Below are 40,375 nucleotides of genomic sequence, written 5' to 3'. Positions count from 1 at the left end.
CGGAGGTCCCGTCGCCGGTCAGGTCGCTTGCGGCATCGCTGGTGGTCACACCGAGGATGCGTCCGTTGAGGGCCGAGGTGCTTGTAAGACCGTTGAATGTCAGGGAGTTCCCGGTGCTGAAATTCAGAACGAGGTTGCCATTCTGGATCACGGCATTCGACATCAGCGCATTGAAGCTGCCTGACCACAGAGTCGCGTCGATATCGACCAGATCACCGGAGAAGTCTGTGATTACGTCAACGCCGCCGGTATAGGCGAAGGTGTCAACATTTGCGCCGCCGGTCAGCGTGTCATTACCGGCCCCGCCGGACAGGTAGTTCTGGGCTGCATTGCCAATGATGGTGTCGTTCCCGGACCCGGCGATGTAGTTTTCGATGACCGTGCCGCTTGCCACGACGACATTCCCGGTCAGCCCGAAGACATTCCAGATTCCAAGGCTGTTCAGGTCAACAAGCTGGTTCGAGGTGTCGTTGCTCAGATTGACCGTGTCGATGCCGCTGTGATCGTAGAGCGTGAAGGCAATGGGGCCATTGTCATAGCGATTGTTCGTGTCTTGCCCCGCGGTCACGATATCGAAGATGTCGCCCAGATAGCCGCCTATGGTTTGCCCCACGCCATATGTCGTATCGCCTGCAGTGGGTGAAGAGGCATCCGGTGCTCCGTAGAGGTTCTGAATTGCGACGATATCTGCCGCCATCGCAGTCACCTGAAGGGCATAGCTTGCATCGACATCCGTGTTGTCGGTCTGCGAGAAATAGGACATGACCGACAACTGATAGCTGTCATTGCTGAAAGCTGCGTCGACGGGATAGCTGGCTGAGCCGTTATAGGGCCCTTGGTGGCCGAGTCCGAGCGCATGTCCAAGCTCGTGAATATAGGTGGAAAAGCTGTAGTCGTCATAGCCGGCACCATAGGTGTCGAGCCACGTGCTGGAGATGTTGACGGTGGCGGAGGTCGTGTAGGGCCCGAGAGAGGAATAGGAGGCAAAGGCGCCGCTCTGCGTGTCGGTGAAGGTGATCTGTTCACCGCTTGTAACCTCACGGAATGTGATGTCCGCCACGGCGGTCCACGCTTCCATGGCGGCGCGGGCCAGGAATTGGCCCCGGTCGTCCAATGCGGTGATGTTGACTGTGATTTCGTTGCTGCTGGACGTGTCGAAGACATGGCGTGTTCCACCGACCGAGCTCCAGTACCCGTCAGTCAGGAATGCGGCCAGTTCATCAAGGCTGCCTTCGGTGATGCTGTTGGAATAGGGCTCGACGGTGATCTGATAAGTGCCGGTGGTGCTGTCGTCCCAGGCACGCGCACTGAGATAGTAGGTCCCGTCGCTTGTCGGGGTGAAAACGAGGCGGGAATCGCGGTTTGCCCCGCCATCGTCGTTCTCTGCGATCTGTGATCCGCTTCCCGAATAGACACGCAGATAGGAGTCGGACAATGTGCCTGTGCCCGCCCCGTCCGCCAGAATCCGGATCTCGTATGATGTGCCCGCCGACAGGCTTATGGCGACCCAATCGGCATCCCCAAGGGAATCGATGTTGCCGGAGAAGCTGTCACCGACAGACATGACATTTGTCGTCGCAACGGAGGCCGGTGCCGACGGGACTTCCGGCACTTCTGCCATCTCGTTGGTCAGGGCCGTGTAGACGCAGTCAGGATCATACGGGCGGACAGCAACGCAGATTGTGCACATTTGGGTTCACTCGATTGGGTAGATCATGGCTTTCGCAGTCAGGTTGACGCCTAAATATGGCAACCATTGGACGCGTTTTAGACCCTTTTTCTGCTGTTCCTGCAAAACCTGATGAATTCTCTGGCCGGGTCGGTTCCCCGGGCTTGCCGAGGTCGGGAAACCGCCAAAGCTGCGCCCTGTGTCGACATGGGCAGGCGGAAAAGGCTGGTGCGATCGGGATGCATGGAAAAACCGCCATCACTGCGCCGCCGGGACCGTCTAGTCCGCAACCCGCTTGACGAATTGAGACTTCAGCCCGATCTGGCCCACGCCGGGAATCTTGCAATCGATGTCGTGATCGCCGGGCACCAGCCGGATGTTGCGCACCTTTGTGCCGACCTTGACCACTGTGGACGTGCCCTTGAGCTTGAGGTCCTTGATGACGGTCACGGTGTCTCCATCCGCCAGCGGGTTGCCGACGCTGTCGCGGATCACGTCCTCCGCCGCCGCACCCGGAGCCCATTCATGGCCGCATTCCGGGCAGTTGAGCAACGCATCCACCTGGTAGGTATAGGCAGAGGAACAGGCGGGGCACGGGGGCAGATTGTCGGTCATGGCCTGCCTATAGCCGTGGCGGTTTGGGCTGACGAGGGGTGTTGTGGTCGCGGCAGATGCTTTGCGTCACACCGCCACCCCAACAGACCCGCCTTGCCGGGCGATCAGGACGAAACGGGCAGATCACCAGATAGACGCAGCGCGAATTCGTTTTCGAACAGAGATAGTTGCTTAGTACAAATATTTTGTTTGCCACAAATGGACTCAGATTCTACCGTTGCCCTACGTCCCGACACCCTCGGGCGTGTTGGGTGTGCATTTGGAGAAGTGATAGATGAAGACAAGCTTCACCCGTATTGTCCCAGCCTTGGCACTGACGTCAGTTCTTGGGTTGGTCGCGTGCAATGAAGATTCCTCTCTTTTAGAAGAGGCGATAGTCCACCGCGATGCTGCCTGCGCTTGCACAACCACCGAATGCGCTGATCCCCATGCCCGGTGGTTTATCGACATGCAAGCTCAGCACATGGATCGACTACTGGCGCTATCGAGCGACGATGCAGTCCGCTATAGAAACGCCCGCATCGCGACCGAGACCTGCTGGCTGGATATCAGTGGCATCCTGGAACAGAACTGACCGACGCAGGCCCCAATTGCCCGCTTACAACCCCTCCGGCTGGCCAACCACCACCACATGCAGCCCCTCCGGGTCCATCAGGCGGGCGGCGGTGCGGGAAATATCCTCCAGCGTCACGGCCATGACCTGATCGTTCCGGGTGTTGATGTAATCAATGGGCATTTCGTCGATCTGCATGCCCGACAGGATGCCCGCAATCGTTGCATTGCCGGTGAATCGCAGGGGGTAGGCACCGGTCAGATAGGTTTGTGCGGCCTCCAGTTCCTCTGCCGTGACACCATTCTCGGCGACATCGGCCCATTGATCATGCAGCACGTCGATTGCTTCGGCCACCAGATCGTTGGAGGAGGAGAACTGACCCAGCATCATCGGGCCGTGATCGAAGAGCACGAGGAAGGTCGAAATGCCATAGGTCAGGCCGCGTTCCACCCGCACCTCCTGCATCAGGCGGGACCGGAAATTGCCGCCACCAAGGATCTGGTTCAGCACATAGGCGGCGAAGAAATCCGGGTCGTGGCGTTCGATCCCGGCATGGCCGAAAAAGGCCGTGGATTGCGGCGTGGGGTAGTCGATGACGGTGATGCCGCCGGTCAGGTTGTAGGGCGCATCACCGGGCATCTCGGCCCCGGTTTCGGGCAGGTCGCCAAGCAGACGGTCCAGCATCAGGCCCAGTTCTTCGGGCGTGATGTCGCCCGACACGCCGATATGCACCCGGTCGCGGGCCAGCGCGCCCTGGTGGGCGGCAATCAGATCGTCACGGGTCAGCGCCTGAACGCTTTCGGTCGTTCCCTCCTGCCCCGAGCCATAGGGATGATCCCCGAACGTCTGGGCGTAGAGCTCTGAGGACGCGAGGTCCGACGGGTCGTTCTGATTGCTGTCGATGATCGACAGAACCTGTGTGCGGACACGGTCGATGGCGGATTGTTCGAAACTGGGGTCCACCAGCGCCGCGCGCAGCAGGTCAACGGCCTCGTCCCGGTTCTGGGTCAGCATCCGAGCGGTGATGTTGATCGAATCCCGGTAGGAATCGAAACCAAAATAGGCCGCCAGCGCCTCGGACCGGGCCGCGAACTCGGCATTGTCCATATCGGCGGCACCTTCCTCTAGCAGACCAGTCATCAGATAGGTCGCGCCACGCGCGCCGGGCGCGTCAAGCGAGGTGCCGCCCTCGAACAGGATGTCGATTGCCACAAAGGGGATGGAATGATCCTCGACCAGCCAGGCCGTCAGGCCGCCGGGTGACGTGACTTCCTGAATATCGACCTGCGCGCGGGCGGGCAGGGTGGCGGCAAGCGTGAGGGCGACGAAGGCAAGAATGCGGAACATGGGCTGTCTCCTCACAGGCCGGGGGCGGTCAGATAACCGGTGACCGAAGTGGTTTCCGTGAAGATCATCCGGGCGGCCTCCATCACCTCTTCGGGCGTGATCGAGGCGATGACATCGGGCCAGTCCTGAATGTCCTGAACTGTCAGGCCGGAGGTCAGGCCGACACCGTACATGCGGGCCAGATCCCCCACATCGTCCTGCGCATAGATCATCTCGGCTTCCCACTGGAACTGGATGCGCGCGAACTGTTCGGGGTCGATGCCGTCTTCAAGGAACTGGGCGATGACACGATCCAGATCGGCCTCGGCCTCTTCCAGCGAAACGCCCGGCACCGGCACGTTGAAGATGGAGAAGGCGGTGTCATCCAGATTGGTGCCGGAATAGCTGGCAGAGGCATAGAGCGACCGGGCCTCCTCCACTTGCAGCACGCGGGGCAGCACGGCAGTGGCACCGGACCCTGCCAGCACGTTGGACAAGAGCGTCAGGGCGGCAGCGGTGCGCTGATCGCCGGGGTCGCGTTCGGGCGCGATATAGCTGCGGACCACGTAGGGATCGGACACGCGCGGGTCTTCGTAGTAGATACGGCGGTCTGCGATCTGAGGCGGGTCATGGGGGCGCTGGCGCGGCTCGATGCCGGAGGGTTCCAGCGGGCCATAATGCTCTTCGGCCAGTTCGCGGACCTCCTCGGGCGTCACGTCGCCCGCGACGATCAGGATCGCGTTATCGGGGGAATAGTAGTCGTGATAGAAGGAAAACACATCCTCGCGGTCCAATGCCTCGATCTCGTGCCGCCAACCGCCGATAGGGATGCGATAGGGATGTGCGAGATAAAGCGAGGCGCGAAGCTGTTCGTTGAAGAGTGCCCCGGCGCTGGAATCGGTCCGCTGTGCGCGTTCTTCCAGAATGACGCTGCGCTCGGTGGCGATATCGTCATCTGTCAGCAGCAGGTTGCGCATCCGGTCGGCTTCCATCTGCATCATCAGGCCGAGCCGGTCCGAGGCGACACGCTGATAGTAGCCGGTATAATCCCAGCTGGTGAAGGCATTGTCGGACCCGCCATTGGCCTCGACCGTGTCGGAAAACTCGCCGCTTTCCAGCGTTTCGGTGGCCTTGAACATCAGGTGTTCGAGGAAATGCGCGATGCCGGAGCGGCCGGGCGGCTCATCCGCTGCGCCGACGCGATACCACAGCATGTGAACCACAACCGGGGCGCGGTGGTCTTCGATGACGACGGCGTGCAGCCCGTTGTCGAGGGTGAATTCCGTCACCTCGTTGGCCACGGCCCCTGTTGGGATCAGCGGCAGAAGGGCCAGGCAGGCGGCCATCGCGTGTCTCAGCATTCAGGAACCTCTCGAGTCAAACCGTGTCCTGTCAACAGATACGGGGTTTGACGTCGGCATCAAGCGCGCTGACGCGGATGTGAGCGGATCGAGCCGTTTTGAACGGCTTTTGGCGAACACGGCTGAAGCGGAAAACAGGGTGCAAGGGCTGAGACCCCGGCAGTTGCCGGAGTCCCCTTGGTTCAGGCCACCTTGCGAATGGCGAGACTTTCAGCAATCCGCCCCNGGCTGAGACCCCGGCAGTTGCCGGAGTCCCCTTGGTTCAGGCCACCTTGCGAATGGCGAGACTTTCAGCAATCCGCCCCGGCACCTGCCGCGCGGACATCGCACGGGGGTAGGGAAGTTCTTCCATTTCCGGCACATCACCATAGAGCGCTTCGAACTCGGCGAAGTTGTCGAACACCCGGCGGCTCACGTTGTCGATGAAGGTCTCGGCAGGGGCGCCGTTTGCGAGGATGATCTCATGTTCCTCGGTCTCGATATGGTAGACGGTATAGGTCTGTCCCATCTCGGAGAGCGGCACACGGGTGATCGTGGTGTCGTTCACAAGCGCCCCCGCATGGCAGATGACACCATCCACCAGCATCCCGTGATCGGCGGTCACTGTCAGGTCCGTATGGGGCAGGCCGTTGCCAAGCGCGTCTGCGCTGATCCGCACCGGCATCAGACGCTCGGCGGGACCGAAGGCGGTAGAAACGGTTTGGCGTCCGATCCATTTGACCGGGACGATGCAGCCTTCTGCGGTCAGCACCGGGTCTCCGATCGTAAGGCGCTCGACTTCGATTTCCCCTTGCGGTGTCATGATCCGGGTCCCGCCGAGAAAGCAGTAGATATACGAGCCGGTATTGGTCGTGTTCACGGTTCCGCCCTGCGGCAGCGACGGGTTGTTCGAGAGGATCCATGTGCCGCCGCCGCTGAGGAACTGGATGATCGGATCGTCGCCATCCGTCAGCGCTATGACCTGCGCCTGATAGGTTCCGCTACTATCGATATAGTAGACCAGGTCTCCCAGTGCGGTCGTTCCGTCGACCGCACCGTCCCGGCCATCACTGAGCGTATAGGGGCCGGACGACCCCGGGGACGAAGCATCGTACCGGGTGCCGACATTCATGACCCCGCCCGCCGTGCCGCCTGTTACCTGGTAGACATAGGTTAAAAGCTCTGAGTTCGGCATGTTACCCCCGCCTTGCCTGCCATGGACCCGCACGTAGGTTTTCAGGAAAGATTTTCAAGCTCAATACCTTAGCGGATCCGAGCACGGAGCTGTAACCATACAGACACAGATTTTCGGGCACCATCTGCGCTTTATTCGCGGTGTCCACGTTTCCGATGTGGCACACGCGAATCCGGTGGCCGTGAAGGAGTATCAATCTTCGATATTGCCGATTTCTTGCGGCGGCGCAGCGGGCGTGCGGATGCCAGCGGCGCGCATGCGCTCGAGTTCTGCATAGCGGTCGAGCGACATGGAGCGATAGGCGCGGTGATAGACGTTCACGGCGGCGATGCGTTCCAGAATCCGTCCGTCGTTGCGGCGGCGGAATTCCAGGTCTTCTGCGGCCAGCGTATCGCGGATATCGCGGCCGACGCCGAAGCGGGTCACATAGCTGACCATGCCCTGGCTGCCAGCCCCGGCGCGGTCGATATTGCCGCCAAGCGCGGCGGCCACGTCGGCCTCGGGGTCGGGATCGGCGCGGTTGATGCCACCGGGGGACGGGGCAGGCAGGCTTTGCAGATCGTCCGGCACTTGCAGAGGCCGCGTGGGAAGAATGCCGAATTCATCGGGGCCTTCGCCGTCGGCGCGCAGGTTCAACAGGCGTGGGTCGTCCCGACCGCATGCCGCGAGTGCCAAAAGCACCAGTCCCAAGCCGATTGCCGTGCGAAGCCTGCTCATTCAGTCTCTCCTCTCGGACGGTTTAGCGCATGTTTTCGCCGCCGTCACGGGGTCATATTCTTCGTATCTGCAAAGATCAGCAAGCCAAAGGCACCGACAAAGACACCGATATCGGCAATGTTGAACGCATACGGGTTCTGAAAGCCACAGCAGGAGGTGTTCAGGAAGTCCGCAACCGCGCCATAGATGACCCTGTCGAAGGCATTTGCGATGGCCCCGCCGATGATGGCGCCCGCCGACAACATCGAGATGCGTTTGTGCATTCGGCGCGACCACCACAGGATCCAGGCCGAGATGACGAAGGCCAGCGCGACAAGCAGCCAGCGGGTGGCGTCGGCGTCATTGGCCAGAAGGCCGAAATTGACGCCGGTGTTCCAGCCCATGTGAAAGTTCAGATAGGGCGGCAGGATTTCCATATGGCCGATGGTCAGCAGATCCATCTGGTAGAGCACGAACCATTTGCTGATCTGGTCGAGCGCAAACCAGAAAAGCGCGGAGAGGAGGGTGAGGCGCATCTGCCAACGTCCTTGCTATCTTGTGGGCCCGGGTTTCGTCGCGCATCGCGCGCCGACCCGCCGGGGGGCGCTGCCCCCCGGACCCCCCGAGGTATTTTTGCCAAGATGAAAGGGGGACTGGCGGGTTGCAACCCCTGTCAGTGGCGGAAATGACGCATGCCGGTGAAGACCATGGCAAGGCCGGCCTCGTTTGCCGCCGCAATCACATCGTCATCGCGCATGGAGCCGCCGGGCTGGATAACGCAGTTGGCCCCTGCCTGAGCCGCTTCCATGAGCCCATCAGGGAAGGGGAAGAAGGCGTCGGAGGCCACGGCGGAGCCGATCGTCAGCGGTTGCGGCAGGCCAAGCGCCTCGGCCATGCGTTCGGCTTTTTTCGCAGCGATGAGGGCCGAGTCGACACGGCTCATCTGGCCTGCGCCGACGCCCACTGTGGCACCGTCCTTCACGTAGACGATGGCGTTGGATTTGACGTGCTTGGCCACTTTCCAGGCGAAGAGTAGGTCGCGCATCTGGTCGTCTGTCGGGGCCTTCTTCGTCACGACCTTGAGATCGTCGAGACCCACGAAGCCGCTATCCTTGTCCTGCACCAGAAGGCCGCCCGCGACCTGACGGAAGGAGAGCCCGCCTGCTCGGGTATCGGGCAGGCCGCCGGTTGTCAGAAGGCGCAGGTTCTTCTTGGCGGCGAAGATTTCCTTCGCCTCGTCCGATGCGCCGGGGGCGATCACCACCTCGGTGAAGATGCCGGTGATTTTCTCGGCGGTGGCCGCGTCGAGCGGCCGGTTCAGGGCGACGATACCGCCGAAGGCCGAGGTGCGGTCGCAGTCGAAGGCCGATTTATAGGCGTCAAGCAGCGTCGCGCCCACGGCCACGCCGCAGGGGTTGGCGTGCTTGATGATGGCGCAGGCAGGCGTGTCGGTGCCGAACTCCGCCACAAGCTCGAACGCCGCGTCGGTATCGTTGATGTTGTTGTAGCTCAGCTCCTTGCCCTGGTGCTGTTGGGCGGTCGCCACGCCCTCGCGGCCCGAACCATCCACGTAGAAGGCGGCGCGCTGGTGGCTGTTCTCGCCATAGCGCAGGGTCTGTTTCAGCGTGCCAGCGAAGGCGCGGCGGCGCGGGGTGTCTTGCCCAAGCGCGCCCGCCATCCAGCCGGACACGGCGGCGTCATAGGCGGCGGTGCGGGCATAGGCGGTGAGGGCCAGTTGCTGGCGGAAGGCGTAGGATGTCGCGCCTTCGTTTTCTTCGAGCTGCGTCAGAAGGGCGGCGTAATCCTCGGGGTCGGTCACCACGTTCACGAAGGCATGGTTTTTCGCCGCGGCGCGGATCATCGCGGGGCCGCCGATGTCGATGTTTTCGATGCAGGTGTCATAGTCGGCACCTTTGGCGACGGTTTCCTCGAACGGGTAGAGGTTTACCACCAGCAGGTCGATGCCTTCGATGCCGTGCTCATTCATGGCCGCCACATGGGCGTCATTGTCGCGCAGGGCCAGAAGCCCGCCATGCACCTTGGGGTGCAGGGTTTTGACGCGGCCATCCATCATCTCGGGGAAACCGGTGACCTCGGCTACATCCTTCACCGCCAATCCAGCATCGCGCATGGCCTTGGCGCTGCCGCCGGTCGAGAGCAGGACCACCCCACGGGCGGCAAGGGCCTGGGCAAGCTCGATCAGCCCTGTCTTGTCGGATACGGAAAGCAGGGCGCGGCGCAGCGGCACGAGATCGGTCATGGTGTCTCCTGTGTCTTTTTACAGCCGGAGCACATCGGACGCAGGGGCGCGTGGGGTGCGCGGGGCGTCGGTGGGTTTGGCGAGGCTCCAGCTTACGGCGCTGCCATAATCGGTTACGCGGGAAGATAGAACGATCTGTTTTGTCGCGCGTGGCTTTAACCGGCCTGATTCGAGATAAACGCTCTTCTCCAGTGTCAGGTTGGCCTCTCGCCCGTGGCGGAAGACCCAAACCTCGCCGCCGCGAAGGGTCAGGGACACGGCCGCGCCGCCAAGATCGAGCTCGGCCTCCACATCCGGGTGCAGGTGAAAGCGCAGGGTGAAGGGAATGCCGTCGATGGGCAGATGGGCCATGACCCGGTCCAGCGTGTCGCGGTCCTTGTCGGTCAGCGCGGCAAGCCCATCTTCGCCGCGGAGCAGCCGCCCGTCATTTTCCAGGCTGAGGCTGCGCAGGTGGATCAGCCCATGGGTGCGGCGGTAGCCGTCATGGGAAAAGGCAATGGCGCGAGCGGCACCGCTGTCGCTTTCCTGAACCTCGACCTTCTCTGGCCCCTCTAGTAGCGCCTGCTTGACCACCCCGTGATAAGCGGACCGGGGGCCGAGCCGGGCCGAGGAATAGCCTTCGATCGACAGGGTGGAATGCGAGGGCGTGGCCCGGCCTGCACGCCGCCAGTCGGCCCCGAACCCCGCGCCAGAGCCGCAATTGACGATCACCGGGCGGCGGCCGGAGGTCAGCTCAAACGCCAGCGTCGAGGCATGGGAATTATAGGCCTCTGGCCCCATCATCGGCGGGGCGGCGTCGATCACGACAGAGCTGCGCCCGCCCGACAGACGTGCATAGCCCATGGCAAGGCCGGAAACGGTGGCAGGCCGCACGCCGGATTGCGACAGAGCATGGTCCAGCCGCCCCACCTGCCCGCGTCCGCCGCCATGGAACCGCGCCAAGCCGCCATCGGCGTGCCGCAAGCTGCGCAGGGTGGGGGCCATCCGCATGATCGCGGTGTTGACGGCGGGGTCGGGGCTTTTGCCGGATTCGGCCAGAACGGCGGCGGTCCATGTCAGCAGGGTGAAGACCTGCAACAGCTCCTCGGGGTTGCGGGTGACAATGCCGCCGGAGGAATCGATTTCTCGCGCGCATTCCTGTGCCAGAGCCTTCAGGGCCGGTTTCAGATGGTGAGCCACACCGATGAGCGAGCAGGCGGAATAGATCAGGCCCGTGAGCGCCTCGAATCGCGGCAGCCCGTGCGAGGTGCTGCGCCAGCGCCGCGCAAGGAAATCGGCCTGCCGCCCGAGCACGGCATAAAAGGCGCGGGTCTCGGCGGCCTCCTGCCCGTTCATCAGGAACAGGGCATGGCTGATCCAGCGGATCTGGCGACGGCCAACAAGGTCGGGCACCCAGCCCGGGCCCTTGCCGCTACCATATCGGGCCAGCCAGCCGGCCAGCCAGTCCTGCGCCATGGGTCGGGCGGATCCATCGGGTATGGCGGCCAGATGGTCCAGCCATTCGAAGCCGTGCAGTTCATCTTCGAACGCGTCAGAGGGCGGTGTCAGCGCCCATGGCACATCCTTGGGCATCTGCACCAGCACACCCGCGAACAGCAGGTTTCCAGCCATCAACTGCCGTCCGCGCGCGTCCGATCCAATGAGGCGAGGCTCCGGCTGCGAGGTAAAACCCTTCGGCTTGGGCGCAAAGCCCGCCCGCCACGCCGCCCACCGGTTGGCGAACCGGTTGAGCCGTCCGGGGCGCTCGCGCAGCGCGACCGGGGCGGGGGAGAGGGCTTCTGACATCTGCTTGCGGACTGCTCTTGTTTTTCTGGCCGCAAGGATAGCAGGGATCAGCCCCGTTTCAAAAGGGCCATGTAGAAGCCGTCCATCCCGCCGCTGTCGGCCCAGAAATCCGGGCGCAGACGCAGACCGCCTTCAGCGCTGGCCCAGTGGGCGTCACCGCCAAGCGAGACCGGGTCAATAGGCAGAATCGTCAGGTCTGCATGACGTTTCAGCGCCGCCTTGACCTGATTCTCCCCCTCATTGGGGAGCAGCGAACAGGTGCAATAGACCATGAGGCCGCCGGGTTTCAGCAGGGTTACGGCGTGGTCGATCATCTGCATCTGCAACCGGGTCAGCGATTCGACCTCCTTGGAGGTTTTCACGAAGGGGAGGTCGGGATGACGACGGATGGTGCCGGTGGCCGAACAGGGCGCATCGAGCAGGATCGCGTCGAAGGGGTCGGCCTCGTATGTCAGCGCGTCGGCGGTGACGAGGGTGGCATTGAGCCCGGTGCGGGCAAGATTTTCCTCGACCCGTTTCAGGCGCGGGCCGGAAAGGTCCAGCGCCGTTACATCGGCCCCGGCGGCGGCGAGCTGCATCGTTTTCCCACCGGGCGCGGCGCAGAGGTCGAGCACCCGTTGGCCAGTCACATCGCCAAGCAGTTTCGCAGGTAGCGCGGCGGCGGCGTCCTGCACCCACCAGTCGCCCGTGTCGTAACCGGGCAAAGCGGTCACCTGCGCCTGCGCCAGTCGGAGCGACCCGGTCGGCAGCAGTTCCGCGCCGTCGATTGTGACACCGGGCTTGGGCGTGATGTCCAAGGGCGCGGGGCGTTCATGGGCCGCCTCGATGGCCGCGACGGCATCCACCCCATAGGCCTTGTGCATGGGTTTGCGCAGCCAGATCGGCAGCGCCTGAGGGGGCGTGTTCGCCCACGCGTCGCGCCCTTCAGCATCCAGCTTGCGCAGAACGGCATTCACCATGCCCGAGGCGCGGGACCAGCGCGGGTGGCGCTTGGCGATTTCAACGAGCGAGGCCACGACGCCATGAGGCTCGGACCCGTCCACCAGCAATTCCGCCGCGCCGAGACGCAGCAGGTTCTGCACCGCGAGCGTCGGGCGGCGGGTCAGGTAGGGGCGCAGCACCGCGTCGATGCGGCCCATATGGCGCATGACCGTCAGGGCAAGGCGCTGGGCGCGGGCGGCATCCTGGGGAGACAGACCCTGCGGCGCGGGCTGATGGGACATCATCCGGTGGTCCATCATCACGCCGCGCAGATGATCCAGCGCCGCGCGGCGGGCGGCGAGGCCGGTATCGGGGCCGGTGTCTTGCATGGGGCGTCCTCTTGTCACTCAACCCGCGCGGGGTATATCAAAGCCCCAGACCGCACAAGGATTGCGACCCATGTCCGACGACGCCTCCAAACCCCGCACCGATCTGCCCCCCGCCGCTCAGCGCGCGCTCGCAGAGGCGGAGGAGCGGCGCAAGGCGGCGAAGGCGCTGGAGTTACCGACCGAACTGGGGGGGCGTGACGGCCCGGAACCGGTGCGCTTCGGCGACTGGGAAAAAAAGGGCATCGCGGTCGATTTCTGAGAGTTTCGCCGCCTGACGGCGTCGACCGGGGAACGCCCCGTCTCAGACCCCTTTGGGGCCCTCGGCGGGGCGTGTTGCCACGGGATAGCCACGACGGTGCCGCGCCCTGGCGATGATCGTTAGGGCCGACAGGTTCGGGGCGCGCAGGCGGAGGTGGTTTTACCCGGCTCCAACCTATCCTGACGGTTTCATTCAGCCTGTCAAAGTCGTGAAGCCCGCCAGGTCACGGACACATCCGCTTGATCTGTTGCAGAACATCCGGGTTTCCTTCCACCGCCGCTGCGGCCAGATCCCGCGCCGCGCCAAGCAGTGCATCCGGTGCAACGATCCGATCCAGCAGGCCCCATTGCAGTGCTTCGTCCGCCCCGATCTTCTGGCTGGCCAACAGGATCATCCTGGCGCGCGCGGGCCCGACCAGAGCCGCCAGCCGCCCCGGGTCGGATGGCTGCGGCAGGTAGCCGAGCTTTGCAACGGGGTAGAAGAACTTCGCCCCCGGCACCGCGATACGGATATCGCAGGCCAGCGCCATGCCGAATGCCCCACCCGCCAGCGTTCCGTTCAGGGCAGCGATGGTCAGGCAAGGCAAGGCTGCAATCGCACCGGACATCCGTTCCCATAGCGGCGACACCGCAAGCCCCGCCTTTGCCGCCTCCAGATCCGCCCCGGCGGAAAACACGCGGTCCCCGGCCCCGGTCAGAACGAATGCACGCAGGCTGTCATCCGCGGCCCCGGTCTCTGCGATCTCGGCCAGGTCCTCCAGCATCCCGGCGGTCAGCGAATTGGCCTTGTCGGGGCGGTTCAGCGTGACGGTCCAAAGCCCGCCCTCCTTCGTCAGTTCAATCACGCGATCACCCCGATCCGGCGGCGAATACTCTCGTCGCGCAGGGAAATCTCTTCGCCAAGGAACTCATCCGCTTCCGCGCCGCACATCCACAGCAGACATTGTGCGGGCCAGTCTGCTGGGATGTGATCCTCCCATGCCAACTGGCTGACCGGGTTCACGCCGCTGGCCTTGATCTCGCGTTGCATCTGCGTGGCGACGGTGCCGGGCGACAGGCCGATGGCCCGGATGCCCTGCGCTGCGCCTTCCTTGTGGGCGCATTTGGTCAGCATCGCGACGCCCGCTTTCGACGTGCAATAATGGCTCCAGCCTTCCAGCGCATTATGCGCTGCGCCGGAACTGATCGTCAGTATCGACCCGCCACCGCGCTCCACCATCACCGGCATGGCCGCGCGCATGCCGTAATAGACGCCTTTCAGGTTGATATCTATGACATGGCCCCAAGCATCGGGGTCCGAGCCCATCAGCGAGGCAACAGGCTCGATCACGCCTGCGTTGTTGATCAGGACATCGAGCCCGCCAAAGGCTTCGACACAGGCATTCACCGCGGCCTCGACCTCCCAGTAGCGGCTGACATCACAGGGAATGGCCAGCGCCGAATCGCCGATCTCGCCCGCGATCTGGGCGATCTCGTCGCGGGATCGGGCCAGCAGGCAGACCTTGGCACCTTCCGAGGCAAATAGCCGTGCCGCTGCCTCGCCAATGCCGCGGCTTGCGCCCGTTATCATTGCCACCTTACCGTCCAAGCTGCCCATATGCGCTGTCTCCCGCCGAAAATCTGTTGCAATCCAAGGTCATTTTATCCAGACCTTGACGCCCGCCCCTGTGAGGCGGACATTCTTATCAGCAGTTCACATTTGGAAGGTCGTTATGTCAAAGATGAAATCCCTTTCACTCAGCCTGTCTACCGCCGCATTGGTGGCCGCAAGCCCTGCCATGGCCGAGATCAATGCCGATCAGCTTTGGGCGATATGGCAGCAGCAGGCCAGCGAGTTCGGGTACAACCTGACCGCGCAGGCCACCCCCAATGACAGTGGGCTCACACTCTCGAACGTGACCAACACCATGATGATCGAAGAGGTGTCGATCGCGGGCACCATCCCGCAGATCACCTTGACCAATCAGGCCGATGGCTCGGTCATGATCGCTGCATCCGACTCGATGATCTACTCGATCACCGGGTTTGACGATTCAGATGCCCCAGATGCGATCAACATCCATATCAGTCTGCAAGGGTTCGGCGGCTTCGCCACGGGCAGCCCCGAGCTTCTGACCCTCAATAGCGGGTTCGAGCGTGCATCCGTGGTCGATGTGGAGTTCGTTGGCGGCGATCCTTCGGAAATCCCCGAAATGATCTATGACATCTCGCTAGACGGCTATGGCGGCAGCGTGACCTATGATTTCTCCAACCCCGCGATGCTTGGCTTCACGTCCAGCGGCACGCTGGCGGGAATGACCTTCGATGTCGAGGCGTTCGAGCCTGGAAGCGGCGCAGAACCTGCTCCGACGCCGATGCCTCAGCCGACCCAGCCAGCCCCCGGCAAGGTCGTGACCCCGGCCGCACCGCAACCCACCCCGATGCCGGCCCCGACGGGCGGCCGGGGGGACGGCCATTTCGATCTGTCGATCATGCTGACCGGCATGGAAAGCACCGCCACCGGCACCATGCCGCGCGGCATCGACTGGATGACTGTCGAAAGCTTCCCCGAAGGGTTATCGATCAGCGGCGATGCCAGCTACACATCGGCCTCGGCCAGCTTCATGTTCGTTGACACCTACGAGAATGTCGATTTCTCGGCCTCGAATACCGGCGGGTCGATCGGCTTTGGCCTGTCTGAGGAAAGCATCCGCTACGCGCTGGCCGCAACGGGCGTGAACATCAACCTCGCAACGAACGAGATGCCGTTCCCGGTAGCCGCATCGGCTGATTCAACCGCGCTGTCCATCGACATGCCACTGGCGCAATCGGCGACGCCATCGCCCTTCTCGGCCTCGCTCGCCTATCAGGGCGTTACGGTCGACGAATCCCTGTGGGCCATGGTCGATCCGGGCCAGGCGGTTCCGCGCACGCCCGCAACGGTCATTCTGGACCTGTCGGGCACCGTGCAGCTGTTTGTCGATCTGATGTCGATTGATCCCGATAGCCTCTCGGCGCCTCCGGGCGAGCTGCGTGACCTGACACTGAACAACCTTCAAGTGTCCTTCGGCGGGGCCGAGTTGACCGGTTCGGGCGATGTGGACTTCGCCCCCGGCCAGATGGTTCCGATGCCGGTTGGTGCCGTGGACCTGAGCCTGACCGGCGCGAACAGCCTGATCCAGTCGCTGTCCGACGGTGGTCTGCTGCCGCCGCAACAGGCGGGCATGGCGCGCGGGATGCTGGGCATGTTCGCCATTCCGGGCGCGGGTCCCGACAGCTACACCTCGACCATCGAGTTCCTGCCGGGCGGTGCCATTACCGCCAATGGTGTGCCGCTGCAGTAAGTCAGCCATAAGAAATCGTCCAACCCCGGGCTGCCTTCCGCGGCCCGGGGTTTTTCTTTGCAACCTTGCGCGCCAGACTGCAGGGCACTAGGTCTCAAAGTCAGTTCTTGAACAGGATGGCCGCCCGATGACCCAATCGCCCGAAACCCTCGCTCACGCCCTTCTTGACGCTGCCCGCAAGGCCGGGGCCGACGCGGCAGATGCGATTGCGGTGCAGGGCACCTCGCTGTCCATCGACGTGTTGAACGGCACGCTGGAACATGCCGAACGGTCAGACGGGGTCGAGATTGGCCTGCGCGTCCTGATGGGGCAACGGCAGGCCTGTGTATCCGCCTCCGATATCCGCCCTGAAACCATGCGGGACATGGCCGAACGCGCCGTTGCCATGGCGCGCCTTGCGCCCGAGGATCCGAGCATCGGCCTTGCCGACCCGTCACAGCTGGCCCGCGATTGGGATATCGCTGCGCTCGACATGATCGACCCGGCACCCGAACCCGACCCTGCCGATCTGGAGGCGCGGGCGCTGGAAGCCGAAGCCGCCGCGCTGGCCGTCGATGGCGTCAGCCAGGTTCAGTCCACCAGTGCGGGTTACGGACGTCGCACCCGCCATATCGCCGCGACCAACGGCTTCTCCGGTGGCTACACCCGAACCGATCACGGGCTGTCTTGCGTTGCCATCACCGGCGAGGGGTTGGGGATGGAACGCGATTATTATGGCGACATGCGGATGCATCGCGCTGACATGATCGCCCCGGCAGAGATCGGTCGGATAGCAGCCGAACGCACCGTCGCTCGCAAAGGCGCGCGGAAGCCCGCGACCGGAGCCTTTCCTGTGCTGTTCGATGAACGGGTGTCGTCCTCGCTGATCGGTCACCTGCTGCAAGCCGCCAATGGTTCTACCATTGCGCGCGGTGCGTCCTGGCTGCGAGAGGCTCTTGGCGAGAAGGTGTTGCCGGAGGGGCTGTCGCTGATCGAACAACCGCTGCGCCCGCGCGCCAGCGGATCGCGCCCGTTCGATGCCGAAGGCCTGCCTACGGCAGAGCGTGCCATCATCGACAAGGGCACCCTGACCGGCTGGACGCTGGACCTTGCCACCGCCCGCAAACTGGGCCTGCAATCAACAGCGAATGCTGCGCGCGGCACCTCCTCTCCGCCCTCGCCTTCGGTGTCCAACGTGGCGCTGACGCAGGGCAGCGCCAGTCGCGAGGATCTGTTGCGCGACATGGGCACCGGGCTGCTGATCACCTCGATGATCGGCAGTTCCATCAACCCCAATACTGGCGACTATTCTCGTGGGGCGTCCGGCTTCTGGGTGGAAAACGGTGAACTGGCCTACCCGGTCAACGAATGCACCGTCGCGGGCAACCTGCGAGACATGCTGCGCACGATCGTGCCCGCCAATGATGCCCGCACCCATCTGAGCCATGTTGTGCCGTCGCTGCTGGTCGAGGGGCTGACGCTTGCCGGGGCCTGATCTGACGCTTCTCATCGACGCGGCATTGGACGCGGGCCGGATTGCCAAACGCCACTGGACCCGCGATCCGCAGATCTGGGACAAGCCCGGCGGCCACGGCCCGGTGACCGAAGCCGATTTGGAAATCGACGCGATGTTGCGCGAAAGCCTGACCGCCGCGCGCCCCGGCTATGGCTGGCTGTCCGAGGAGACTGAGGACGGGTCCGAGCGGCTGTCACGCGATCACGTCTTTATCGTCGACCCCATCGACGGCACGCGGTCGTTTATCGACGGGCAAAAGAACTTCGCTCATTCGCTGGCGGTCACCCGGCAGGGACAGGTGACGGCGGCGGTGGTTTATCTGCCGATGCTGGACAGGATGTTCACGGCCGAGCTTGGGAAGGGCGCGGCGCTGAACGGCGCACCCCTCGCCGCCTCCGGCACCTGTGATGAACCAAGCGCCACGGTTCTGGCCTCTCGTCCGAATTTCCAGCCGGATCACTGGCCGGGGGGCGTGCCCACGGTCCACCGCAGCTTCCGCCCGTCGCTGGCCTATCGGCTGGCGCTTGTCGGGCAGGGCCGGTTTGACGGCATGATCACGTTTCGCGACAGCTGGGAATGGGACATCGCCGCCGGTGCCCTGATCGTGTCTGAGGCCGGAGGCCGGATTTCCGACCGCGACAACCGCGCGCTGGTGTTCAACAACCCGCGTCCCCTGCTGCCCGGTGTTATCGCCGCCAACCGCCCGATCCACGCCGCCCTGATGGCGCGACGCACACCCGCCTGAGGCCCGCAATGCAAAACGCCCGCCCGGTTTGGTCCGGACGGGCGTTCGTATTCGATATCGGCTGCGTTCAGCGGCGGATGCCGAGACGCTGGATAAGGCTCTGGTAACGAGCTTCGTCCTTCGACTTGGTGTAGTCCAGCAGCTTACGACGCTGAGCAACCATCATCAGAAGACCACGACGGGAGTGGTTGTCCTTCTTGTGGCTCTTGAAGTGCTCGGTCAGCGTGGAGATTCGGCTGGTGAGAATCGCGACCTGCACCTCGGGCGAACCGGTGTCGCCTTCTTTGGTTGCGAATTCCTTGATCAGGCGGGCTTTTTCTTCTGCAGTGATCGACATCGGGGTCTCCTTTTCAGGTTCAAAGTGGATGGCGCAGGCCGGGATGTCGTCCAGCAAGGCCCATGGAGAAGTGTCACCCCAAGCGGGGCGATTGCGGGCGTATAGGGGATTATCCGGGCAAAGGAAAGCCCCATTTCTCTTGTCGAATAAGGCAATTCTGCCGGGATTGGGGCGGTCGGTCATTAACCATATGGATAGGATTTTATTGAGCTTTTCATCAAAGACTCGGAACATTTACGCCTCGACTGGTGATTCATTCACCCTTCGGAAACAGCGCCACATTTATTCCACAGGAAAACCTTGTGGTGGTCGGTAAATGACCCAATGGCCGGCGCAAGATCATCGTCAAGCATATGAAAAGGCTCAACCCCCGGGGCCATTCGTTGAGGCAAAGGAACGAAAATGATTGCAGCGGGTGGAGTAATGTTGCTGATGCTTCTCGGGTTCGCGCTCGAGGGGCTGTTTTCTGGCAGCGATGAACAAGATGGCGCGAGCGATGGCTCGGACTCGGCTGCCGATGGCCGCGCCGATGGCGGCTATGACGCCTCCGTCTATACCTCCGATCTGCATGACCTGCTGTTCGGTACCGATGGCATGGGCAATCCCGGCTCCGCCTCCGAAGAGGACAGCGGCGAAAGCGACGAGTCCGGTGGCGATCTGCTGGATGGCCTGTTCGCCGACCCAGAGGATGACCCGCAGGACCCACAGGTCATCTTCGGCACAGCTGCCAGCGAGGCGATGTCCGGCGATGTCGGCGACGATGCAATCTTCGGCGAAGATGGCGACGATTCCCTCTATGGTGATGATGGCGAAGACACGCTTGATGGTGGTGACGGGGCCGACACGCTGGACGGCGGTGATGGGGCCGACACGCTGATCCTGGGCGATGGCGACCTTGCCACTGGCGGCGAGGGTGACGATACGTTCCTGACCGATGACGACATTCCCGATGACGTGCCGATCCTGACCGATTTCCTGACCGGTGTGGATACGATCCTTGTGCGCTACGATGGCGACACGCCGCCGGAAATCACGTTGGAAGCGGATGAAGAGGCCGGCAATACGGCCGTCTTCTCGGATGGCGTGCAGATCCTGCAACTGGATGGCACCACCGATGTCAGCCTTGACGATGTGGTTCTGGAGCAGGAGATGACGGAACCGTCAGACGGCGATGACTCGCTGACCGGCGGTGACGGCAATGACACGATTGATGGCGGTGAAGGCGATGACACGATCACCGGCCTCGATGGGGACGACCTGCTGAATGGCGGCACCGGCGACGATATTCTGCGCGGGCGCACCGGCATGGATGAACTGTTCGGCCAGCAGGGCGCAGATGCCCTGACCGGTGGCGATGGCGATGATCTGATTTCGGGCGGGGCCGAGAATGATCTCGCCTTCGGCAATGAAGGTGATGACACCGTGCAGGGCGATGACGGCAACGATGAGCTTTACGGTGATCAGGGCGCGGATGTTTTGCAGGGTGGCAGTGGCCATGACCTGCTGCATGGCGGGGAAGACGACGACAGCCTCTACGGCGATGATGGCGATGACCTGCTGTTCGGTGCCGAGGGTGACGACGATATGCAGGGTGGCGCCGGCGATGACTACCTGCTTGGCGGGTTCGGATCTGACGACATGTCCGGCGGTGACGGCAATGATACGCTCGATGGCACCTTCACCAGCGGTGACAGCAGCTTTGGCCCGTATGATGAGGACAGCCCCGACACGCTGGCCGGGGGCGACGGCGACGATCACCTTTTCCTTGGTGAAAGCGATATCGGCATCGGTGGTAGCGGTGCGGATCTGTTTGAATCAGGCAGCTACATCGAATCCGAGGCCGCAGTGGTGACGGATTTCAACCCGGACGAAGACCAGATTCAGGTCAGCGTGGACCTGGAGGCTTCGCCTGATCCGGCTGTGTCCGTCATTGATTTCGACGATGGCACAGGCGCCAGCATCATGGTGGATGGCACCGTCGTTCTGCAAGTGACCGGCGCGCAGGGGCTTGATCCCTCGGCCATTCTGATCCGCGATATCCGCCTCGACGATATGGCGGAATCTGCCTGATCGGGGGGTTACCCAGCGAGGAAATAAGGTCGGACCGCCGTCAGGATGGCCTCGGGCACTTCTTCCATCGCGAAATGGCCGGTTCCATGGATTTCTTCCCCGGTCACGGGCTGCTCACACCAAGCCTGCCACAAGGCCTGCGGATCGCCCGTCTTTGCCGGAAAGCCCGCGCTGGCCCACAGGAAAAGCAACGGCGCGGCGATCTTGTGCCCGGCCAAACGGTCGGCTTCATCCAGAGCACGGTCTATGGTTGCCCCCGCCCGGTAATCCGCGCACATCGCATGCACACGCGCCGGGTCCGATGCCTGCTGCCGGTAACTGTCAAGGGCGGCGCCTTCAAAGGGTGCGAGGCTTCGGCAATGGGTCCAGCTTGACAGGGTCCAGTCGAAATAGGCCACCGGATCGGCCCCGATCATTCGTTCCGGAATAGGGGCGGGTTGGGCCAGAAAGGTCCAATGGTAGGCCTTGAGCGCCAGCTCCGCGTCCCAAGCCGCCCAGAAATCCACCGTTGGCACCACCTCGATGATCCCCAGCCGGTCCACCCGGTCGGGATGGTCCAGCGCCAGCCGGTAGGCCACCCGTGCGCCCCGGTCATGGCCCAGGATATGGGCCTTGGACAGACCGATGAAGTCCATGATCCCCACGATATCCTTGGCCATCTCACGCTTGGAATAGGTGTGGTGATCCGCATCGTCGGCAGGCGCGTCGCTGTCGCCATACCCGCGCAGGTCAGGGATGATCACGTGAAAATCCCGCGCCAGATCGGGCGCGATCCCGGCCCAACACATGTGGTTCTGCGGAAAGCCGTGAAGGCAGATCAGCGGCGGCCCTTCGCTCCCCTGATGCACGGACAGGCGGATGCCGTTCGTCTCGATGAAGCTCTGTGTGAAGCCCGGAATTTCCGACATGGCGCGGCCCTCCTTACGTTCAGACTGCGCCTGGGAACGGACAAGGTCAACGGGCGGGCCAGACCTGCGGCTCTGTGGCATAGGCGATATAGAGCGGATGGCGCGGATGCCCAGCCTTGGACAGGCCCAGACAATGCAGATCGACACCCGCCCCGCGCAGCAGTGCCTCGACCTCCGGTCCCCGGTTCATATGCTCGCCATGCACGCCCCAACCGGCGATGACGGTATCGGCCCACCCCAATCCATCGAGCAGGAGCGCGTCGTTGTCAGCCCCCACGGGATCAGTCGCAGTGCGCAACAGGCGCGGGTCGGTTTCCCGCCAGGCGAAGATATTCATCACCCGGAAGCCGCCGAATCCCAACACCCGCGCCCGCCGTTCGCACCGTTCCACGGTCGGATCGTTCTGAACTTCGGTCGCTTTCGACGGGTTCAGCATGATGAACAGAACGCGCGGCCCGGCCTCGTCCCAGACCCGTGTCAGCGCGTAGCGATATCGTTCGCAATCGGAGTAGACCGCAACGCTGGCCGCATCGCCCTTTTGATGCGTCCGGGTGATCACAGGTTGAACACGCGGGAGGGATGAACCTCGCCCCCGCGATAGATGCCAACGGCGACCGGCGTGCCCTTGTAGGACACCCAGACCTCTTCGCCATACTCGGCGGTGCCCAGAACCTGCCCCGGATTGCCGTTCTTCAGCCGGGCAAAGCCCAGATCGTTGGCACGCAGTTCCGGCAGATCATCGAGCCCCACCTGCAAGGGCAGCAGATGCGCGTCCAGCGCCGGGTCCTTGGCCATTTCCTCGATCACCGAGAAGGCCACCGCGTCCTCTACATCGAAAGGGCCGGACCAGACGCGGCGCAGTTGTTGCACATGGCCAAGGCAGCCAAGCGCTTCGCCAAGATCGCGTGCGATTGAGCGGACATAGCCGCCCTTTCCGCAGACCATCTCCAGCTCCACGTGATCGGCATCGGGGCGCGACAGCATCGTCAGGCTTTCCACATACAAAGGCCGCGCGGCAATCTCGAACTCCTCGTCCTCGCGCGCCAGCTTGTAGGCGCGTTCCCCGTCGATCTTCACGGCGGAAAACTTGGGCGGCACCTGCATGATATCGCCCTCGAAGCCTTTCAGGGCCTCGGTGATCTGCGTATCCGTCGGCCGCAGGTCACTTTCCCCGACCACCTCGCCCTCGGCGTCATCCGTATTGGTCGCGGCCCCGAAAGTGACCGTAAACACGTAAGCCTTCATCGCGTCGGTGATAAACGGCACGGTCTTGGTCGCCTCTCCCAAGGCCACCGCCAGCACGCCCGTGGCATCCGGGTCCAGCGTGCCCGCATGGCCAGCCTTCTTGGCATCGAACGCCCACCGGACCTTGTTGACCACAGCGGTTGAGGTCAGCCCCGCGGGCTTGTCCACCACCAGCCAGCCGTGAATGTCGCGTCCCTTGCGCTTGCGCCCCATGCCTTGGGCCTCCGTTCAAACCGTCCCAGAAAGGCGATGCTGCTAGCGGGACTTGCCCGCCTCGTCAACAACCGTCCCCAGAATGGGGCCCAGTTGAAAGCCGAAATCGTCGCGACCCAGGTCCGGCGCATAAAGCCGCGAGACGCGCCCATCCAGGTAAAGCGCATTGGGCGTGCCAAGGTGGTCGCGGAACAGCCGCCCGAAATGGTCGAAATTCACCGCCCGGTCGGAAATCGCGAAAATCGCGCGGGTGCCGGTCGCGTCGACCCCCACCCCGTTGCGAATGTTGAGAGATGTGCTGTCGGGCAGAAAGCGCGGATGCAGCGCGCCGTCGATCACCAGCATCGGCCCCGATTGCGTGGCATAGCGGCAGTCCGGCGGGTTCGCGGCATAGGCGCGGCTTTCGATCACCTGCGCGCGCCCGGACTGGATGCAGAACACCCCATTGGGCAGCAGCCCGAAATTTCCCGGCCCGTCAGAGGTGACGACCCGCATCTCCTGCTGGCCATCCTCGATATAGAGCCCAACGGGCCTGCGGTCGTCATGGAACATGCCCGCATTCACGGCAAAGCCAAGCCGCTGACCGGGCCTCAGGTTGCGTTCGACACGAGAGAAATTGCCAAGGATATTGCCTGCCTCATCGCGCAGGAACAGGCGCAGATCCTCGCGGGTCAGATCCACCTCGCAGATGGTGAAATCGGCACCGTCGAACCGGTCCTGCCGGCATTCGGTTGCCTGCGCCGCCGAAGCGGCCAGCATCATCAGCGAAACGGCCAGCCAGCGCATTCTAGTCCTCGTCGCTGTCCTCGGGGCGGTCCAGATCCTGCCGCACCTTCTCTTGCTGGAACAGCGCACGCGCCTCGTCCATCTTGTCGAAGGTCTCATCAATAAGGAACCGGAAGTCGGGCGCGTATTTGAGGTTCATCTTCTTGGTGATCATCCGGCGCAATTCGCCCTTGTTGCGCTTCAGCGCCTGAATGGCTTCCTGCCGATGACCGCCACCAAGCGGCAGCACATAGACGGTCGCGATCTTCAGATCGGCCGAGGTGCGCACCTCGCTGACCGTGATCGACATCGCGTTCAATTCGGGGTCGTGGATATCCCCCTGCATCAGCACATCCGACAGGGTGCGCCGGATCAGTTCGCCCACCCGCAACTGCCGCTGCGAGGGCCCCGGTCCGTCATGAAACTTGTTCTTTGCCATGGCCATCATCCTTTGCCCCCCACTTATGGGATCACCCCGCCCCCCGCAAGCAACGGCTTTCACCCGCGCCCGGGGTGCGCTAGAGCAAGGGCAGGATTTTGCCAAAGGATCGGGATCATGCAGGGCAGCACCGCAATCGCAGTCATGGGGGCATCGGGCCGGATGGGGCAGATGCTGATCAAGCTGGTGAACGAAAGCGACGCCGCGCATCTGGTCGCCGTGACGGAACGCGAGGGCCACGATTGGGCAGGCCGCGACCTGGGCGAATGCATGGGCGGGACGGCGACCGGCGTGATGGTCCATGCCGATCCGATTGACGCCATCGTGAACGCGCAGGCGGTGATCGACTTCACCTCGCCCGAGGCCACCGTGGCGCATGCCCAACTGACCGCGCAGGCCCGCTGTGTGCATGTGATCGGCACCACCGGCATGGATGACACCCACGATCAGGCGCTCACCCATGCCAGCCGTCATGCGACGATCATTCAGGCGGGCAATATGAGCCTTGGCGTGAACCTGCTGGTACAGATCACCAAGCAGGTGGCGGCCGCGCTGGATGAGGATTTCGATATCGAGGTGATCGAGGCCCATCACCACCACAAGGTCGACGCCCCCTCCGGCACCGCGCTGATGCTGGGTCAGGCGGCGGCGGACGGGCGGGGCATTGACCTGAACGTCGCGAAAGAGTCCGGCCGCGACGGCATCACCGGTGCCCGTCAGCGGGGCCATATCGGCTTCTCCGCCATTCGCGGCGGCGATATCGTCGGCGAACATGACGTGCTCTTTGCCGGACAAGGTGAACGCATCGTCTTGCGCCACGTCGCCACTGACCGCGCCATCTTCGCGCGTGGGGCGCTCAAGGCCGCGCTTTGGGGTCAGGGCAAGGGCCCTGGGCGCTTCGATATGCTCGATGTTCTGGGAATGCGCTGAACCAACGCTGTTACTGCGGGCAGAACCGGCGGATCAGCGTGATTGCCAGCCCCGTCGCGCGCCGGGGGTCTTCGAGTGGAAATCGGCAGGGCGCTTTCGCACCCAGGCGATGAATTTGCTCAGCCTCGGTTGCGCCTGAAGCGCTTCGATCGTGTTGAAATCGCGTGCGAGGTCTGTTTCCGACAGGGTCGCGTGAATCTCGTTGTGACAGATCTGGTGCAGCAAAACCGTCGGTCCGCCCTTGCCGCCACGCAGGCGTGGGATTAGGTGATGAAGGCTTTGCTTCGCATGGGGCGGGATCGGTCGTCCGCAGAGAGGGCAGATCGGCGTTTCATCCATTTCGCGTGTGGTCCTGCGCTGTCCTGAGCCATAGGATGGCGCAAACCCGGGACGAGGCAAGGGCGGATGCAGACCGAAAAACTGGACGCGGTTGTGATTGGGGCGGGACCAGCCGGTCTGATGGCCGCCGAGGCCATGACGCATGCCGGGCGCTCCGTGGTGATTGTCGAGGCAAAGCCCTCGGCCGGGCGCAAGTTTCTGATGGCAGGCAAATCGGGGTTGAACCTGACAAAGGACGAGCCGTTTGAGCGGTTCCTTGCAGCCTATGGCGAGGCTGAAGACTGGCTGAAGCCGATGTTGCATGCGTTCCAGCCCGACGATGTAAAGACCTGGGCCGAGGGGCTGGGGCAACCGGTGTTCACGGGATCTTCGGGAAGGGTATTTCCAAAGGTGATGAAGGCGTCGCCCTTGCTGCGGGCCTGGCTTGGGCGGATCGGGGCAGAGATGCGGTTGCGCTGGCGCTGGACCGGGTTCGAGGAGTCTGCGCTGCGCTTCCAAACGCCGCAAGGGCAGCGGCTGGTGCAGGCAGAGGTGACCGTTCTGGCACTTGGCGGCGGATCCTGGGCGCGGCTCGGGTCGGATGCGGCCTGGCTGCCGTGGCTGGAGGATATCGGCGTTGAGGTTGCACCGATCGTCCCGGCGAATATGGGATTTCGGGTCACCTGGTCACCGCATATGGCGCGCTGGTTCGGGGCCCCGGTGAAGGGCTGTTTGCTGAGCGCCGGGAACCGGGAAGCGCGGGCGGAATTCGTGGTGTCCGAACATGGGGTCGAGGGCGGCGGTATCTACGCGCTCTATCGCGAGTTGCGCGAAGGGGCAGGGCTGGTGCTGGACCTGTTCCCCGATCTGACGGTCGAGGATCTGGCCGCGCGCCTCGCTCGCCCGCGCGGGAAGGCGAGCCTGTCCAACCATCTGCGGAAGCTGTTGGGATTGGAGGGCGTGCGCATGGCCCTGGTGAACGAAGTCGCGAGACCGGTGCCGGAGGGTGCGGCGCTTGCGGCAAAGCTGAAAGCGCTGGATCTGCCGCTGGCCGGACCGAGGCCGTTGGATGAGGCGATTTCCACGGGTGGCGGCGTGATGCGGGCGGCGGTCTCCGACGGGCTGATGCTGCGGGCGCGGCCCGGGACATTCGTGGCCGGTGAGATGCTGGACTGGGAGGCGCCGACCGGGGGGTATTTGCTGACGGGCTGCCTTGCCACCGGGCTATGGGCCGGGAAGCATGCGGGGGCGTGGCGCGGCTGATTGCGCCCCGGACAGGGCCGGGTCGCGACGGGGGCGATTCTCGTCAAGCCCCTCCGGGGCCCTCCTCGAACCGCGTTGCCACGGAAGGCCGCGCGGACTGTTCCAGACATTCCACGATCCACTGGGCGCGCTGTAGGAACGCCTCCGGCGGGAGTATTTCGACCAAGAAGAAGGGGTTGGCGCGCGTCAGGCGGCAGCGGCTTTCTTGTAGGCGGGGCGGTCGAACATCATGGCCCCAAAGGCGTGGATGCGGTCGTCGATGATGGGGAACTTCGCCCCCACGGCCCATCTGAGGCAATGGGCCAGCAGGATATCGGCGATGGTCATGGTTTCGCCCATCAGGAAGGGGCCGGTTTCGGACATGCGCGGCAGCAGTCGGTGCTGGCTTTGCTCGAATTCCCATTTCAGGCTGTCCTTGATCGCAGGCAGGCGGTGTTCTTCGGGCAGGACGAAACTGTGACGGGCGGCCATCCAGAGGATCTGGTCGAACTCTTCGTTGATGAAATGGGTCAGCGCGTCCTGATGGGCGCGGTCAATGGTGCCGGGTGCAAAGGTCAGGGCCGCGTGGCGATCTGCCAGATAGGTCATGATCGCGAGCGAATCGGTGATCGGGACGCCATCGGCGATGAGGACCGGCACCTTGCCCGCCGGGTTCACGGCAACGACGGAGGGATCGCGGGGCGGGGCCTGCACATGGTCATAGTCGAGCCCCAGTTCCTCCAGCACCCAAAGAACGCGCAAGGTGCGGGTCTGGGTCTTGCCGATCACTTTGTACATGCTGTGCCTCCTGTTGCATCGGCGCAGTCTGGCGCGTGAGGGCGGGGCCGTCCAGAGGCCGTGCGCCTGTTCATCTGTTTGTGCTAGTCTGATGTCGAGGCCGATCAAACAGGAGACGTCCGATGCACCGCCGGTCAAGGCACTTATTGCTCGCAGTCTGGGTTGCTTTTGCCGCGATGAACCCGTTGCAGGCGCAAACGACGGATATCCCACCCTGGTTGCAGCAGCATGTGGGTCGGGGGGAAGGGCAGATCGCCCTGGTGGTGCTGCAAAGGGCGCGTGATCTGTACCAGGACCAGGTGAGCGAGGCGGGAATAACCAACCCCTGTTACCTCGCGATGGATGCGACACGCCCCAGCACATCGTCCAGCGGCGCGCCCGGGGAAAGGTTCTATATCATCTGTGAGGCAGAAGAGTCGTTCCGCGCGGTGTCGTCGGGCTATGGAAGCGGCCGGGATCTGCCGCAGGCCAACTTCCGGAACGGACGGGAATGCGCGCGGCATTTCAGCAATGCGGAAGGGTCCAACCTGACCATGGGCGGGGCCTATGTGACGGCGGAGACCCGGACCTCGTTCAAGGGCTATTTCAGCGAGGCGGAGGACAGGGTGCCGTTTGAGCGGACCTTTCTCCTGTTCGATGGCATGGGGGAGACCGACAACGCGCGCGAGCGCGAAATCGGCGGCCATGTCGCGATGTTCCTGCGCTGGCAGTGCCGCTATAGCGACCCGGAAAGCCTTTTTGCAGACGACGAAGGCTTTGTCCCTTTCGGTCGGCTGATCAACTATGATGGCGGGCGCAGCAACGGCTGCACGACATGGTCGGAAGAGGTGGCGGAGGATATCATCGCGCTGGTCGAAGGGGATCCGACGACGCTGTACATATATCCCGAGTCTGGTGACATCACGGCGGTTGCAGAAGCCGTGACCGACCGCAGAAACCTTTCTGAAGAAGGGCTTTACTGGAACGCCACCTGCCTGGAACAGATCGAAACGCCAAGGTTCTGGTCGCGGGAAACCCTTCGCCCGATCATCGACGAATGGCGGGAGTCCCTGCCGGACCAACCGCCCCTTGAATTGCCGATCTGCCGGTGACCGGTTGTCCGTTGGTGCGATCCTAGCGCATCCGTGACGCAACCGTCGCAAGCCGGATCAGCACCCGTTCCAACAGCGCATCCTGTGGGGCGTGCTGGCTGGATCGCAGGGTGAGGTCCAGCTCGATCAGAGCCTGAAGGGCCTGTTCCAGCCGGTCCGATCCCCACATGCCGGCCTGCCGGATCATCTTGTCGCGGCGCGGGCCGAAGACGGGCGGGCGCATGGACCCGACCCCGGCAGAGGCGCCGCCGGGGTGGATCGCGGCGGCATGAAGGGTGCGGAAATGGCGCAGCGCCATGATGGTCAGCGTCACCGGGGCGACGCCCTGACCGGTCAGTTTCTGCATCAGTGCGCCGATCTGGGTGACCTGACCTTCAGCGGCGGCATTGATGATATCGTCCATCCCAGCCTCGATGGTGGCGGGGGCGCAGGCAGATACATCAGCCACGCTGACCGGGGTGGGATCGCCAATCTTGTAGAGCGCCAGCTTTTCCACCGTCTGGCGGAAATCGCCGGGGTCCAGTTGAGTGGCCAGTGCGGTCAGCTGAGCGGAGGCATCGCGGTCAAGCTGGGTCACGCCGGATTTCGCCAGCGTCTCCTCGATCTCGGCGCGGCTTGGCGGGTCGTCATAGATGCCGACGCAATAGGCGCGCTTGTGGCCTTCGAACAGCTTGCGCAGGGCGGATTTGGCGGGCAGGGCGCGCGGGGCGGTCACGATGATTTGCGCATCGCCGGGCTGCCAGTCCTTCAGCGCCTCTGAAATCACCGGGGCCAGCCCGTCGGCGGCGTCCTCCACAAAAGCCACGCGCGGACCGGGAAAGAAGCCGACCGCCTTCACCGCATCCAGCAGAAGCGCTTTCTCGCTGCGCAGGTCGCTTGCGGAAATGCGGGACAGGCGCATCTCCTCTTCCGCGCCGGGGCCGAGTAGTTTGGCAATCACATCCTGCCGCTTGATGGCCACGCGCATCGCATCGGCCCCGAAGATCAGCAGGCCCGCGGCGGATTGGTCGGGATTGGCGAAATAGGCGCTGGCGTCGCGGGCCGAAAGCTTCATGACCAGCGAAGCGAGGAGGCCAGCAGCCGGGACATGACCTGATCGGCCAAGGCGGTCATCAGCCGATCCTGCGCGTCGCGGCGGGCAGCGGTGGTTGCGACCGAGGTCGAGGTGGTGGAATAGGCCGTGAAGGTTGAAACGGAATCGGCCAGCAACTGCGCATCCGTCGCGGTTTCGGTCAGGGTAAACCGGACAGTGCCCGCGATATTGATACGGGTGATGTCATTGGTGCCGGTGATGGCCAGATCGGTTTCCGAGGTCTCGATGATGTAGTCGAGCCGGTAGGTCTCGGCCTGTGGCAGGCCAAGCCGTTCCTCCAGTCGCGCGACCAGCTGGAACCCGAGCCGCGTGTCCGGGGCGGCAACCAGCACTTGCCCGCGCAGGGCCTGACCCGCCCCGCCCGGTGCATAGACCGGGGCAAAGCCGCAGCCCGCAAGCGGGGCCACGGCCAGAAGGGTCAGGAAATGGCGGCGGTCAGATGACGACATTGACGATACGGCCCGGAACGACGATCAGTTTCTTGGGCTGACCACCGGCCAGCGCCTTGACCACAGCGTCGTCTGCCAGCGCGATCTTTTCAACCTCTTCCTTGCCCAGATCCTTTGCGACGGTGATTTCCGACCGGCGCTTGCCGTTGATCTGGATGGGCAGGGTGACGGTGTTTTCCACCAGCATCGCCTCATCGGCCACCGGCCAGGGGGCATCGGCCAATAGACCGTCACCGCCCTGATGGGCCCAAATATCCTCGGCCAGATGCGGGGTCATGGGCGACATCAGCTGCGCCAGCGTCATGATCGCCTGTTTCTGCGCCGCCGCACCTGCCTTGGATTTGGCCAGCGTGTTGGTAAATGCGTAGAGCCGGGCAATCGCCGCGTTGAAGCCGAAGCTTTCAATGCCGAGTGTCACATCGCGAATCGCCTTATGCATCTCGCGCAGCAGGTCCTCGTCACCTTCACCTTTTGCGCCCGGGTCCATCGCGGCGATGCGATCGCACAGGCTCCAGACCCGACCCAGATGCTTATGCGCGGCCTCGGCACCGGCGGCGGTCCATTCCACGTCCCGCTCCGGCGGGGAATCGGACAGCACGAACCAGCGCGCGGTGTCGGCGCCGTAGGACGCAATGATGTTCATCGGGTCGACGACGTTGTTCTTGGACTTCGACATCTTGGCGGAGGGGATGATCTCCACCTCGGTGCCGTCCTTGAGGAACCCCTTGCCCTCGCGCATCTCTACCGCTTCCGGGTAGTGGTACACAGGGCGACCGTTGGCATCGCGGGTCTGGAAGATCGCGTGCGTCACCATCCCTTGGGTGAAAAGCGCATCGAAGGGTTCCTTCGATTTTTTCGGCAGGTGGCCGCAGATATGCATCGCGCGGGCGAAGAAGCGGGAATAGAGCAGGTGCAGAATCGCGTGCTCGATGCCGCCGATATACTGGTCGACATTCATCCAGTAGTCCGCTTCCGCCATATCCGTGGGCGTCGTGGCGCGCGGTGCGGTGAAACGGGCGAAATACCACGACGAATCGACGAAGGTATCCATCGTGTCGGTTTCACGCCGGGCAGGCGCACCACAGGACGGGCAGGCACAGTCGCGCCACGTCGGGTGACGGTCCAGCGGGTTGCCGGGAATGTCGAAGCTGACATCCTCAGGCAGTTCGATCGGCAGGTTTTCCTTCTTCTCGGGCACCACGCCGCAGGCGTCGCAATGCACAACGGGAATCGGGCAGCCCCAGTAGCGCTGGCGGGACAGGCCCCAATCGCGCAGGCGGAACTTGGTGACACCGGTGCCGAGCCCCTTGGCCTCCATCCAGTCGATGGTGGCGTCTATTGCTTCCTGCCCGGTGGCCTCATCCAGACCGGCGAAATGGTCGATCCATTTCACCTTTTCGGTCTTCGGCGGCACGAAGGCTTCGGTCTCGACCGGTTTGGGGTCATCCAGAGCCACGAAAGTATCAATCACCGGCAGGTCATACTTGCGGCAGAAATCCAGGTCGCGTTGGTCATGGGCCGGGCAGGCGAAGATCGCGCCGGTGCCGTAATCCATCAGGATGAAATTCGCGACCCAGACGGGAATCTCCCAGTCCGGGTTCAGCGGGTGCTTGACGCGCAGCCCGGTATCGGCCCCAAGTTTCTCTGCCTTCTCAATGGCTTCTTCCGTGGTGCCGCCCTTGCGCATCTCGGCCACCTTGGCGGCGAGATCGGGGTTTTCGGCCTCCAGCGCTTTGGTCAGCGGATGGTCGGGGGAAATACCCAGGAAGCTTGCGCCCATCAGCGTGTCGGGCCGGGTGGTGTAAACCTCCAACGCCTCATGCCCATGGGACGGCTCGGTCAGCGACCACGAGAATTGCAGCCCGCGCGACTTGCCGATCCAGTTGGCCTGCATCAGCTTGACCTTGGCGGGCCAGTCATCCAGCCCCTCCAGCGCATCCAGCAATTCCCCCGACATGTCAGAGATCTTGAAGAACCACTGCGTCAGCTCGCGCCGTTCCACCAGCGCGCCCGACCGCCAGCCGCGCCCGTCCTCGACCTGTTCATTGGCCAGAACGGTCATGTCGACCGGGTCCCAGTTCACGATGGCGTTCTTGCGGTAGACCAGCCCTTTTTCGAGGAAATCGAGGAACAGCGCCTGCTGCTGGCCGTAATATTCCGGGTCGCAAGTGGCGAACATCCGGCTCCAGTCGATGCCGAAGCCAAGCGGCTTCATCTGCTCGACCATCGTGTCGATATTCTCATAGGTCCAGGTCTTGGGGTGGCCGCCAGACGCCATTGCGGCGTTTTCGGCAGGCATCCCGAAGGCGTCGAAGCCCATGGGGTGCAACACGTTGTGGCCGGTCGATTTCTTGTAGCGCGCGATCACGTCGCCCATGGTGTAGTTGCGCACATGGCCGATATGGATACGGCCCGACGGGTAGGGGAACATCTCCAGCACATAGTATTTCGGCTTCGTCTCATCGCGCTTGGCGAGGAACGTGCCGGACTTTTCCCAGGCGGATTGCCATTTCGGTTCGATCACACTGGGGTCGTAGCGGGCCATGTGCTGTCCTTGTCGTCTGTCATACGAAAACGCCGGGCGCGAGGGCCCGGCGTGTGTTTAGAAGCGTTGCGGGTCAGAATCTAGAGGTCACCTTCGCGGATACGGATCTGACGCGCGCGGGTCAGAATCGCGTCTTCCACGGCGCGCTGCGTTTCCCGGCTGACCGGGCCGCCACGCGATTGCAGGGCCACGCGCAGGCTGCGGGCATCAAGCGCGGGGTCAGTCACATAGACCGTCGCGCGATAGGCGCGGCCACCGCCGGGCGGGGTGCCGTAGCCGAAGACGATGACGCCAGAGAACGGATCGGCAGCTTCGATTGGCATGAAGTCGAGAATCTCAAGCGAGGCATTCCAAAGGTAGCGGTTCACCTCGACCGTGACATTGGGATCATCATTATTGGAAAACAGATCCCAGATCGTGTTGCGCGACGGATCTGGAAGCGCACCGCCGTCAATGAGCTGCGCGCGGGTCTCGTCACTCATCTCATTGTTCAGCCCGCCGAAACGACCACCGCAGGCCGTCAGCGCCGTGAGCGCAAGCAATATCGCCAAGATTTTGCCCAAACGTCCGATCATGATACGCTCCCGTCCCGTTCCATTCCGGTTTACAGCCATTAAACCGCTTGGCCCTTGGTATCGCAGGGCCAATAGCGCGGCAAGTGTCTTAAAAGGCGCGTAGGCAGGTGACCCATTGGGCTACTGTGACATGTCTGCACCATCACCGGGGCAAGATGCCATATCCGCGACGCGCTTTCTTGCAATCAGACCTCCGAAAGTTGAGAGAGAGGCATACCCAACGCGGATTCCCCGGTTGGGGAGATTTTATCTAACGAGGGAAAAACCATGAAAAAGGTTCTCTTCGCAACGACTGCACTCGTCGCCACCGCGGGCGTCGCATCTGCAGACGTTACCGTTTCCGGTTACGCCGAAATGGGTCTTGCTGGCGGCGACATGATGGAGACGCAGTTCATCCAGGACATCGACGTCACCTTCAGCCTCTCCGGCACCACCGACAACGGCCTGACCTTCGGCGCATCGGTTGATCTGGACGAAGCTGCTGACGATGTTGGCGCACTCGACAACACCATGCAGAACGACTTCCACCACGGTGGCGTTGCAGTGTTCATCTCCGGCAACTTCGGCACCGTGACCATGGGTGACACCGACGGCGCTCTGGACTGGGCCCTGACCGAAGCCGGCAATGTTGGCAACCCCGGCACCCTGCGTGACGACGAAACCACCCACGGCGGTTACCTCGGCTCCTACGGCGACGGTTCCTCCGACGGCCAGATCCTGCGTTACGACTACTCCTTCGGTGACTTCGCATTCGCGATCTCCATGGAGCAGGACACCGTGGGCGGCGCTGGCAACGGCGTTGTTGACGCGGGCGACACCAACGGCAACATGGCTCTGGGTCTGCGTTACTCCACCTCCGCAGGTGGTGTGGATCTGAGCCTCGGCCTCGGCTACCAGTCGACCGACTTCGGCACTGCAAACGATCAGTCCATCATCGGTGCATCGGTTGTTGCTTCCTTCGCAGGCGGCTTCTCCGCAGGCATCCAGTACAGCGACTGGTCCGACGTGGGCGGTGTTGCCGGTGCAGACAACTCGCACCTGGGCATCGGCGTCGGCTACTCGATGGACGCCATCTCGCTGCACGCCAACTACGGCGAGTACGACTCCGGCGCATCGGGCTTCGGCCTCGCGGCAGCTTACGACCTGGGTGGCGGCGCTGGCCTGCACCTCGGCTACGGCTCGACCGACGGTGGCGCAGACACCTGGTCCTTCGGCCTGGCAATGTCCTTCTAATCCAACCGGATTATTTGGTAGGGAAGAGCGGGCTTTATGCCCGCTCTTTTCTTTTGTGCAGAAGGATCGTCACAGATGTCACTTTCCGAAATCTCCCAGGCCATCACACGGGCAGAAGCCGCCGCAGGGCGCGCGCGCGGGTCTGTTCGCCTGATCGCGGTGTCCAAGGTGCAACCGCTGGATCGGGTCGAGGCGGTGCTGGAAGAGGGGCATCGGTTGTTTGGCGAAAACCGCGTGCAGGAAGCCGCCGGGAAATGGCCCGCGTTCCGGGACCGATTCGAGGGCATCGACCTGCATCTGATCGGCCCGCTGCAAAGCAACAAGGCGCGCCAGGCGATGGACCTGTTCGACGCGATCCACACGCTTGACCGGCCCAAGCTGGCCACAACACTGGCCCGGCTGGCGCAGGATCTGGGACATTGCCCGGACCTGATGATCCAGGTGAACACGGGTGAAGAACCGCAGAAGGCGGGCGTCCTGCCCGGCGATGCGGATGCGTTCATTGAGGAGACGCGGGCGCTGGACCTTCCAGTAAAGGGCCTGATGTGCATCCCGCCGGTGGACGAGGAACCGGCGCTGCACTTCGCCCTGCTTGCAAAGATCGCAGAGCGGAACGGATTGCCGGAACTGTCCATGGGCATGAGCGCGGATTTCGAGACGGCGATTGCGCTTGGCGCGACCTATGTGCGGGTGGGGTCGGCGATTTTCGGAGACCGGGTGCCCGGCTGAGAGCGGTTTCGCCGCCTGCCGGCGTCGACCGGGGGGCGACCCTCGTCAGGCTCCTTCGGAGCCCTCCTCGGGCCGCATTGCCATGGACAATCTGCCCCGGGCGGTCTGCGGATTCGCCGGGTGTGGCGGCCTTGGGGTCGGGATGCCTCCGGCGGAGGTATTTTTGCCAAAGATGAAAGGGCTTAGTCCACGATCAGGCGGCTGCCTTGTGTCAGTTTTCGGGTGAGCCAGAGGAGGTGGCCCGGTGCCATGGCGACGCAGCCTTCCGTGGGGTGGCCGGGCTTGCGCCAGCGATGCAGGAAGATGGCGGAACCGCGCCCCGGATTGGCGACAGGCCAGTTCCAGTCCGTCAGCAGGACGAGATCGTACAGGCGGTCGGCGCGCGACAGCCGTTCGTGGCTGCCGTAATAGGGCGCGCGGACTTGCAGGTTGTAGTCCGGGCAACCCGCGTCGTCGGACCACAGATCGCCCGGCCCGATCGGCCTTGCCCAGTCCACCGGACGCGCCATGCGGTCGGGCCGGTAGAGGCAGCCCACGATCCTGTGGATGCCGCGCGGGGTCGCGCCGTCGCCTTCGCGTTTGTCCGACCGTATGCCGCCCTTGCCGATGGAACAGGGAATCACGCGGCCCTGAAAGCGCAGCCCCATTGGGGTGAGGACCATATCCTGCGGGGTCACAGCAGGTGGCCCGATTTTTTCGCCTTCACGTCAAGGTAGTGGGCGTTGTGTCGGTTCGTCGGGGTGATCAGCGGAACCCGTTCGGCCACCTTTATTCCTTCGTGTTCCATCATCGCCACCTTGCGGGGGTTGTTGGTCATCAGTCGCACGGCGGAAAAGCCCATGCGGCGCAGGATATCGGCGCCAAGGCGGAAGTCACGCTCATCATCTTCGAAGCCGAGCCGGTGGTTTGCCTCGACCGTATCGAATCCCTGATCCTGCAGGGAATAGGCGCGCATCTTGTTGGCGAGCCCGATGCCGCGCCCTTCCTGATTGAGGTAGAGCAGCACGCCCGCCCCTGCCGTTCCCATCTCTGCAAGAGCGGTTCGCAGTTGCGGGCCACAGTCGCATTTCAGCGAGCCGAGCACATCGCCGGTGAAGCAGGCGGAATGCAGCCGGGCCAGGACCGGGGCATCACGGTCGGGGCGACCGATCTCGATTGCATAGTGCTCGGTCCCGCCATTGTCGGGGCGGAAGATATGCAGGCGACCGGCGTCAGCTGCCTCGATCGGCAAGCGGGCGGCCGCAACGGGGTTGAGGGCGTGGTGGCGCAGCAGATCCTGATGTGTGGCGTCAGGGTGCAGGCGGGTCAGATGATGGTCGGCGGCGAATGCCTTTGCATCGGCGATCGGCACGATGATCGCCGCGGGCAGAAGTTGCGCGGATTTGATCAGGGCAATGGCGAGGCGATGAAGCCCTGCCACCCCCTCGCGCCGGGTCAGTAGCGGGCCCTTCATCGGCACACGCAAATCGTCGGCGGGATCTGCAACTGCCCGCACCCAGGACGCGGTGGCATCGTCGGGGACCACAACGCGCGCCAGATCGCCATCATAGGCCCGCGCCTTCAGCGTTTCCGCGCGGCGGTCGGTAATCGCGAGGTCCAGTTCGCCAAAGCTCCGGATCGCCGAAAGCCGGGCATCGGTCAGTGTTTCCGCCGCGAGCAGAGCAATGCCATCGCCGTCCCCCAAAACAACAGGCAAGCCGACGCGCAGATCGGCGCGGGCGCGGGCGGCAAGCTCGGACGGGGTGGGCAGAAGCGGCATCGCATGGTCCTGAACGACGGGTATCTTCCCCATGTAGACTGCCCTGTAGCGTTTTGAAACATTTGCTCGCTGTCTGACACGGCTGCGTGAGAAGTTTTTCGATGCACTTGTCAGACAGGTGATTGCGCGACATGTGCAGTGAGGAACAATCAACGGGAGTCACCCAAATGGCCAATCTCAAGAAAATCCTTCTGGTCGATGATGACGAGGACTTGCGCGACGCGCTGGCCGAACAGCTGGTGATGACCGAAGATTTCGATGTGTTCGAGGCCGGCAATGGGTCCGAAGGCCTGCAAAAGGCCAAGGAAGCGATCTATGATCTGGTGATCCTGGACGTGGGCCTGCCCGACACCGATGGCCGCGAACTGTGCCGTCTGATGCGCAAGCAGGGCGTGAAATGCCCGGTTCTGATGCTGACTGGCCACGACAGCGACGCCGATACCATCCTTGGCCTTGATGCGGGCGCAAATGATTATGTCACAAAGCCCTTCAAGTTTCCGGTGCTCTTGGCTCGCATTCGCGCGCAACTGCGCCAGCATGAACAATCGGAAGATGCCGTGTTCCAGCTTGGGCCATACACGTTCAAGCCCGCGATGAAGATGCTGGAAACCGAGGATATGAAGAAAATCCGGTTGACCGAGAAGGAAACTAATATCCTCAAATACCTTTATCGCGCCCAAGATGGGGTGGTGGCGCGCGATGTGCTGTTGCACGAGGTCTGGGGTTACAACGCCGGGGTCACCACCCATACGCTGGAAACGCATATCTACCGTCTGCGCCAGAAGATCGAGCCCGATCCCTCGAATGCGCGCATTTTGGTCACAGAAAGCGGCGGATATCGTCTTTTGGCGTGAAGTAACCGCTAAATGTTGACTAATTGATATAATCAACCGATAGTTGACGGAAGGTGAATAACACCTACCTCCCTGTTGGACTGGCCCGGTCAAGCGCCGGGCTTTTTTCGTCTGGCGGGCATTTTTCAGATTGCTCAATGGGACCGGTCGAGACGATTTGGAACAAATTGATTGTTTCTTTCCGTGAAACGTATTGCTTCGACGATCTGGCCAACATTTGCCGGAATTAGCGGTTAACCTTTTTCGAGGCAATGAAAACGCCGTCTTAACCATCGCATGAGTACCCCTGTTCTCATCGTTCGCATTTTTCCGGGCGGGAGAGGGATCGTTTTTTTAGGGCTGTACTCTGCTGCGACATGGCTGTCGCCAGGGACGCATGTCTTCAAGATGGTCGTCTTCCGGCTCGAAAGAGGAATTGCCATGCCGCCCCTTGAACCGACCTATCCGCTCGGCGATCTCGAAGACATTTCCGGCAGCTTCGAGTTGCAGGTGGTCGCCCGCTTTGACGATCTGACCGGCGGGTATTGGCAACGGTTGATTGACATCGGGTCCGGGGCGGGTGGCAACAACATCCTGCTGACGCAGGTCGAGAATACCAGTGACATCATGTTCACCCTCTATCAGGACGGCACCACCTATTCGGTGATCGCCCCGGGCGCGATCCTTCAGGGGGAAACCGCCACCTGGACCGTTGGAATAGATCAGGACGGCCTGATGTGGCTTGACCGGGACGGTGTGCGGTTGGGGCAGACACAGGCGGTTCTGCCGGATGCCAGCCTGCGCCCGAATGAACTGTTGGGCCAATCCAACTGGGCGGACGATTCGCCCCTGATCGGGGCAATCCTCGGGGTCGATATCACCAATGCAGGCGATGTGGTGGATGGCGGTCGCCTCAACAGCCCCGGGGACATCACTGGTGCCTTCCAGGTCGATGCCGTTGTTCGGTTCGACGATCTGCGGGCAGGTGAGGATCAGACGGTGTTCACCTATGGCAATCCCGATAGCGGATCAGGAATACGATTGTTCCGGGTCGCGGACAGCAACGATATCCGATTCGAGATCGTGGAGGCTGGACAGGTCTACAGTGTCACGGCCCCGGACGCGATTTCAGAAGGTGCCTGGGCCATGTGGTCCGTGGGGGCCGATGCAGATGGCACGATCTGGATCGAGAGAGATTCCGTCCGCTTGGTGGACGCAGCGGGGACCGTCCCGACCGGCTTTCTTGCAGAACATGCGACGATCGGTGCCATGGGCTCAGCCGGGGGCGGAAGACTGAACGGGGTGGTTCTGGATCTGACAGTGTCCACGCCCGAGGACGGCACGGGTGGCTCCGGCCCGGTTGATCCGGTCGTGGGAGTCGGAGACATGATCTTCGTCGCCCATCAGGATGACGATCTGCTGTTCATGAACCCAACCATAGACCGGCTGATCGACGGGCCCGATCCGGTCAGCGTTGTCTATCTGACGGCAGGAGATGCCGGGCTGGACGCAGGGTATTGGGGCGCAAGGGAAGCAGGCGAACGCGCGGCCTATGGGCAAATGGCCGGGGCGAATGATTGGGTGGACGAAACCGTTACCCTGACTGTCGGCAATAGCCAGTTCGAGGTCGCGAGTTCCTACCTTGCCAGCCAGCCCGACATTCGGCTCTATTTCCTGCGCCTTCCCGACGGGTTCAGCCGAGGCGAAGGGTCGGAGGTCAACAATTTCGAAAGCCTGGAACAGCTTTGGGACGGAGACATCGCGACAATCACGGCCGTGGACGGAAGCGCGACTTACACGCATGATGACCTGATCGGCGTGTTGTCAGCGCTGCTCGATCAGCATCAGCCCGATCACATACACCTTCAGGATCACACGACTGACTATGCGGATATCGAGCATTCCGACCACCTGCACTCCGCTCAATTCGTCACAGCGGCGCTGGACAGCTACGCGGGAGATCTGACGGTCACCGGCTATGTGGGCTATGCAAGCTGGGGGCTGGACGAAAACCTGACAGCCGAAGAAGAGGCACTGGTTCGGGAATTCTTTGCCCAGTATTCCGCCTTTGACCCCAACGTGTTGGGCAGCGACGGGGCTTTACTGGAAGCCTACGAGGAATGGGTCCAGCGGGAATATATCGCCTATGAATACGCGCTGTCCGGCACAGGCGGCGGAGGACCCACGCCTGTCACCGACGCTTTGTCAGACCTGACCGGCGACGGGACCTCCG

General features: G+C 63.1%; 39 protein-coding genes. 13 read left to right on the top strand and 26 right to left on the bottom strand.

Annotation, left to right across the window (positions count from 1 at the left end; translation table 11 throughout):
* Together EP237_RS20910 and EP237_RS20905 are read right to left on the bottom strand one after the other, a co-directional pair.
* Nucleotides 1-1,690 (bottom strand): M10 family metallopeptidase C-terminal domain-containing protein (locus EP237_RS20910; protein WP_127562768.1); only part of this gene is annotated, 1,690 nt, incomplete at its 3' end.
* Nucleotides 1,691-1,948: 258 nt separating this feature from the next.
* Complete coding sequence (locus EP237_RS20905; RefSeq protein ID WP_127562767.1) at nucleotides 1,949-2,284, bottom strand: zinc ribbon domain-containing protein YjdM; 336 nt, start codon at nucleotides 2,282-2,284, stop codon at nucleotides 1,949-1,951.
* 274 nt (nucleotides 2,285-2,558) lie between these two features.
* Here EP237_RS20905 and EP237_RS20900 point away from each other — a divergent pair, with 274 nt between their 5' ends.
* Nucleotides 2,559-2,858 (top strand): hypothetical protein, encoded by a 300-nt coding sequence (locus tag EP237_RS20900; protein WP_127562766.1) that lies wholly within the window; start codon nucleotides 2,559-2,561, stop codon nucleotides 2,856-2,858.
* A gap of 24 nt (nucleotides 2,859-2,882) precedes the next feature.
* Here the strand turns inward: EP237_RS20900 and EP237_RS20895 are convergent, their stop codons facing one another.
* From EP237_RS20895 to EP237_RS20860, 8 genes are all read right to left on the bottom strand, one after another.
* Nucleotides 2,883-4,184: a M16 family metallopeptidase gene (locus EP237_RS20895; RefSeq protein ID WP_127562765.1), complete on the bottom strand. Its 1,302-nt coding sequence runs from the start codon at nucleotides 4,182-4,184 to the stop codon at nucleotides 2,883-2,885.
* Between the two features lie 11 nt (nucleotides 4,185-4,195).
* The gene (locus tag EP237_RS20890; RefSeq protein ID WP_127562764.1) at nucleotides 4,196-5,524 is read right to left on the bottom strand and encodes a M16 family metallopeptidase; all 1,329 of its coding nucleotides are present in this window, start codon (nucleotides 5,522-5,524) and stop codon (nucleotides 4,196-4,198) included.
* Between the two features lie 262 nt (nucleotides 5,525-5,786).
* On the bottom strand, nucleotides 5,787-6,698 hold the full coding sequence (locus EP237_RS20885) for a Hint domain-containing protein (RefSeq protein ID WP_127562763.1): 912 nt from the start codon (nucleotides 6,696-6,698) through the stop codon (nucleotides 5,787-5,789).
* A gap of 192 nt (nucleotides 6,699-6,890) precedes the next feature.
* Nucleotides 6,891-7,415 (bottom strand): DUF3035 domain-containing protein, encoded by a 525-nt coding sequence (locus tag EP237_RS20880; RefSeq protein ID WP_127562762.1) that lies wholly within the window; start codon nucleotides 7,413-7,415, stop codon nucleotides 6,891-6,893.
* A 44-nt stretch (nucleotides 7,416-7,459) separates the two neighbouring features.
* A complete protein-coding gene (gene lspA / locus EP237_RS20875; RefSeq protein ID WP_127562761.1) occupies nucleotides 7,460-7,930 on the bottom strand; it encodes a signal peptidase II in 471 nt (156 codons plus the stop codon).
* A gap of 137 nt (nucleotides 7,931-8,067) precedes the next feature.
* Entirely contained in the window at nucleotides 8,068-9,654 is a 1,587-nt protein-coding gene (purH, locus tag EP237_RS20870) for a bifunctional phosphoribosylaminoimidazolecarboxamide formyltransferase/IMP cyclohydrolase (RefSeq protein ID WP_127562760.1), read from the bottom strand.
* Between the two features lie 18 nt (nucleotides 9,655-9,672).
* Entirely contained in the window at nucleotides 9,673-11,439 is a 1,767-nt protein-coding gene (locus EP237_RS20865) for a heparinase II/III family protein (protein WP_127562759.1), read from the bottom strand.
* 47 nt (nucleotides 11,440-11,486) lie between these two features.
* The gene (locus EP237_RS20860; RefSeq protein WP_127562758.1) at nucleotides 11,487-12,749 is read right to left on the bottom strand and encodes an RsmB/NOP family class I SAM-dependent RNA methyltransferase; all 1,263 of its coding nucleotides are present in this window, start codon (nucleotides 12,747-12,749) and stop codon (nucleotides 11,487-11,489) included.
* Nucleotides 12,750-12,819: 70 nt separating this feature from the next.
* Between EP237_RS20860 and EP237_RS20855 the strand changes: the two genes are divergently transcribed.
* Complete coding sequence (locus EP237_RS20855; RefSeq protein WP_127562757.1) at nucleotides 12,820-13,008, top strand: DUF1674 domain-containing protein; 189 nt, start codon at nucleotides 12,820-12,822, stop codon at nucleotides 13,006-13,008.
* A 223-nt stretch (nucleotides 13,009-13,231) separates the two neighbouring features.
* Here the strand turns inward: EP237_RS20855 and EP237_RS20850 are convergent, their stop codons facing one another.
* Both EP237_RS20850 and EP237_RS20845 read right to left on the bottom strand, forming a co-directional pair.
* Complete coding sequence (locus EP237_RS20850) at nucleotides 13,232-13,852, bottom strand: enoyl-CoA hydratase/isomerase family protein (RefSeq protein ID WP_127562756.1); 621 nt, start codon at nucleotides 13,850-13,852, stop codon at nucleotides 13,232-13,234.
* On the bottom strand, nucleotides 13,849-14,604 hold the full coding sequence (locus EP237_RS20845; protein WP_127562755.1) for an SDR family oxidoreductase: 756 nt from the start codon (nucleotides 14,602-14,604) through the stop codon (nucleotides 13,849-13,851). The genes EP237_RS20850 and EP237_RS20845 overlap by 4 nt, the downstream gene beginning before the upstream one ends.
* A gap of 124 nt (nucleotides 14,605-14,728) precedes the next feature.
* Between EP237_RS20845 and EP237_RS20840 the strand changes: the two genes are divergently transcribed.
* The 3 genes from EP237_RS20840 to EP237_RS20830 all read left to right on the top strand — a co-directional run bounded on the left by EP237_RS20840 (nucleotide 14,729) and on the right by EP237_RS20830 (nucleotide 18,570).
* Nucleotides 14,729-16,330, top strand: a complete 1,602-nt coding sequence (locus EP237_RS20840) for a DUF2125 domain-containing protein (protein WP_164744788.1) — start codon at nucleotides 14,729-14,731, stop codon at nucleotides 16,328-16,330.
* A gap of 127 nt (nucleotides 16,331-16,457) precedes the next feature.
* A complete protein-coding gene (locus EP237_RS20835) occupies nucleotides 16,458-17,804 on the top strand; it encodes a TldD/PmbA family protein (protein WP_127562753.1) in 1,347 nt (448 codons plus the stop codon).
* Nucleotides 17,791-18,570 (top strand): 3'(2'),5'-bisphosphate nucleotidase CysQ, encoded by a 780-nt coding sequence (locus EP237_RS20830; RefSeq protein WP_127562752.1) that lies wholly within the window; start codon nucleotides 17,791-17,793, stop codon nucleotides 18,568-18,570. Before EP237_RS20835 ends, EP237_RS20830 begins: the two co-directional genes overlap by 14 nt.
* A gap of 67 nt (nucleotides 18,571-18,637) precedes the next feature.
* Here the strand turns inward: EP237_RS20830 and rpsO are convergent, their stop codons facing one another.
* Complete coding sequence (rpsO, locus tag EP237_RS20825; protein ID WP_127562772.1) at nucleotides 18,638-18,907, bottom strand: 30S ribosomal protein S15; 270 nt, start codon at nucleotides 18,905-18,907, stop codon at nucleotides 18,638-18,640.
* Between the two features lie 423 nt (nucleotides 18,908-19,330).
* On the opposite strand from rpsO, the gene EP237_RS23745 reads away from it, so the two are divergent.
* On the top strand, nucleotides 19,331-20,977 hold the full coding sequence (locus EP237_RS23745; protein WP_276317017.1) for a calcium-binding protein: 1,647 nt from the start codon (nucleotides 19,331-19,333) through the stop codon (nucleotides 20,975-20,977).
* An 8-nt stretch (nucleotides 20,978-20,985) separates the two neighbouring features.
* Here the strand turns inward: EP237_RS23745 and EP237_RS20815 are convergent, their stop codons facing one another.
* Genes EP237_RS20815 through rbfA form a run of 5 tightly spaced genes read right to left on the bottom strand, consistent with a single transcriptional unit; the run spans nucleotide 20,986 to nucleotide 24,547 of the window.
* A complete protein-coding gene (locus tag EP237_RS20815) occupies nucleotides 20,986-21,885 on the bottom strand; it encodes an alpha/beta fold hydrolase (protein ID WP_127562750.1) in 900 nt (299 codons plus the stop codon).
* 46 nt (nucleotides 21,886-21,931) lie between these two features.
* Nucleotides 21,932-22,444: a DUF1643 domain-containing protein gene (locus EP237_RS20810; RefSeq protein WP_127562749.1), complete on the bottom strand. Its 513-nt coding sequence runs from the start codon at nucleotides 22,442-22,444 to the stop codon at nucleotides 21,932-21,934.
* Nucleotides 22,441-23,343: a tRNA pseudouridine(55) synthase TruB gene (gene truB / locus EP237_RS20805; protein WP_127562748.1), complete on the bottom strand. Its 903-nt coding sequence runs from the start codon at nucleotides 23,341-23,343 to the stop codon at nucleotides 22,441-22,443. Before truB ends, EP237_RS20810 begins: the two co-directional genes overlap by 4 nt.
* A 42-nt stretch (nucleotides 23,344-23,385) precedes the next feature.
* Entirely contained in the window at nucleotides 23,386-24,129 is a 744-nt protein-coding gene (locus EP237_RS20800; RefSeq protein WP_127562747.1) for a phosphodiester glycosidase family protein, read from the bottom strand.
* Nucleotide 24,130: 1 nt separating this feature from the next.
* Nucleotides 24,131-24,547: a 30S ribosome-binding factor RbfA gene (gene rbfA / locus EP237_RS20795; RefSeq protein ID WP_127562746.1), complete on the bottom strand. Its 417-nt coding sequence runs from the start codon at nucleotides 24,545-24,547 to the stop codon at nucleotides 24,131-24,133.
* A 117-nt stretch (nucleotides 24,548-24,664) separates the two neighbouring features.
* Between rbfA and dapB the strand changes: the two genes are divergently transcribed.
* Complete coding sequence (gene dapB / locus EP237_RS20790) at nucleotides 24,665-25,477, top strand: 4-hydroxy-tetrahydrodipicolinate reductase (protein ID WP_127562745.1); 813 nt, start codon at nucleotides 24,665-24,667, stop codon at nucleotides 25,475-25,477.
* A 33-nt stretch (nucleotides 25,478-25,510) separates the two neighbouring features.
* Here dapB and EP237_RS20785 read toward each other — a convergent pair whose 3' ends face one another.
* Nucleotides 25,511-25,816 carry an HNH endonuclease gene (locus tag EP237_RS20785; RefSeq protein ID WP_127562744.1) on the bottom strand — a complete coding sequence of 102 codons (306 nt, stop codon included), beginning with the start codon at nucleotides 25,814-25,816 and terminating at the stop codon, nucleotides 25,511-25,513.
* Nucleotides 25,817-25,897: 81 nt separating this feature from the next.
* Here EP237_RS20785 and EP237_RS20780 point away from each other — a divergent pair, with 81 nt between their 5' ends.
* Nucleotides 25,898-27,058 carry a TIGR03862 family flavoprotein gene (locus EP237_RS20780; protein ID WP_127562771.1) on the top strand — a complete coding sequence of 387 codons (1,161 nt, stop codon included), beginning with the start codon at nucleotides 25,898-25,900 and terminating at the stop codon, nucleotides 27,056-27,058.
* 186 nt (nucleotides 27,059-27,244) lie between these two features.
* Here EP237_RS20780 and EP237_RS20775 read toward each other — a convergent pair whose 3' ends face one another.
* Nucleotides 27,245-27,835 carry a glutathione S-transferase family protein gene (locus EP237_RS20775; RefSeq protein WP_127562743.1) on the bottom strand — a complete coding sequence of 197 codons (591 nt, stop codon included), beginning with the start codon at nucleotides 27,833-27,835 and terminating at the stop codon, nucleotides 27,245-27,247.
* Nucleotides 27,836-28,011: 176 nt separating this feature from the next.
* Here EP237_RS20775 and EP237_RS20770 point away from each other — a divergent pair, with 176 nt between their 5' ends.
* On the top strand, nucleotides 28,012-28,926 hold the full coding sequence (locus EP237_RS20770) for a murein L,D-transpeptidase catalytic domain family protein (protein WP_127562742.1): 915 nt from the start codon (nucleotides 28,012-28,014) through the stop codon (nucleotides 28,924-28,926).
* 22 nt (nucleotides 28,927-28,948) lie between these two features.
* Here EP237_RS20770 and holA read toward each other — a convergent pair whose 3' ends face one another.
* From holA to EP237_RS20750, 4 genes are all read right to left on the bottom strand, one after another.
* Nucleotides 28,949-29,980 (bottom strand): DNA polymerase III subunit delta, encoded by a 1,032-nt coding sequence (holA, locus tag EP237_RS20765; protein ID WP_127562741.1) that lies wholly within the window; start codon nucleotides 29,978-29,980, stop codon nucleotides 28,949-28,951.
* Nucleotides 29,977-30,468 (bottom strand): LPS assembly lipoprotein LptE, encoded by a 492-nt coding sequence (gene lptE / locus EP237_RS20760; protein WP_127562740.1) that lies wholly within the window; start codon nucleotides 30,466-30,468, stop codon nucleotides 29,977-29,979. Before lptE ends, holA begins: the two co-directional genes overlap by 4 nt.
* Nucleotides 30,455-33,013: a leucine--tRNA ligase gene (gene leuS / locus EP237_RS20755; protein ID WP_127562739.1), complete on the bottom strand. Its 2,559-nt coding sequence runs from the start codon at nucleotides 33,011-33,013 to the stop codon at nucleotides 30,455-30,457. Before leuS ends, lptE begins: the two co-directional genes overlap by 14 nt.
* An 80-nt stretch (nucleotides 33,014-33,093) precedes the next feature.
* Nucleotides 33,094-33,588, bottom strand: coding sequence for a DUF3576 domain-containing protein (locus EP237_RS20750; RefSeq protein WP_127562738.1), 495 nt, complete (start codon nucleotides 33,586-33,588; stop codon nucleotides 33,094-33,096).
* A gap of 267 nt (nucleotides 33,589-33,855) precedes the next feature.
* On the opposite strand from EP237_RS20750, the gene EP237_RS20745 reads away from it, so the two are divergent.
* Entirely contained in the window at nucleotides 33,856-34,821 is a 966-nt protein-coding gene (locus EP237_RS20745) for a porin (RefSeq protein WP_127562737.1), read from the top strand.
* Between the two features lie 75 nt (nucleotides 34,822-34,896).
* A complete protein-coding gene (locus tag EP237_RS20740) occupies nucleotides 34,897-35,550 on the top strand; it encodes a YggS family pyridoxal phosphate-dependent enzyme (RefSeq protein WP_127562736.1) in 654 nt (217 codons plus the stop codon).
* A 182-nt stretch (nucleotides 35,551-35,732) separates the two neighbouring features.
* On the opposite strand, the gene EP237_RS20735 is transcribed toward EP237_RS20740, so the two are convergent.
* Together EP237_RS20735 and ribA are read right to left on the bottom strand one after the other, a co-directional pair.
* Entirely contained in the window at nucleotides 35,733-36,212 is a 480-nt protein-coding gene (locus tag EP237_RS20735) for a L,D-transpeptidase family protein (RefSeq protein ID WP_127562770.1), read from the bottom strand.
* An 11-nt stretch (nucleotides 36,213-36,223) separates the two neighbouring features.
* Nucleotides 36,224-37,309 carry a GTP cyclohydrolase II gene (gene ribA / locus EP237_RS20730; RefSeq protein ID WP_127562769.1) on the bottom strand — a complete coding sequence of 362 codons (1,086 nt, stop codon included), beginning with the start codon at nucleotides 37,307-37,309 and terminating at the stop codon, nucleotides 36,224-36,226.
* Between the two features lie 167 nt (nucleotides 37,310-37,476).
* Between ribA and EP237_RS20725 the strand changes: the two genes are divergently transcribed.
* Nucleotides 37,477-38,163 (top strand): response regulator transcription factor, encoded by a 687-nt coding sequence (locus EP237_RS20725; RefSeq protein ID WP_127562735.1) that lies wholly within the window; start codon nucleotides 37,477-37,479, stop codon nucleotides 38,161-38,163.
* Between the two features lie 420 nt (nucleotides 38,164-38,583).
* Nucleotides 38,584-40,375: PIG-L family deacetylase (locus EP237_RS20720; protein WP_164744787.1), on the top strand; the 1,792-nt coding region annotated here is incomplete at its 3' end.

Source organism: Nioella ostreopsis, assembly GCF_004000255.1.
Lineage (GTDB): Bacteria > Pseudomonadota > Alphaproteobacteria > Rhodobacterales > Rhodobacteraceae > Nioella > Nioella ostreopsis.
Note: the sequence above shows the minus strand (reverse complement) of the source record. Positions and strands in the feature narration are given on the sequence as shown.

Bases quoted from the DNA above. Each gene is read 5' to 3' on its own strand.
- EP237_RS20815 (WP_127562750.1), bottom strand. From the start codon at position 21,885: ATGTCGGAAATTCCGGGCTTCACACAGAGCTTCATCGAGACGAACGGC.
- ribA (WP_127562769.1), bottom strand. From the start codon at position 37,309: ATGCCGCTTCTGCCCACCCCGTCCGAGCTTGCCGCCCGCGCCCGCGCC.
- EP237_RS20735 (WP_127562770.1), bottom strand. From the start codon at position 36,212: ATGGTCCTCACCCCAATGGGGCTGCGCTTTCAGGGCCGCGTGATTCCC.
- EP237_RS20835 (WP_127562753.1), top strand. From the start codon at position 16,458: ATGACCCAATCGCCCGAAACCCTCGCTCACGCCCTTCTTGACGCTGCC.
- lspA (WP_127562761.1), bottom strand. From the start codon at position 7,930: ATGCGCCTCACCCTCCTCTCCGCGCTTTTCTGGTTTGCGCTCGACCAG.
- EP237_RS20775 (WP_127562743.1), bottom strand. From the start codon at position 27,835: ATGTACAAAGTGATCGGCAAGACCCAGACCCGCACCTTGCGCGTTCTT.
- dapB (WP_127562745.1), top strand. From the start codon at position 24,665: ATGCAGGGCAGCACCGCAATCGCAGTCATGGGGGCATCGGGCCGGATG.
- EP237_RS20770 (WP_127562742.1), top strand. From the start codon at position 28,012: ATGAACCCGTTGCAGGCGCAAACGACGGATATCCCACCCTGGTTGCAG.
- EP237_RS20745 (WP_127562737.1), top strand. From the start codon at position 33,856: ATGAAAAAGGTTCTCTTCGCAACGACTGCACTCGTCGCCACCGCGGGC.
- EP237_RS20905 (WP_127562767.1), bottom strand. From the start codon at position 2,284: ATGACCGACAATCTGCCCCCGTGCCCCGCCTGTTCCTCTGCCTATACC.
- lptE (WP_127562740.1), bottom strand. From the start codon at position 30,468: ATGTCGTCATCTGACCGCCGCCATTTCCTGACCCTTCTGGCCGTGGCC.
- EP237_RS20740 (WP_127562736.1), top strand. From the start codon at position 34,897: ATGTCACTTTCCGAAATCTCCCAGGCCATCACACGGGCAGAAGCCGCC.
- EP237_RS20785 (WP_127562744.1), bottom strand. From the start codon at position 25,816: ATGGATGAAACGCCGATCTGCCCTCTCTGCGGACGACCGATCCCGCCC.
- EP237_RS23745 (WP_276317017.1), top strand. From the start codon at position 19,331: ATGTTGCTGATGCTTCTCGGGTTCGCGCTCGAGGGGCTGTTTTCTGGC.
- truB (WP_127562748.1), bottom strand. From the start codon at position 23,343: ATGGGGCGCAAGCGCAAGGGACGCGACATTCACGGCTGGCTGGTGGTG.
- EP237_RS20885 (WP_127562763.1), bottom strand. From the start codon at position 6,698: ATGCCGAACTCAGAGCTTTTAACCTATGTCTACCAGGTAACAGGCGGC.
- EP237_RS20865 (WP_127562759.1), bottom strand. From the start codon at position 11,439: ATGTCAGAAGCCCTCTCCCCCGCCCCGGTCGCGCTGCGCGAGCGCCCC.
- EP237_RS20845 (WP_127562755.1), bottom strand. From the start codon at position 14,604: ATGGGCAGCTTGGACGGTAAGGTGGCAATGATAACGGGCGCAAGCCGC.
- EP237_RS20750 (WP_127562738.1), bottom strand. From the start codon at position 33,588: ATGATCGGACGTTTGGGCAAAATCTTGGCGATATTGCTTGCGCTCACG.
- rbfA (WP_127562746.1), bottom strand. From the start codon at position 24,547: ATGGCAAAGAACAAGTTTCATGACGGACCGGGGCCCTCGCAGCGGCAG.
- EP237_RS20880 (WP_127562762.1), bottom strand. From the start codon at position 7,415: ATGAGCAGGCTTCGCACGGCAATCGGCTTGGGACTGGTGCTTTTGGCA.
- EP237_RS20725 (WP_127562735.1), top strand. From the start codon at position 37,477: ATGGCCAATCTCAAGAAAATCCTTCTGGTCGATGATGACGAGGACTTG.
- EP237_RS20895 (WP_127562765.1), bottom strand. From the start codon at position 4,184: ATGTTCCGCATTCTTGCCTTCGTCGCCCTCACGCTTGCCGCCACCCTG.
- rpsO (WP_127562772.1), bottom strand. From the start codon at position 18,907: ATGTCGATCACTGCAGAAGAAAAAGCCCGCCTGATCAAGGAATTCGCA.
- EP237_RS20800 (WP_127562747.1), bottom strand. From the start codon at position 24,129: ATGCGCTGGCTGGCCGTTTCGCTGATGATGCTGGCCGCTTCGGCGGCG.
- EP237_RS20855 (WP_127562757.1), top strand. From the start codon at position 12,820: ATGTCCGACGACGCCTCCAAACCCCGCACCGATCTGCCCCCCGCCGCT.
- holA (WP_127562741.1), bottom strand. From the start codon at position 29,980: ATGAAGCTTTCGGCCCGCGACGCCAGCGCCTATTTCGCCAATCCCGAC.
- EP237_RS20900 (WP_127562766.1), top strand. From the start codon at position 2,559: ATGAAGACAAGCTTCACCCGTATTGTCCCAGCCTTGGCACTGACGTCA.
- EP237_RS20840 (WP_164744788.1), top strand. From the start codon at position 14,729: ATGAAATCCCTTTCACTCAGCCTGTCTACCGCCGCATTGGTGGCCGCA.
- EP237_RS20890 (WP_127562764.1), bottom strand. From the start codon at position 5,524: ATGCTGAGACACGCGATGGCCGCCTGCCTGGCCCTTCTGCCGCTGATC.
- purH (WP_127562760.1), bottom strand. From the start codon at position 9,654: ATGACCGATCTCGTGCCGCTGCGCCGCGCCCTGCTTTCCGTATCCGAC.
- leuS (WP_127562739.1), bottom strand. From the start codon at position 33,013: ATGGCCCGCTACGACCCCAGTGTGATCGAACCGAAATGGCAATCCGCC.
- EP237_RS20860 (WP_127562758.1), bottom strand. From the start codon at position 12,749: ATGCAAGACACCGGCCCCGATACCGGCCTCGCCGCCCGCCGCGCGGCG.